Source organism: Pectobacterium polonicum (genome assembly GCF_005497185.1).
Classification (GTDB): Bacteria; Pseudomonadota; Gammaproteobacteria; order Enterobacterales; family Enterobacteriaceae; genus Pectobacterium; species Pectobacterium polonicum.
In genome coordinates this window covers 461,113-506,962 of the sequence record NZ_RJTN01000002.1, presented here as the reverse complement: position 1 = coordinate 506,962, position 45,850 = coordinate 461,113, and the positions used below count along the sequence as shown (strand labels likewise).

General features: G+C 51.9%; 42 protein-coding genes, 2 tRNA genes and 1 pseudogene (1 of these 45 cut by a window edge). 12 read left to right on the top strand and 33 right to left on the bottom strand.

Annotated elements, in window-relative coordinates; translation table 11 throughout:
* Window positions 1-26 precede the first annotated feature (26 nt).
* Window positions 27-656: a hypothetical protein gene (locus EDI29_RS04655; protein WP_137739926.1), complete on the bottom strand. Its 630-nt coding sequence runs from the start codon at window positions 654-656 to the stop codon at window positions 27-29.
* Between the two features lie 205 nt (window positions 657-861).
* Entirely contained in the window at window positions 862-2,202 is a 1,341-nt protein-coding gene (locus EDI29_RS22695) for a DUF4145 domain-containing protein (RefSeq protein WP_167494476.1), read from the bottom strand.
* Between the two features lie 194 nt (window positions 2,203-2,396).
* On the opposite strand from EDI29_RS22695, the pseudogene EDI29_RS23305 reads away from it, so the two are divergent.
* The 3 genes and pseudogenes from EDI29_RS23305 to EDI29_RS22690 all read left to right on the top strand — a co-directional run bounded on the left by EDI29_RS23305 (window position 2,397) and on the right by EDI29_RS22690 (window position 4,275).
* Window positions 2,397-3,003: pseudogene (locus EDI29_RS23305) on the top strand (tyrosine-type recombinase/integrase).
* Between the two features lie 230 nt (window positions 3,004-3,233).
* A complete protein-coding gene (locus EDI29_RS04640) occupies window positions 3,234-4,037 on the top strand; it encodes a DUF6602 domain-containing protein (protein WP_137739925.1) in 804 nt (267 codons plus the stop codon).
* Window positions 4,038-4,122: 85 nt separating this feature from the next.
* Window positions 4,123-4,275 carry a hypothetical protein gene (locus EDI29_RS22690; protein ID WP_167494475.1) on the top strand — a complete coding sequence of 51 codons (153 nt, stop codon included), beginning with the start codon at window positions 4,123-4,125 and terminating at the stop codon, window positions 4,273-4,275.
* A gap of 40 nt (window positions 4,276-4,315) precedes the next feature.
* Here the strand turns inward: EDI29_RS22690 and EDI29_RS04635 are convergent, their stop codons facing one another.
* The 17 genes from EDI29_RS04635 to EDI29_RS04545 form a co-directional block, all read right to left on the bottom strand.
* On the bottom strand, window positions 4,316-6,595 hold the full coding sequence (locus EDI29_RS04635) for a helicase-related protein (protein ID WP_137739924.1): 2,280 nt from the start codon (window positions 6,593-6,595) through the stop codon (window positions 4,316-4,318).
* Between the two features lie 135 nt (window positions 6,596-6,730).
* Complete coding sequence (locus EDI29_RS04630) at window positions 6,731-7,840, bottom strand: DUF6094 domain-containing protein (RefSeq protein WP_137739923.1); 1,110 nt, start codon at window positions 7,838-7,840, stop codon at window positions 6,731-6,733.
* Window positions 7,841-7,910: 70 nt separating this feature from the next.
* Window positions 7,911-8,558, bottom strand: coding sequence for a hypothetical protein (locus EDI29_RS04625; RefSeq protein WP_137739922.1), 648 nt, complete (start codon window positions 8,556-8,558; stop codon window positions 7,911-7,913).
* Between the two features lie 95 nt (window positions 8,559-8,653).
* Window positions 8,654-9,328 (bottom strand): DUF3275 family protein, encoded by a 675-nt coding sequence (locus tag EDI29_RS04620; protein WP_137739921.1) that lies wholly within the window; start codon window positions 9,326-9,328, stop codon window positions 8,654-8,656.
* Window positions 9,329-9,410: 82 nt separating this feature from the next.
* Window positions 9,411-10,331 (bottom strand): DUF3577 domain-containing protein, encoded by a 921-nt coding sequence (locus tag EDI29_RS04615; protein WP_137739920.1) that lies wholly within the window; start codon window positions 10,329-10,331, stop codon window positions 9,411-9,413.
* A gap of 1,255 nt (window positions 10,332-11,586) precedes the next feature.
* Window positions 11,587-13,599, bottom strand: coding sequence for a DNA topoisomerase III (locus EDI29_RS04600; protein ID WP_137739919.1), 2,013 nt, complete (start codon window positions 13,597-13,599; stop codon window positions 11,587-11,589).
* Window positions 13,600-13,766: 167 nt separating this feature from the next.
* Entirely contained in the window at window positions 13,767-14,168 is a 402-nt protein-coding gene (locus tag EDI29_RS04595; protein WP_044202807.1) for a single-stranded DNA-binding protein, read from the bottom strand.
* A 2-nt stretch (window positions 14,169-14,170) separates the two neighbouring features.
* Window positions 14,171-14,779, bottom strand: coding sequence for a DUF3158 family protein (locus EDI29_RS04590; protein ID WP_137739918.1), 609 nt, complete (start codon window positions 14,777-14,779; stop codon window positions 14,171-14,173).
* Complete coding sequence (locus EDI29_RS04585; protein WP_137739917.1) at window positions 14,776-15,594, bottom strand: PFL_4669 family integrating conjugative element protein; 819 nt, start codon at window positions 15,592-15,594, stop codon at window positions 14,776-14,778. Before EDI29_RS04585 ends, EDI29_RS04590 begins: the two co-directional genes overlap by 4 nt.
* A 276-nt stretch (window positions 15,595-15,870) precedes the next feature.
* A complete protein-coding gene (locus tag EDI29_RS04580) occupies window positions 15,871-17,085 on the bottom strand; it encodes an STY4528 family pathogenicity island replication protein (protein WP_137739916.1) in 1,215 nt (404 codons plus the stop codon).
* Window positions 17,085-17,645, bottom strand: coding sequence for a DUF2857 domain-containing protein (locus EDI29_RS04575; protein WP_137739915.1), 561 nt, complete (start codon window positions 17,643-17,645; stop codon window positions 17,085-17,087). The genes EDI29_RS04580 and EDI29_RS04575 overlap by 1 nt, the downstream gene beginning before the upstream one ends.
* An 11-nt stretch (window positions 17,646-17,656) precedes the next feature.
* Entirely contained in the window at window positions 17,657-19,381 is a 1,725-nt protein-coding gene (locus EDI29_RS04570) for a ParB family protein (protein ID WP_137739914.1), read from the bottom strand.
* Window positions 19,374-19,634, bottom strand: a complete 261-nt coding sequence (locus tag EDI29_RS04565; RefSeq protein ID WP_137739913.1) for a type II toxin-antitoxin system HicA family toxin — start codon at window positions 19,632-19,634, stop codon at window positions 19,374-19,376. The genes EDI29_RS04570 and EDI29_RS04565 overlap by 8 nt, the downstream gene beginning before the upstream one ends.
* A 196-nt stretch (window positions 19,635-19,830) precedes the next feature.
* On the bottom strand, window positions 19,831-20,043 hold the full coding sequence (locus tag EDI29_RS04560) for an AlpA family transcriptional regulator (protein ID WP_040031617.1): 213 nt from the start codon (window positions 20,041-20,043) through the stop codon (window positions 19,831-19,833).
* Window positions 20,044-20,485: 442 nt separating this feature from the next.
* A complete protein-coding gene (locus EDI29_RS04555; RefSeq protein ID WP_040031616.1) occupies window positions 20,486-21,424 on the bottom strand; it encodes a LysR family transcriptional regulator in 939 nt (312 codons plus the stop codon).
* Between the two features lie 360 nt (window positions 21,425-21,784).
* Complete coding sequence (locus EDI29_RS04550) at window positions 21,785-23,629, bottom strand: tyrosine-type recombinase/integrase (protein WP_137739912.1); 1,845 nt, start codon at window positions 23,627-23,629, stop codon at window positions 21,785-21,787.
* 227 nt (window positions 23,630-23,856) lie between these two features.
* Window positions 23,857-23,933, bottom strand: a tRNA-Val gene (locus tag EDI29_RS04545).
* Window positions 23,934-24,369: 436 nt separating this feature from the next.
* On the opposite strand from EDI29_RS04545, the gene EDI29_RS04540 reads away from it, so the two are divergent.
* Entirely contained in the window at window positions 24,370-24,684 is a 315-nt protein-coding gene (locus EDI29_RS04540; RefSeq protein ID WP_137739911.1) for a DMT family transporter, read from the top strand.
* A 529-nt stretch (window positions 24,685-25,213) separates the two neighbouring features.
* Window positions 25,214-26,005 (top strand): HAD-IIB family hydrolase, encoded by a 792-nt coding sequence (locus EDI29_RS04535; RefSeq protein WP_137739910.1) that lies wholly within the window; start codon window positions 25,214-25,216, stop codon window positions 26,003-26,005.
* Between the two features lie 47 nt (window positions 26,006-26,052).
* Here the strand turns inward: EDI29_RS04535 and EDI29_RS04530 are convergent, their stop codons facing one another.
* Window positions 26,053-26,826 carry a DeoR/GlpR family DNA-binding transcription regulator gene (locus EDI29_RS04530; protein ID WP_137739909.1) on the bottom strand — a complete coding sequence of 258 codons (774 nt, stop codon included), beginning with the start codon at window positions 26,824-26,826 and terminating at the stop codon, window positions 26,053-26,055.
* Between the two features lie 252 nt (window positions 26,827-27,078).
* On the opposite strand from EDI29_RS04530, the gene EDI29_RS04525 reads away from it, so the two are divergent.
* Window positions 27,079-28,209: a metallophosphoesterase gene (locus EDI29_RS04525; RefSeq protein WP_137739908.1), complete on the top strand. Its 1,131-nt coding sequence runs from the start codon at window positions 27,079-27,081 to the stop codon at window positions 28,207-28,209.
* 364 nt (window positions 28,210-28,573) lie between these two features.
* Window positions 28,574-30,748, top strand: a complete 2,175-nt coding sequence (gene katG / locus EDI29_RS04520; protein WP_137739941.1) for a catalase/peroxidase HPI — start codon at window positions 28,574-28,576, stop codon at window positions 30,746-30,748.
* Window positions 30,749-30,820: 72 nt separating this feature from the next.
* On the opposite strand, the gene EDI29_RS04515 is transcribed toward katG, so the two are convergent.
* Window positions 30,821-31,084 (bottom strand): DUF3861 domain-containing protein, encoded by a 264-nt coding sequence (locus EDI29_RS04515; RefSeq protein WP_137739907.1) that lies wholly within the window; start codon window positions 31,082-31,084, stop codon window positions 30,821-30,823.
* An 81-nt stretch (window positions 31,085-31,165) separates the two neighbouring features.
* On the opposite strand from EDI29_RS04515, the gene EDI29_RS04510 reads away from it, so the two are divergent.
* Window positions 31,166-31,579: a MarR family winged helix-turn-helix transcriptional regulator gene (locus EDI29_RS04510; protein ID WP_137739906.1), complete on the top strand. Its 414-nt coding sequence runs from the start codon at window positions 31,166-31,168 to the stop codon at window positions 31,577-31,579.
* Here EDI29_RS04510 and EDI29_RS04505 read toward each other — a convergent pair.
* From EDI29_RS04505 to EDI29_RS04475, 7 genes are all read right to left on the bottom strand, one after another.
* The gene (locus tag EDI29_RS04505) at window positions 31,576-32,016 is read right to left on the bottom strand and encodes a LysR family transcriptional regulator (RefSeq protein WP_241664888.1); all 441 of its coding nucleotides are present in this window, start codon (window positions 32,014-32,016) and stop codon (window positions 31,576-31,578) included. The genes EDI29_RS04510 and EDI29_RS04505 overlap by 4 nt on opposite strands.
* 191 nt (window positions 32,017-32,207) lie before the next feature.
* A complete protein-coding gene (locus EDI29_RS04500) occupies window positions 32,208-32,903 on the bottom strand; it encodes a LutC/YkgG family protein (protein ID WP_137739905.1) in 696 nt (231 codons plus the stop codon).
* Window positions 32,903-34,324 carry a LutB/LldF family L-lactate oxidation iron-sulfur protein gene (locus tag EDI29_RS04495; RefSeq protein ID WP_137739904.1) on the bottom strand — a complete coding sequence of 474 codons (1,422 nt, stop codon included), beginning with the start codon at window positions 34,322-34,324 and terminating at the stop codon, window positions 32,903-32,905. Before EDI29_RS04495 ends, EDI29_RS04500 begins: the two co-directional genes overlap by 1 nt.
* A gap of 9 nt (window positions 34,325-34,333) precedes the next feature.
* Window positions 34,334-35,053, bottom strand: a complete 720-nt coding sequence (locus tag EDI29_RS04490; RefSeq protein WP_137739903.1) for a (Fe-S)-binding protein — start codon at window positions 35,051-35,053, stop codon at window positions 34,334-34,336.
* Window positions 35,054-35,098: 45 nt separating this feature from the next.
* A complete protein-coding gene (locus EDI29_RS04485; protein ID WP_137739902.1) occupies window positions 35,099-36,652 on the bottom strand; it encodes an L-lactate permease in 1,554 nt (517 codons plus the stop codon).
* 292 nt (window positions 36,653-36,944) lie between these two features.
* Window positions 36,945-37,021: transfer RNA gene (locus tag EDI29_RS04480), tRNA-Val, on the bottom strand.
* Between the two features lie 160 nt (window positions 37,022-37,181).
* A complete protein-coding gene (locus tag EDI29_RS04475; protein WP_137739901.1) occupies window positions 37,182-38,555 on the bottom strand; it encodes an MATE family efflux transporter in 1,374 nt (457 codons plus the stop codon).
* A 248-nt stretch (window positions 38,556-38,803) separates the two neighbouring features.
* On the opposite strand from EDI29_RS04475, the gene EDI29_RS04470 reads away from it, so the two are divergent.
* On the top strand, window positions 38,804-39,439 hold the full coding sequence (locus EDI29_RS04470; protein WP_107167595.1) for a riboflavin synthase subunit alpha: 636 nt from the start codon (window positions 38,804-38,806) through the stop codon (window positions 39,437-39,439).
* A gap of 61 nt (window positions 39,440-39,500) precedes the next feature.
* On the opposite strand, the gene cfa is transcribed toward EDI29_RS04470, so the two are convergent.
* Both cfa and purR read right to left on the bottom strand, forming a co-directional pair.
* Window positions 39,501-40,652 (bottom strand): cyclopropane fatty acyl phospholipid synthase, encoded by a 1,152-nt coding sequence (gene cfa / locus EDI29_RS04465; RefSeq protein WP_137739940.1) that lies wholly within the window; start codon window positions 40,650-40,652, stop codon window positions 39,501-39,503.
* Window positions 40,653-40,967: 315 nt separating this feature from the next.
* Window positions 40,968-41,993 carry an HTH-type transcriptional repressor PurR gene (gene purR / locus EDI29_RS04460; protein WP_107167593.1) on the bottom strand — a complete coding sequence of 342 codons (1,026 nt, stop codon included), beginning with the start codon at window positions 41,991-41,993 and terminating at the stop codon, window positions 40,968-40,970.
* A 392-nt stretch (window positions 41,994-42,385) separates the two neighbouring features.
* Here purR and cydH point away from each other — a divergent pair, with 392 nt between their 5' ends.
* Window positions 42,386-42,475 (top strand): cytochrome bd-I oxidase subunit CydH, encoded by a 90-nt coding sequence (gene cydH / locus EDI29_RS04455; protein WP_014915740.1) that lies wholly within the window; start codon window positions 42,386-42,388, stop codon window positions 42,473-42,475.
* Window positions 42,476-42,564: 89 nt separating this feature from the next.
* Here the strand turns inward: cydH and EDI29_RS04450 are convergent, their stop codons facing one another.
* Window positions 42,565-43,416 (bottom strand): C40 family peptidase, encoded by an 852-nt coding sequence (locus EDI29_RS04450; protein ID WP_137739900.1) that lies wholly within the window; start codon window positions 43,414-43,416, stop codon window positions 42,565-42,567.
* 339 nt (window positions 43,417-43,755) lie between these two features.
* Here EDI29_RS04450 and EDI29_RS04445 point away from each other — a divergent pair, with 339 nt between their 5' ends.
* On the top strand, window positions 43,756-44,106 hold the full coding sequence (locus EDI29_RS04445) for a Grx4 family monothiol glutaredoxin (RefSeq protein WP_005972539.1): 351 nt from the start codon (window positions 43,756-43,758) through the stop codon (window positions 44,104-44,106).
* A 107-nt stretch (window positions 44,107-44,213) separates the two neighbouring features.
* Here EDI29_RS04445 and rnt read toward each other — a convergent pair whose 3' ends face one another.
* Together rnt and gloA are read right to left on the bottom strand one after the other, a co-directional pair.
* The gene (gene rnt / locus EDI29_RS04440; protein WP_137739899.1) at window positions 44,214-44,885 is read right to left on the bottom strand and encodes a ribonuclease T; all 672 of its coding nucleotides are present in this window, start codon (window positions 44,883-44,885) and stop codon (window positions 44,214-44,216) included.
* A 147-nt stretch (window positions 44,886-45,032) separates the two neighbouring features.
* Entirely contained in the window at window positions 45,033-45,440 is a 408-nt protein-coding gene (gloA, locus tag EDI29_RS04435; protein ID WP_137739898.1) for a lactoylglutathione lyase, read from the bottom strand.
* A gap of 301 nt (window positions 45,441-45,741) precedes the next feature.
* Here gloA and EDI29_RS04430 point away from each other — a divergent pair, with 301 nt between their 5' ends.
* Window positions 45,742-45,850 carry the 5' portion of a DUF1289 domain-containing protein gene (locus EDI29_RS04430; RefSeq protein WP_137739897.1) on the top strand. 131 nt of this gene lie beyond the right edge of the window, so 109 of the gene's 240 nt are visible here — the first part of the coding sequence; its start codon is at window positions 45,742-45,744; its stop codon lies beyond the right edge, outside the window.

The following is a 45,850-nucleotide window of genomic DNA, read 5'->3' as shown; positions in this document are numbered from 1 at the left end:
AAATTTACGGAGTTGGTGCTGATGGCTTATTGAGACTCATTCAGGGAAGGGGTAAGAACGCTAATTCCACCGTTTTCCACTATTTCTTTAAGGCGATTTCTTTCAATGATTAGTCGCTGGAGCTGTGCTCCCATTGTCTTTAGATGATTTCTGCCAGCTTCGCTTTTCATTTCTACCCCCCCAGGAGTAATAATCATTACTGTTGATATGCCATTACGGTCGATTGTTAGCTGACCAGCAATAAACCTTGCGTCCGACTGAAGTTGCTCAATATCACTAATTACTGCATTTAATAAAGCGGTGTGGGCACTCAGCTTGACCGTGTTTGCCATGGCTTCTGCCTGCGCTCTTCCTGACTTTGAGGTATCCTCAAGGGCAGCGGCAGCCTCAATCAATTCTTCTTTTTGATATATAACCGCCTTGGTAAGCCAAAAGAATGCAGCAAGAGCGAGCACGGGGTTCAGCGCACCTCCAATATAATCTCCAAACTCTCCCCATTTTGAGGTTTCATGAGATATGGCGCTGGAAGTTAAAACTCCAAACCATAAAAAATATATTAAAAAAACCAATCCAACGTATGTAGCGACAATTATCTGCCAAAGCGTTACGCTTCTTGTCAGTTTATGGAGCTCTAGTTTCTTACTTTTTGAATTCATAATGAGTTATATAAAATAAAATTTTATGTTTAATAGCGCTTCTTGTTCCATTGCTACTGTCTACACTAGACAGTTAGGTGTCGTCAATGGCTGATAGTAGCTGCGGCAATGAGTATTGCAGCAATGGGTCGAAAGCGGTCAGCAACGACCGGTAGCTTTCAGCCAGAAACAGCCATCCACGATGATTTCGATTAATCCGGCTGCGTTAAGCACCACAGCATCTCTTGTATTTTTTGCCTGATTTGCAAGCACAGGGATCATTTCTCCCTTGCTTTGGTCTTTCAGGGCGTTTTGGCATACTTTGCAATATGTTTAAAAAATGTGCCTGTAACTCTTTGTGAAATTTGTCATCTACAGCAAGATTGAAGTAATGCGCCGCTGATTCATGACCCGCTTCCGCTGCTGCTTTTAAAAGCGCTTTGCCGCGCTCTTTATCCTGAACAAGCTCTGTGCCTTCATAGAGGAACCTTCCAAGCAGGTATTTGCAGTGTTCGTCTCCGTTATTAATGCCATTTATAAAGCTTTGTTCAGCCAGCTTCTGAGAATAGTCGGAGTAGGTTTTTTCCAGATACAGAAATCCAAGTCCTGCATGCGCCGAGATTTTCCCTTTTTTCAACGCATGTGAAAAAACCTCAAAGGACTCACCGAAATTACCCTCCTCACGCAGCCAATTACCGTATTCAGACAGAGCATCGGCATAGCCTCGCTTAGCTGCGGCCTCCAAGGCTTTAACGCCGCGCTTCTGGCTTTCCTCGCCTTTTTGCTGGTTAAAAGTAAGCTGAGAATACCGAAATAATGCCTCTGTATTTGCGTGCTTAAACAAAAATGTCTCTTCCTCACCCATTTCGTGAATCTCGAACTGGTTTTTTAAATCATCTCCAGCGCTGATCACGCATGCAGCCCAGTACAGCTCCGCTGCCATTTTTTGAGTTGTTTGCTTATGCGCGTATTGGCTATTCTCGATGACTAATACTCCTTTGGGCAAAGGAGTCAACGACTGCGCTTCCAGAATCAAGCCCGCAGCCATTTTTGCCTCGAAGTTCACTGATGAAATGGCTTTCCAAAGTGTTTGCTGACTAGTGAGGTCGCCGACGTCCACGGCCGTTATCTCTGGCAACTCTTCACCTTTGTTGATCAAGAGAAAAACACTTTCGAAGATTCCCACTAGCGTTTTACGGGCAGAAAGTGCGCTTTCCAAATCACCAGCACCTCGTGCCTTGCTGGTATCCTCTGTACCATCATCTACATCGCCATTTGTTAGCCTTGCGTGAACAACTTCATTTCCAAGCTGACGGATTCTATGTAGATCAGTGCGCAAGCTATGGTCGATGATCTGGCATTCGGACAACTTTTGAATGGAGTTAAAAAGGTCTAAATTCTCGAAATCAATGCCAGAATGCTTGCCTAGCTTTTGCGTCAAGTGTTCGACTACGATTCGGAAGTTTGTTTTCGCATAGTCTGGATAGGCCGTCATCACGTCTAAAGCGCGGCGGTATGCATTCCCTGCTGCCGGTACAAGGTCGATGCAAAGCTCTACATCAGTCATCTTGCACCTAACACTTTTCCTATTCATATTTTTCTCTTTTTCACATGGCCTGCGGCAATTTGACCATACCTAAATCAAACGGTACACCGTTTGTTCTCACAGTATCCAAGCGGATAGATTCCAGTGACTGCAAAAAGTTGAAAGCATCCTTTTTGTTAGTAAAAATGGGATTCCTTGCATCGAAGGAGAATCCCATGAAACCGGACCTCAATGAAACAAAACAGCTCTTTCCTTGGAACAGGGGTAGGCTTGTTGGCCAAAAGGCTCTGTTGAAGCTGAAAGAAATCTGGGCGATTCGCATACGGTTCCAGCTAGCTGAAAAGGTGCGAGATATGGCGCTATTCAACCTGGCGATCGACAGTAGATTACGTGGCTGCGATTTGATCAGCTTGCGCGTTTACAACATTTCAAAAGGGAAGAGTATCTACCTACTCGCTATCGTCATGCAGCGCAAGATGCATGGACCCGTACAGTTCGAGAGTACCGAGCTGACATGACAGTCGGTGGCTGCTTGGAGCGATGTGGCGCGCCTCGCTATTTCCAAGCGGGGTAACCAAGTCGTCCCACCTTTCTACGTACCAGTACGCACGCATCGTTGTGGGTCGCGTTGATTGGTTTAGACCCTGCAACGTATGACACGCACACCATGCGCCGAACAAAGGCGACGCTGATCTACCGGAGAACGAAGAATATTCGGGCAGTCCGACTCTTTCTCGGACATACCAAGTTAGAAATCACGGTGCGATATGTGGCATCGAAGTCGACGACGCGCTGGAAATGGCAGAGCAGATAGAAACGTGAGGTTTGCTTACCATCGGGTAGCACACTACCCCAAGTGGTCGCTGTCGGCCAGAAGCAGTCATTCTGGCATTGATCTTTTGTACTCACTAAAGACTGAGATCAAAATTTTTTAGTCTTGTCTAAACACTCCAACAGCTAATTTGCCTATCGAGTTGCGCACTCATACAGTATTAGGCGAACTAGACATGCACATCGCATGTCTTTCTAAATCTAGTTAGGTATATCGACACATGAATCGTGTAATCAATCATTTCGAGGGTCTTCGCAGCACGCTGCTGTCTATGTATGAGGACAGCAAATCGGCCAGCCATACGGTGGTGACGGGAGCATTACGCGAAGCATTTATTAGATCAGTTTTAGAAAACCACCTGCCGTCGACAGCATCCTGGTCTACTGGGCAGATCGTAGGGCATGCTCCGAATAATGATCTTTCCGGGCAGCTAGATTTGATTCTTCACTCCGGTGAACTGCCACAGATTCATATTCACGACGGCTTTATCCGTCTTGTACCATCCGACGCATGCATTTCCGTCATTGAAGTTAAGTCTGAGATTACGACGGGTAAGGCGACAAACCCAAAGCCGACCGATGTACTGTCAGGCGCTCTCTCATCTATGGTTGGTGCCAAAGATGTGCCACGAAGTGCGTCTGGCAGCGTAGGAGCGGCCAACGCCTGTGTCCCTTTTCATATCGTCGCCTTCACCACCAAAGTTAGTGCTAGCAAAGTTATTCAAGCCATTTACGCCCACCTCAGCAATAAGGGGAAATTGCAGGTTGATTACTGGCCTGAAAGCATTGTTGTCTTAAAGGGGGCAAAGAAAACAGAGCCAAAAGGGTACGGGATTTTTAAAGATAATCAAAAGGTCTCTATGCCAAAAAGCGCTATAAAAGAAACGCTCACCAACCCCATTCAAGGACTTAGTCTGACGAAGGTTGCTGGCTGGGAAGCACTGGCAGTACTTGTGGCGTTACTGGCAAATGATTCAGCAGCCTTTCCGTCTAGCTCATTCCGTCTTGAAAAGTACATTTATTAGCCACTCGGATGGTGAAGCCAAGGCTATGTCTAATAGCTCATTCCAGTGGATGCCTAAAGACGCTGCTGAATTAAGGCGTTAGCGAATGTCTGAACTGGGTCTAAAACAGGCATTTTCCCTTACATCTGATGTTGTGCCTTCTTTATTTTTGATGGTGCGTGAAGGAATGGACCGCTATGAAGAACAAGCCCGCTGTCTCTGGGCAGTTTTCACCACCGCCGCGCAACGTGTCATGTGAAAAAACCGGCGTCCTTGCGGGACGCCAGCAAATAGGAACATCAGGCCGCGACAAGTTGTCGGGCTAGAGCAACTTCAATAGAGTCGCCATCTTGATTAAGCACATCCAGCCCTGACTCAGGAACGTCTCCCGACGTGCTCTGAGAAACCAGAATCTTCTTCGCCATCAGAGCCAGGCACGTCATCTGCGACGTGGCCGCATACCCCAGGTAGATCACCTTCACAGGCTGCTTCTGGCCGATACGCCAGGAGCGTCGTGCGGCCTGCTGCAGTGTGTACACGTTGTACCCTGATTGCATGAACACAATCGTGGGGAACTCCAGAAGATCCAGCCCTGTTTTGACAAGCTCCGGGTTGGTGATGAGGACATCGATGCCACGGTCGAGCTGTTCTGCAATCCAGTCTTCACGGCGGCTGGCATCGACGCTGGCGCGCAATACCGCAACCCGAAAACCTTCTTGCTCCAACAGCATTTTCAGCCTGCTGGTGGTATCTCGCGTGCCTGTGTAGACGGAATAGGCCAGGATCTTGCGCCCCTCTGCTTTCTCCTGCTTGCAGATGTCGATCAGTTCCCGCTCCTTGGGCATCACCTGCAGCTCGTTGAACTGGGCCGGGGTGAATACCAGTACCTCTCGCGTACGCGGGTGGCGCACGGTTTCGGTACGAAAGCAGCAGTCAGACCAGGCCAGCAGCACATTGAGCACCACGCCCAGCAAGGTGGTATCCCGCTTTCGCAGGGCTTCCTTGAGCTGGGACGTCAGGCTGGCAGCGAGCTTGCTGTAGGTATCGCTTTGCTCGGCGTCCATCTCGACTTCCCTGAACTCTTCGTCATACGGGGGTAGTACGCCACCAATGTCTCGGAGTTTGAGGAAAATCGTGAAGGGCAGAACGCAGCGCAGCACGCCTTTGGGGCCGAACCCTGGCGCTTTGACGGTTCTGACGGTGACCTTCGAGCCTTTTGCGGTCTTGTGGGCCGGGCCGTCGCTCTCGGAATAGATGTCCTTGAGGACGCCATGATCCCGCATGAATGCCATGGCTGCAGCGTTCATGCTGCCACTGGTACTTGGTCGGTAGCCGTCTTCGATCATACGTCCGGGCAATGCTCGGAACAGCAGATAGAAGAGATCGGAAGCGTAGCCTCCCATCAGCGTGCCGGTGAGCAGCAACGTTTTGCGGGTTTTGGCCGCAATCACGCCCATGGCCTGACCTTGCGCGGAACCGCCTGTCTTGTACTCGTGGGCTTCGTCGGCGATGAGCAAATCGAACGTGCTTTGCGGCAGATAGCGCTTCACAAATTCACTGGGTTGATAGCCGCCCTCACCGAAGCCGAACTCCATACTCGACATGGCGCGTTCCATACGCTGAGCCTGCCGGTCTGAAAAGACCAACTCCCCCCGGTTGTCCATCAGATTGATGAACTGGTGGAAGTTGTCCCCAAGCATCGAGGCCAGGAATGAATCGCCGAAGGTTTTCATCAGCTTGGCCGCCGTGGCTTCACCAATGGTCGGAATGCGTTTCAGCGCCCGCAGTACTGCTGCGGATTGATCGCTGCCTGACAAACTGCGTGGTCGCATCAGTGTCCAGAGGGCACTTTTGCAAACGCCACACTTGCGACGCACTTCCTCAGCGTCGAGTTCCAGTGCGCTGACTGGCTCGCCATCAAGGGTGTTAACCATGGTGCCGCAGTGTGGACAAAGCCCAACGGTGCCGTGACGGGTGCGCTTGCGAACGAACGCGGGCTTCCAGTGGAAGCCCATTCGCATGCGCACACGGCCAATGATGAAAAATTCCTGTCCATCGGCTGGCACATTCAGTTGCTCGCGCAGCTTGATCAGTTTGAGCAGTGTGTCCGGGCCGTTGAGCACCCAGACTTTGGCCCCCGTGACGGTTTCGAGAATCTCTCGCCGCCATTTATAGACCAGGTGCGGTGGGCTGAGGACGAGTGTGCGGCGATAGCCTTCCGCATTGAGTACCGCCCCCAGCGCGATGCCGACGGTGGTTTTGCCCGTCCCCATCTCACCATTGACGATGGCCGCTCGCTCGCCTTGGTTGACGAGCAACTCGGCTGCTGCATGCACGACCTCGGCCTGAGCGGGGAACAACTGTCGCTTGAGACTGGCGAGAATGCGTTGTCGGTTTGCACGTGGCACACCGTTGTAGACCGGTGGATTGGCTCGGTTGAGAGAGTCGAGCAACTCATCCCCGAACTCGCTGACAAAATCCTGCAGACTGATAGATAGTTCGTCGTTCGCAGGGCCGAACAGATCGCCTGTCTCGGGCGATTGCGTGACGGCAGGAGCTGCTTCGATTTGTATGCTCATGGTGATGCTCCAAAAAATGGGGCATGCACCGCCCAGGGGCGATGTATGCCCCGATGGGTAAGAGAAATGAGCTGGTGTTGAACTCGGGTTCAGTGGCCAGCAGTGTGTAGGTGGTACTGCTTCCCCTTGCGGGGATTAATGGATGGTGAGAATCCGTCCCAGCGTGGCTGAGTCGGGAGATAAATCCCATGCTCTGATGACGGGCACGAACTTATCGGTGAGAATGCGCGTTTCGGCGATTGAACCGTCATCGCGTTCGCAATACTCGGTGCTCGTCGCTTTCTGCTTGTAGGTGTCGCCCTTGACCGCAAGTGTGCGGCCGCTTTGGGACTGCACAACACCGGAGATCGCACCCGCCGCCAGAGCCAATGCCAGGTGCCATTCAGATAAAGCGCGAGCAGGCGCACGCAGCGATTGCTGCGCAGCACCGAGGTGAGTCTCGAACGCCGGCCACAAACCTCGCAGACGTTGTACTTCTTCGGCGAACTGCATCGGCTCCATGCTGATGCGATAAAAATGCTCGGGTTCGGCCTGGGCGCTTGGCACGATATAGGGAAGCGACGTCCACTCGGGCGGCAATTCTTCTACGTCCTGTTCTCCCTGCCCGATTTGCAACAACCGGGCGCGGGTGGACTTCACGTCTTCACTCGCCAGATCGCGCTGGTGAGCACGACGACCAAACAGCACCACTTGTTTGAACTGTGTATCTACCGGACGGAAGACACGCAGGTCGGCGAAGTGGCGTGTGAGCCAGCCAACCATTTCCTGGTCGAGCACATAGAACGGAATGATGAAAACGAGAATACCGTGGTACTGCAGCAAGGGCAGCGTCCGCTGGTAGAACAGCTTTTCCAGTCGGGGCCGGCCCTTACCGTCGTAGCCGATGTTGCCGTTGGCATCTCTGGATAAGTCGCCGTACGGTGGATTGAGCCAAAGCAAACCGAATGCCTGACGCGAGATGAGGGTATCCATCAGGTCGGCATGGATGCAGTGATCGACCAACAACCGTGCATGGCTGGCGCGCTCCTGATCGTACTCGACAGCGTACGAACGGGTGTGATCAAGCCCGAGGGCATGGGCGGCTTCGGCAATCGCAACGCCTTCGCCGGCACAAGGGTCGATAATGCACATGGGCTCATCGCTGGGAGCCAGTGCGGCGAGTGTCCGTTCGAGCGTGGACTCATCGGTAGGGTAATAGCCATTTTTGGCAAAATTTCTGGCGAGCCGGGGAAACATGAGTGCCATAGGGATCTCCTGTCTGGCGATGATGAAAGAACGTGCAGGTGCCTGGTAAGGTGCGCCTGCCGTGAAATGATCAGACCACCGCGTGCGGTGTCCAGATCTGTGACGGATATGGATAGGCCGTGAGAACGCCGTTACGAATAAGCTCGCCCAGCGCATCGATGAGTGCTGGCACGTCCAGTCCAAGGCGAAAGCCCTGCAGCGGCCCGAGAGCGACCGGTAGTTCATGGAGCATGTCGCGGCTGCGCAGTAACTCCAGCACGGGCGTTTGCCAGTGGTCGAGCAGTGGCAGCGGACATGTATCTTTGACGAGTTGCCACAAGCGAACGGTCGGTTCAGCAGCAGAGCGCGGCAGTAGCGCCAGTGCGCTGGCTGTGCCCTTGTCAGGGCAGATGCAACTCTGGTCGAACAGCCACAGATTGGTGAGCGATCCAAACAGCGTGCGGCGATAGTTGCGGGTCAGACGCTTTTCTAGGCGCTCGACCGAAGGGATGAACACAGGTACGGAGCCGCCGTGCTCTGTGATGAGGTGAAACTGGTTCAGTCCATCGTCATCGCGGCCCAGTGTGAGTCGGGCGATAAATTGCTGGACGGCGGTATCCCGCGCCCAGATTGAGACAAAGACCAGATCGCCATTCTCGCGGCTGACGCAGGCATCAGCCATCAGGTCAGTACATTCGTCGATACGGAACAACGGTTGCTGTAATGAAGATTCGGGCATGGTGGTGTCCTCAATAAAAAATTGAGGGGCAACACTGCCCTTGGGGTCGTGTTGCCCCGAAGGATGGGAAAAGCGCGCAGCGGTGGCTGGAGGAATCAGATCGCCAGAGATTCTGGCTGGCGGTTCCACTGCTGGGCCGTGGCGTCGAACGCATAGCTCAACTGGCTCAACCGCGCGACTTGCAGGCGCAACGTGCTGCGGTCAATGGTTGCGTCCAGCTTCACCGATTCACCCAGCGGCCAGAGGATGCCGAACAATGCAGCATCATCGCTATCGAGATTGTCCGAGGCCGCTACAGTTGCGGAGGGTGCATCGACGCTGAATGGCGTGGTGTCGACCAGTGGGTCCTGGGTGGCTTGTACAGGGGCAGGCCTGGCCTTGGATTTGGACGTTGCGGTTGGCGTGGGTACGGGTTGAGTACCCGATTCCTCATCAAGCGGATCGACATCCTGCGTGGCGAAGGCGCGAGCCTCTGCTTTGCTGAGTTTGTCGATGCCGGACAAGGTCATGCCATCCAGGCTGGCCCGGATCTCGAATCGCATGCCGTCGCCGACAGGATAGGCTTTCGGATAAATATATCGAATCGCAAATTTACCCTCATACTTTCCTTCGGGATACTGCTCCAGTTCGGGATCTTTGACATGGAACAGCCCAAGGTGAGTGGTGAGACGACCGACTGTGAACCGGCCGTTACGACCGGATATTGTGCGGATTGCGAGTTGGCCGCTAACGATGATGGGGGGAGCGGATTGAACGGCTGCTGTAGCCATGGATAATCTCCTGGGATGCGTTGTACTACCGATAACCTTGGGAAAAGAGACAAGACCCCACTGTGAGGTCTTGCCGATCGGCTTAGCGTGAAGTGACGAGAGCGGGCTCTTCTTCTACCGAGGATTGCGCTTCAGGTTCGGTTGTACCGGGCGTCGTAGACGGCATATCCACGCTGTTATCAGGACTTTCTGACGCAGTGGATACCGCGGTAGCATACTCGGAAGAGGGAGCCTGGTTGGCAGTGGGATAGACCAATTGGCCATCGATCTTGATCAGGCCAATATGGATCAGTTTGGACTCCAGACTCGCAGCCGGCTCGCCAGCATGCTCGCCTTTCGTGCGAAGGTACGGATCAGCTTTCATGTCGTTGAGACGAAAGGCCACCAGTACCTTGCGCTCAGCCTCGACGGCCTGCACGCAACGGCGCACCAGATGTTGAGCCTCCGGTGTGGTCACGATGGTGTTGATGTACCGGTATTCCGGTTCTTCGACAGGCCCAGCCAGCGCACCGATGGCGCATGCGAGGAACGGGTCACCCTTCTTCGGTGTGACGTCTTTGGGCTGATTGAGGTAGCCAATGCCCCGAGTGACCAGCTCGTACTGTTCGATTATTTGCAGTGCGGCAGGGTCGATCAGTTCAGCTTTCAGGAGCCGTCCCTTGAGACTGGCTGCCGGTTCACCCTTGCGCTCACCGTTGGGGCGAATGAATGCATCACTCCACAGATCCCCCAGCCGGAATTTGATCATCGGACGCTGCTTTGAATCATCAATGCCGACATAGTGTTCGACCAGTTTTTTAGCCTCGGCACCTGTGACTTTGACATCAAAATAGCGGGTGGTCGGTTCTTGGGCCGAGCCGACCAGCGCTGCGATGGTGCAGGCCAGGAAGGGTTGAGCACGTCGGCCACTCCGCACGGGAACTTCCCGTACGCGTTGCAGACGACCGTAACCTTCGGTGTGCAGATCGAAATAGGCCTTTTCGCCTGAAGTAGAATGGCTCATGGTGAAATCTCCATTGAAAATGAAGCGGAGACACACCAGGCCCGATGGCGAGGGTGTGTCACCCCGCGATGGGTTGATAAGGCGGATGCATCCACTACCGGTAGAAACCGGTGGTCGTTCGCGTGAGGATGCTGTGCGAACTGGCTCGGTCATGCGGTTTTTGCCGCACCGCAACCTTGTAGACCGTGGTTGCGTGGCATGTCGCTGACAACGTCAGCAAAACATGCCGACAGACTGCCCGTGCCTCAATGCCGGCGCGACGAGAAATATGAACTGGAGCCGTTCCCTATTTTCGAGATGCCATTCCTCTGGAAATGGCAGTCGTGCACGAATCGCAGGGTAGCTTCTACTTCTTTGCCCGTGTTGGCGAAGCAGACTACGGTATCGGCAGGTAAGCTGCTGTTGGCCTGTAAAACGCGCCACAGCATATAGGCACTGGTGCGGCCACCGGAAAAACTGATGCAGGTTTGGGAGTCAATCTTGAACGGGTCGCACATGTGGGCGTCTCCAGGGTATCGCTGACCTCACCACCGTGTACCTGGTTGGCGATGCGCGTCATGTCGCCGAGGTTGGGCACATGGGGGTAGCGGTGTGCGAGCACGGCACACGGGAAAGGGTCGATTTCCGAAAACCAGACGGCTATACCCAGTGGTTCCCAGGCGAGGCTGACTGCCTCGATGCCACTGCAGACGCTGCCGAATTGCAGTACATGGGGTGTAGGTTGCATGTTCATAGGTCTCCTGTTTTTTGGTTCAGGGCCACAGGCCCAACCGTGTGTGTCGTAAATCAGGAGAAAAAGTGTCGGGGACCTGTTGGCCTCCGACTTGGTAGGAATAAACCACCTGTGGGCTGTTTCAGGATGTGGTCGTCGTCAAAACCATTCACTGTCGCAGCAATCGCACCCGGCCGTTATCGTGGTTGTGGCCGGAATCCTCTGGCATGTATCCACACACAAAGGGAGCCCAGTTTTTCGCCGTTGGGCGCGGTAACGAATACCGTCATCCCTGAAGGGTTTCCTGATGTCTGGCCTCTCAAGCAAGGCATCAGGAAACCCTTCAAGGAAAGCGGAAGTACCGGAGAAGAGGGAAAGCGTCTGGTGCGATCCGTGGACGAGTTGCCATCTGCCTCGCTGCCGGAGCATAGCGAAGTGCGCACTGTTCAGTAGAAGGCGTGGTGCGCGGGGATTCCCGCATGGGCGCGGGATGGAGCCATATCATCACAAAAGGCGTGACATGGCTTTTGGGTTCAGAGCGGCTCAGGATGCCCGGGCGCTGCTGTTACGTTTGCGCGGCATAGCACGTTTGTGTTTGCCGTTGTCGATAGGCTGAGAGCCTTTGCAATCAGGATAGCGAGGGCAAGACCAGAATGGCCCGCTTTTGCCAGTACGCTGACGCATAGCGGTGCCGCATTCTGGGCATGCGGGTCCCTGTGGCACCTTGATAGACAGCGATGCTCCTCGATACTGCTGTACCAACTGCGTGATCCAGGCTGACTGCTTGTCGATGAAGACATCGAGAGTGAGCTGACCGGCTTCGATCATGTCCAGCGCCTGTTCCCAGATGGCGGTCATGCCGGGGTCGGCAATGGCACAGGGAACGGCGTCGATGAGTGTGAAGGCCGCATCGGAGGCACGTACCGAACGGCCTTTCTTCAGCAGGTAGCCACGGTCAAGCAATCCTTTGATGATATTGGCACGAGTCGCCTCAGTGCCGATACCCGTGGTGTCCTTCAGCTTTTGCTTCAGGCGTGGATCGGCAACCAATTTGGCAACGCCCTTCATCGCTTTGACCAGTTCGCCCTGGGTATAAGGACGTGGCGGCGATGTCTTGAGCGCTTTGCAGTCGATTCCCGTGATCTGGCAAGACAAACCTTCATGCAGCGCTGGCAGAACCTGGCTGCGCGGAGTGGTTTCGCCATCATCGTCTGGCCTGGGCTCAGCGAGTACCTGCCGCCACCCGATGACGGCGACCTGCTTGCCGACAGCCTGTAGCGTTTCACCCGCACAGGATAAGCGTGCAGTGGTGCGGTCAAACTCATGTTGCGGCAGAAACTGCGCCAGATAGTGGGCACGGATCAGCGTATAGACTGCCCGTTCCTTGTCGCTCATGGCCGCTAGGTTAGCGGGTTCGAGCGTGGGAATGATGCCGTGGTGCGCCGTGACTTTGCTGTCGTTCCAGGCACGTGAGCGCTGGTTGCGGTCTAGCTGGTCAATGAGCGGTCGCAGGCCAGGATCGGTCTTGAGAAGACTGTCGAGTACGGTGGGCACCTCGGCGAACATGCTGTCGGGCAGATAGCCGGAGTCTGAGCGCGGGTACGTCGTCGCTTTGTGCGTTTCGTACAGTGCCTGAGCGATTTCCAGGGTTTCCTGCACGTCCAGACCCAACTGTTTGGAACAGATTTCCTGCAGCGTGCCCAGATCGAAGGGTAACGGCGGGCCTTCACGCATGCGTTCAGTCTCGACGGACGTGATCTGTGCGCTACCAGCCGAACGCATGCGCTCCACCGCCTGCCGGGCTATGGTCTCATGCAGGCAGCGGCCGGCATCGTCTGTTGCTGTATCTGGTGCAAGCCAGGCTGCAATGAAAGATTGACCTGCGCTCGATAGTACGGTCTCGACTGCCCAGAACGGTACAGAGACAAAACGTGCGATCTCGCGGTCGCGATCGACAACCAGTTTCAGCGTTGGGGTTTGTACCCGGCCCACGGAGAGGACGCCGTCGTAACCGGCCTGCCGCCCCATAACGGTGAACAGGCGACTGAGATTCATGCCAATCAGCCAGTCTGCGCGGGAACGAGCCAAGGCCGAGAAGTACATCGGCAGGGTTTCGCTTGATGGCCTGAGCGTTGCCAGTGCCTTGCGGATCGACGCGTCATTGAGTGCCGATAACCAGAGCCGCTGGATGGGGCCGCGATAACCACACAGCTCGATGATCTCGCGTGCGATCAACTCGCCTTCCCGGTCGGCATCCGTCGCGATGCCCAGTTCGCTTGCCTTGCTCAGAAGGTCTTTGACGACGTTGAACTGCGAGGCGGTCTTGGATTTGACGTCGACGCGCCAGCGCTCAGGGATAATGGGCAATTGCTCGATAGACCAGCGTTTGTACTGCTCGCCATAGGCATCGGGCGGTGCTGCTTCAACGAGATGACCGATGCACCAGGTTATGGTGATACCTGAACCGGTGAGGCAACCCTTGCCTCGTTGGGTAGCCCCCAGTACACGTCCGATATCTTTGCCCTGGGAGGGCTTCTCGCACAGAAATAGCTTCATGGAATTCTCTCGGCACGTGAATCATGCCGTCGAGTATTCCCGGCTGGAGATTTTAAAATGATAAAGAATGCGGATTACGAGCCAACGTATTCGAGTGTGCGAAACGCAATAGACGTCAGTGGAATAGGGGACGACCGCTGTCTGGGATCGTCCCGAAGCGCGATGTGTTACTCGGTCTGTGGCCCCGGATCTGCTGACCCTGACTTGGGGCTCAGGGTGATGGCCTCGATTCGGTAAGGGAGGATGCCAACGCTGCGTGCATTGACCCGGTAAGTCGTGCGCGGGTTGTTGTTCTCATCGGTCCAGTCGTCGCGCTCCACACGTCCGCCAACCACGACCCGCATGCCTTTCTGGAACAGTCCAGAGAATTGCTCCGCATCACGATGCCACCAGTCAACTGGCCGCCAGAAACCGCCACGATCTTCAAAGGCACCGCTCTTGCCGGGGACGGGGTTGTCGAAGTAGACGTTCAGACGCAACACCCGACGTGGTTCTTCGTTGCCGTTGGGGTACTCGTGGAATTCTGGCGCAGAGCCGATATTTCCCTCGCCACTGAAATGTGTACTCATGTCTATGACTCCTGTTTGATGTGAAATGCCCGCATTGGAAAGACAATGCCGGTTGAAACCGTCAACGGTGTTGTGCTGATGCCTGATGTTCCCCCTGTATGGGACTGGTTTAGATCTGCCTGATGGCCTGTCCGGCGCAGATAAATATCGTCGGCATGGGCCACTTTGCTGGCGCAGTCCCTGGCCTGGCGTGCGAGTGTGTGCAACAGGCTAATCTGCATGTTCAGCACGGCACGCTGGACTTCTATTGCGTGTAAATCGCCGATGAGTCCGGGTGGCGTAGCCGGATTGGCCATCATCTTCTGCCACAGGGCTACGCCCATACTGCTGCGATCAAGGTTGCGCCAGCGCAGAAAGGTGGTGCCTGCGCCAGTGGTTTGCTGGGCCAGTTGCGTGGGTAGCAGGTTGAAGGGATGGCTGCGTGCCTGTGCCAGAACCTGTCGTTGCGCCAGCACGATCAGGTTGTCGCGCAGTGCCTCGCATTGGCTGGCCCAGACTTCGAGTGCCCCTTTACCTTTAAAAGGTTTTAAAAGGCCTTTTAGGTAGCCTGCATGTCCCAACTGCTGGAAGGCGGTCTGTTCCAGCAGGGTGAAACGTGTCGATGCGCTCATGCGTGGTCATCCTCGCTATCCTGTGCCTCTTCGGTTGGGTTTCCACTGGTGTTGGCAGGGACATCAGCAGGTTCGTCTGCGTGTGAGGGGGTTTGATGTGTGGTGCCTGAATGCGCCATGTTCGTTTGTCCACGCCGGATCAAGGGTGGTGCGAAGCGTGAACGACGCGTGCCTTCGAGCACGTCCTGCGGCAGTTCTCCGTATTTTTCCACTGCGGCACGGGCTGCGGCATTGTTGGCAGCAAAGTCGTCGCGCCGGGTGCCGGAGTAGCGGTATTGCTGCGCCAGACTGAAGAGACTGCGCAGGGCATGGGCTCCGTCGTTGAGCCAGCGTTCAAGGGTTGAGCGGTCAATCAGTGCGGTGTGGTGGGCCAGGATCAGGCGGCGGGCAAGATCGTCGTAGTCGGCCAGTAAATAGACCGCCATAAAGCCCAGTTGCGAGGAGACGAATAGCGGCAGCTTGACGGGTTGCACATTCATGTTTTCACCAATACTCAGCGCGGGTGGTACGTCAGCCAGTGCTTGATCCACTTGTTGGCGCAAGTTCTGGAGCTGTTCTTTGGTGAGCGACAGCTTGTCTTCAATGCGCAGCATCCACCAGTCGGAGTAGGGATCGTCCTGCTCGGCACCGCGCTTGAGCTTGTTCATGATGGAGACAAATCCGTTCAGGCCGACGATGCCGGGTTTTCCTTCTGCGGCTGCGCGTCCGTGCCAGATACGCGACGCGTGGTGGGTATGCAGGGTCAGTGACATCGCACTGCGCAATGACCCCAGGTTCAATTGCAAGGACTCGGTGGCATTGTTTTCGTTGGCCATGGTGATGTGACTCTCTGTAGTGAAACGAGTCGCCAGCTTCGGCTGTAACAGGAAGGCCGTCAGTCATGAAACCGCACTGCTGGTCAGCCTGTTTTGCGAGGCACCGGACGCTTTGCGAGGGAAGGGGGGGCCGCTATACCCGGGGTATAGGCGACGGTGGACGCCAGTGGACGATATGTTGCTATTTTTGTGTGGGTCGTATGCGTATCGTCTGGAAGGCTGTGTGTGCAGTTATACCCAGGGTATAGACAACCATGGATGGTGATGGATATGTCGTCAGGTGGCATCCAGCAATTTGCGCAGTCGTGCCAGATGGGCCAGTGCGACATCTCTGTTCGCCGCAGGCGGCTGCGGTGGGATGGGGGCTTCACGTGGTTTGGTGGCGGGCGTTGTTTGTGTGTTGTCCTTCTGCCCAGCCCAGGCTCGGAAATCACCGCGCAGGGCTTTCTGGATGATGCCAAACAGATAGCCTGCGGGGTTGCGAATGGTGGTTGTCGTGCAGCGGGCATCCCATTCGTCAAGGACGGATTGGTGCAAACTGGGCTCAACCGACTGCAATGCGGCCAGCGCACCGGATTGCTGCTCAGCCTTGAGTGCCATAAAGCGCTCCGGGAAATGCAGCATCCCAAGTTCTTGCGCACGCGGTACTGTAAGTACTTTTTTATTATTTTCTTTTATATGTACTGTACTGATGTTCTTCGGATTCCGAAGTGGGTTGATTTTGCTGGCGCTCAGGCCTGATTTGGAATCCGAAGTCAGGTCGCCATTATTCCGAAGAGGGGGCGTTATCCCTTCTTCGGAATCGTGATCGTTCATATCCTGTGGGTAACGTGAATCCATGCGCCAGCCCTGTGCGGCCAGACGCTGTGTCAGCACCTGCAATCGGGTTGGCAGTACCTGGCCGCTGAGCATCGAATCCTGGGACATCTCCTGTAGCGTATACACACCGACACGTTGGACAGACTTGCTGGCATGGACCAGAGACTGGCTGACCAACGCCAGGTAGTCGGCGTCAAGCTGGATGGCCTCATAGGGAGTGAGTGGTTCATCGTGCAGGACATAGAGGTTGCCCAGAATGCGGCCTGTGCGTGGATCACGTCTGCGCCTGACCAGGCTGATCCATCGGGTCAGGCGCAGCATCGTCAGGGTGCGTGCGACCGTTTCGTGAGACGCTCTGGCCGCGCACGGCATGGAGGCAAGCCAGGGAGCGAGTTGATCGTACGTGGGCATCGCGGTAATACCATCCTCTGCAAGCATCAGCCGGAAAACTTGCCAGCCGTTGCGTTCAAGCGGGGTCAGCCGTCCGTCCATCAGTAGTGCCCGTGGCACACTGTCATGGTGATTGCCGCTGAAGAGGAAACCATCCGTTGCCGCAGGCGATGAGGCGGATTGAACCGGCTTCACAGATTGCGGTTGCAGATGGGAGAAAGCCTGGTCGAACAGCTCATTCAGCCGGATGGGGCCGTTCGTGCGTGGCTGGCTTCCCGCCATCAGGTCTGTCCTTCATCAATCCATCCGCGTATGGCACTCCAGATAACGGACAGAGGCAGGTCTTTAGCTTCAGCGAGATCTGCTGCGATACCCAGCATATCCATATCGTCATTGAGTGCCACTTTCTGTGATTTAACTGCAGCAGACCAGCTGTGCCACAGATTGGTATCCTGCTCTTCGGTCAGAACCGGATGGCGGCCTTTCCTTTTTGGCAATCCGATCACACTGCGGCGCAACGCGATTTCCTGATGGGTGAGCCCGAAGAACTTGCTGATAAGTTCGGTACTGGCCCCCAGGCGCAGAAGCCGGTCAATTCTGGCGACTTCTTCGGTTACACCATCGACCTGATGCAGTAGCCGACGCAGCACATCGCGGTTGACCACGACGGAGCACCAGGACACGTTGGCGTTGGCCAGCACACTTGCCATGGCAGGATGTTTCAGTGCATCGAGGTCAGTGTCATCAAATCCCATGGACTTGGCTCTGCGCAATTGACCATTGCGCAGATCATGCAGTGCTTGTGCGATGACAGCCTGATTGAGAGGGTGTGGACCGGTCATGGTTGTGCTCCTCATGATCCGGGAATGACGTCGCCGTCATCCTGTGTGCTGTTCTCAATGTCGATCAGCCTGCGGGTCAGCCGTAGCAATCGGAACAGCTTCACCAGTGCGCTGTCATTGAGCCGCTGTGGTGCATCGTTTGCGTCATTGCTTGCGTCCAGTATCCCCTGCAATAAATGCCCGAGTAGCCCAAACCGGATCGAAGACGCGGTATCTGAAAGCGGATGTGTGGCGGGCAGATAGGGGGCGCTCAGGGCGTGCAGCAGCGCCAGCACCATGGATGCTGACGTATCTGTGTTGACACGGTCATCGGCGCATTTGCAACTGAATCCGATGCCATTTTCGTAGGGCTCAATAGCATCTTGCGCACCGACTTCATGGGCGATTTCTGCGGCAAACTGCGCAATATGGGAGCGTAGTCGAGAAGGTTCATCCAGCGATGCCTCAATGTGCCAGATATCGGTGATCGGATACAGGCTATCGGCCTGGATAGGGATGGATTGCAAGACATTGCGTTCGAAGTCCGGCAGGGTCTCGCCAGTATGGCCGGCGACCAGCCGTTGAATCGACTGCAGCCGTTCGGTTGTGCCAGCAGGAGAAACAACATGCTGTTGCAGTAGCGCGGCATGCTCATCGTTTCCTGCCGCAGATTTGTCTTGCGAGGTGCGGCCAACAGGTTCAGACGGGGGCGATCCCGGTTGTGCAGACGCCTTGTTGGTCGTTGATGGTTCGATGTTCCTGGGCGACGTGGATTCCGATGTAACTCCGGGCGGCGTTACGGGTAATGGCGTCTTCTCTTGCAGCGTAGATGCCCCAGATTCAGCCGATGGTGCTTCGTTGCTGAGTAACTGCCAACGCCGATCGGTGTCGGTGATCTCGAATGCCAGCGTGTCGTATTCCATCTCCAGCAGATCGGCCATTTGTCCAATCAACTCATCCTGTACGCGCTGGACACTGAAATTGCCCGGTGTGCTGTCGAACATCACCAACACATCCTGGAACAAGGTGGTGAAGTCGATGTGGTGGTGCGTGTTGGTGCTGCGAGCGGACCAGGCCCGTTCAGCAGCACGCCGCAGGCTGGTCAACTGCTCGACCTGATGCCTTCCCAGCCCGGCATAAAGCACGGTAGGGATGGCCGGAAGCAAGTATTGAATGGCCTCTTGCATGCGACTGATATGGGGCTGGGGTACTGGGTAGCCATCGGCCTTGAGGCGGCGGGCCAGCTCTGACTGTGACAGTGATTTCCCTGTCTCTTCTTCATAAAGCTCCCGTGCTTTATTGACGCCCAGGGCACGTTCAATAAATGACAGGCCACCGTGCAGCTCGTTCTCAGCCAGATGCCCTGTCAATGCGATGATTTCACCGCGTTCCGGCCATGGGCGGAACAAGCATGGAATGCGGAAAAAGCGTTCGTCCCTGGTCTCAGTCCAGAGCTCGCGCAGAATCGACAGTCTGGTATTGCCCCCGTTGCGAATGATATAGCCCTTTGCCCCTGGTCGCTGAGTGATGGAAGGAGGGGAGTCGAGTCCGCGCTCGCGTATTGAGGCTTTGATATCGTCGTAGAGCGGGTTGCGGGTGAGTCGTGGATCGAGTTCATAGGGTGACAATTCGTCGAGTGTGATAACCATCGCGGTTTCCGCAATAGGTGCGCTTAACACTCCGGTAATCGGTGCTTTGCTCGCGAAGCCTTCGCTCAGTAGCTTGTTGGTCAGGTCTTGTACGGAAATATCAGGCATGGCGGCCTCCCTTGTCAGGAGAGGATTGGTCAGTGGCAAACTGGTTCTGCGTACGTCGGAGCAAGGCGCGTGCATTGCGTCCGGCGCGGTAGTCGCTGGCCGTAGAACTGGTGAAAATAGGAGGCATGCCCGGTTTGGTGAACTTCAGATGCCCACCAGAGGTACGCACAACCTCCCAGCCTTCTTGCAGCGCGTATTCGATCAGCGGTAGTAGTTGCTTGTGGCCCCGTGCTAATTCATGGAGATGGGACATGATTGAACCCTCCATGGCTTTTTCCGGTAATATGATGGAATTCTGTATGCCATAATCTACTGACCATCATTCGGATGATTTCAGGTAGTACGACCGATAAACCGGTATTGGTTGCCGTGGGGTTACCGACACCATCTTTTGTTGAACTAAGAAAGATTGTTTGCATTGGTTGCTCCTTATCGTATGACTGGAGCAGTCAGATGCGTTCTTTTAGGCGGTCAGTGATCCACTGATCAATCTCGACTGAATCCCAGCCGACGGCCCGTACACCAAGACTTATTGGCTTGGGAAAGCGACCTTCTTTCATTAGGTTATAGATATGGGCGCGTTTGAATCCGGTTTTAGCCTCAACTTCGGGGCGACGCAAAATACGGCGCTCTGGTAGTTGTGTCGTGTCTTCAGCTTTCATTACTGTCACTCCTTGGTGCTTGGTAGCGTTCATGAGGTGTGATGACTATTAAAAAGACCTCATCATTCCGTTTCATCAAACAATAGGGATGTGCTGGTTACGGTTTTTTAGCTGACTGAAAAACAGGGATTACTGGATATATTCGCCAGCGCTTATCCGGTTTGTCGTCCGGCAATGTTTATGAAGAATAAATGGCGGTACAGTGTTTCTGTTGTCGGTGTTTTTACGTATGAAATAGAACCCAGTTCAATTGGCTCTATTGTGTCGTTCACCAGACTGAAAATGTCAGGTTTAATGTGAATTATATGATTGCTTATTATTCGCTTGATTGGTTGGGTTTGAATGGAGTGCATTAGAAAATTGAGGGGGTAATGGAGGTAACAGACACTAACTGTGTCTGTCATACGGCAGACAAATAAAGTAAGGCATTAGCTGATGCAACTTACCCATCCGAATGTAGTTCTGTGGGGACTGTGGACATGTGAGCAGACTGCAATTCGCCAATTTCAAGCGCACGGTTGATAAAGCGTTCTAGCTCTGGTGAATAATATTTTTCCGTCGTGATGATATTGGTTGATGAGTCTGGGATATCGTAAGACGTTGCCCGTATAATTACATTCGGATGGTTATACAATGCGAGTTGTGACTCAAGACCTATGCCGATACCGTATCCGGCAGCCACCAGCATGAGCATCGGCTCATGGCCAGAAATATACTCAGCAATATTAGGTTGTGGTAAGGACGCATCATTGAACCAGCGCCGAATGATGTTATATCCCCCTGTGCATCGTTCTGGATGGCAGAGAACTAGAGGATAGCGAAACGCTTCGGCGACAGAAATAAACTCTAGAGAAAGTAGAGGATGATTACGTGGAATAGCGACTGCGGGACGTTCACGCCAGACCAATTGTTTGGTGTATCCAGAGAGACTGATATCGTCGATAGTGAACCCGGCATCTATTTGGTCATGAGCCAGAGCCTGAAGCATTTCGTTGACAGACATTTCAGTGATACGTATCTCTGTACGTGGTTCTTCTTCCCGGCATCGGGCAAATAATTGCGTCAACCGGGGCTGAGCTAGGCTGTCGCATAGGCCTATACGGAGCCTGCCTCTGTAACCTTTTGCTGCAGAATGTACACGTGTTTTGGCGTTTTCGATAAAGTTAACAATGCGCTGAGCTTCCTCGCGGAATACCTCCCCAGGCCAGGTCAGCCGAATACGGCCTTTGTTACGGTGCAGCAACTGAACGCCAAGCTGTTGCTCCAGTTCTTTAATCGCACGGGATAGTGGTGATGGTTCTATATGAACTCTGGCTGCGGCTCTTGCGAAGCTCTGTTCTTCTGCAACAACCAGAAAATAATGCAAGTGACGGATCCTCATGTTTTATTGCTCCTTTTTACAAGTAACTTTGGGCTTCTGAAACAACAGAAGGACTAACTTGTTTTGGCTATCTGATGTTAATAATCCATTCCCTGTTTTGTGATGATTTCACTTATGCAACTCAATGAGACTTCAGATGAATACTACGCGAAGGAAGAAGTAAAGATACAATCAATTATAGCGGGTGTGATGTTGATCTTTTTTCTGGAACTGCTGGTATTAATTTCAATAGTGCGAGTGCCGTGCACTATAGATTTATGAGAAATCACTCTGGTTAATACCTTAAGATTAATTAAAACCCGTATAGTATTGCGGGTTTTAATTAAGTGTTTAGCTCAATGAATTCTATGAGGTATCCATTCAATAGAAAGGGGTGCTTGTGATTTTATTAATGATCGTAAGGATCTCGTCTAGATTATTAGTATTGACTACGTCAACAGGAGACTGGTTATCTAGTTTTTTATTTTTATTAGATAAAGCTTGATAAATTGTCCATGAGTCTGCTCTATCTGATAATTTAAGTACTGACTGAATCAGTTTTTGCTTTATGGGGTCGAGTTGCCAATCAGGAATTCGTTGCCCACGATTGCCAATATTTATTGTTAATAACTTATTTGCTTTTATCTCCCGATTAATTTGGTCTCGAGATTTACCAGCCAGTTTGGCAAACTGGGATACTGATAGATTGTGCGGTTTTTCATATATATTAAGCATGTCTATGCGTTTTTTTTGTATTTCTGTGATGACTATTTCGGATGAATCTTCCCCATCAGATTTTAATGGAATAGGTGAAAGTCTTTGAAATATTTGATTATTGTTATCTTCTTCATCAGTTGTAACTACAGGATTAGAGGTGATTGCTGGAAGTGTTGTTACCAGTGGTGATATTGGTAAATTCCTATCTGTATCCAGCATGGTGGGAATGCCAGCGATATAGATAGTCAAATGCTTCACTGCTGATTCAACAAATCCTTGCTCTAATAAATCGAGCCTGTCAGCCCAATCTTGCATCATGCGTCTACGTGGTTCTACATAACTAGCATGGTTATATGCGGAGCTAACTTTATTTGGATCGGCGTGAGAAAGTTGGGCATCTACCCAAACTTTGGGGTAACCAATTTCGTTTAGTGCTGTTGAAATTGTGCCACGTATACCATGACCTGTTAGTTTATCTTTATATCCCATACGCTTCAGAGCATTATTGAGAGTGTTTTCACTGATACGTTCTTGTAAATTATAGTAATGTGGCAGTAGATAACGTTGAGCAGGCTTAATTTTATCTATCAAATATCTGACTATTTCAATTGACTGTGCAGATAACGGTACAATATAAGGCGGGATATCCTGTGGCCGTTTTCTATTTTTTCGCATACTCTTTTGTAGTTGCTTAACCTCTTCGGGAGGAATAAGCCAAAGTCCACGATCTAAATCGAATTGTTCTGGTGTGGCAAGACGTAATTCACCCGTTCGAACTCCGGTGAGAAATAATAAACGAATACCAAGTTGTGTATTTTCATGGCCTGAGTATTTACGCAATTTACATAAGAATGAGGGTAATTCTGACATATTTAAGAATGGATTGTGAATCTCTGGCGGCTTTGGTAGAGCGACTTCCTTCAGATCGGTGGCAGGGTTAACGTCAAGACCATCTATTTTCACCACGGCATAACGAAATAATTGACCAAGCCAACTGCGTGCTTTTTCTGCTGTTGTAAATGCTCTGCGTTGTTCAATCTTAGATAAGATTTTTAATAGATCTATACGGCGGATATCATAAATTGGCATTTTGCCAATTTGGGGCAAGATATCATTATTAAATGTACGCTGAATTTGGGAAAGGGTGCCCTTTTTATCTTCTTTTAGTTCTAAGGATCTATATTCAGCCCATTTTTTGAACACGGATTCAAAATCATTTTCGACAGCTAGTTGGATAGCATAGCGTTTTTGTTTACGAGCGGCCTGAGGGTTTATCCCTGCGTCTAACAAAGCTCTCGTTTCATCCCGTAGGTTTCTAGCTTCTTGTAGTGACACTTTGGGATAGGTGCCAAGAGATAAGCGCTTTTGTTTACCTAGCCAGTAATATCGGAAATGCCAAGATTTCCCACCGCTTGGTGAGACCGAAAGGGAAAGGCCATTATCATCTGGGAGTGTATAGGCTTTGCCAATTGCTTTTGCTTGGCGAACAGCTATAGCAGAAAGTACCATTATCATCGCTCCTGATTAGGATCAGAGCTGGATTTTGGTTCTCGGTGGTATTGCTTAACAGTAACAATCTGGAACCGAAGTCATCCGCATTCAAATGGACTTAAATATGTACTTAAAGTCATTGGATTCGAGTGGATGTCGATAGATTTTACTGGAACAGAAGAAGGCAAATTTTTTCTTCTTTTCAGCGTGTTATAGACATCAACATACGTCTACAGAACATGAATTGGTACGACCGAGTGGACTCGAACCACCGACCCCCACCATGTCAAGGTGGTGCTCTAACCAACTGAGCTACGGTCGTACAGGAGATAACATTTTAATCAGTAACGTTTTGATTAGAATGCTTTTCTTCATTCCAGCGTTTGGAATGGGCGCTATTATGGACGGCTCCGACGTTGGTGGCAAGCGCTTTGTTTCTCATCCTCTTTCAAGTGTCGAATGTTTAGCCGAATTCGTCGAATGAAGCCGCTGTACAGCAAAATATGCCGCCGTGGTGGTTCATTTTTATGGCGAGCTTCCAGCCCGCCTCTCTTACGGGCCGTTGCTGACGCAACGTTAAAAATTTCTCCCGGAAATTTTTATGCAATGTAGACGGTAGGCACACTGTTGCGCCAAAGCTTTACTCCCTGATAGCGCAACGTTATCGTATCGCGGCATATCATCCTGACAGGGGACGACCCCTGACGCGAAAAGGATTCACGGGACGACCCACATTCACTGTTTAAGGAGAACTGGGTATGGCCTGGTTTCTATTAGCGCTTGCTGGTCTGTTTGAAATTGTCTGGTCTTACAGCATGAAGCTGTCTGATGGCTTCACGAAAATAGGCGCATCGGCTGTCACGATTGTTGCCATGATTATTAGCTTTACGCTGTTATCCATGGCGATGAAATCTCTCCCTCTAGGCACGGCCTACACTATCTGGACGGGAATTGGTGCGGTGGGGGCATTTGTGGTGGGATTGGTCTTCCTGAATGAACCTGCAAATGCGATGAGGATTATTGCTGCGCTGTTGATCGTCAGCGGCTTGGTTCTGATGAAGCTATCTTCATAACGTATATACCCGTCATACTTCAAGCTGCTTGTGCGTTGGCTGCCCTTACTCACCCCAGTCACTTACCTGAGTAAGCTCCTGGGGATTCGCGCGGTTGCTGCCTTCACGCAACTCGAATTATTTAGGGTATAGTTTTTGAATAACCTATTGCATCTGAACATCAGACACATCTTTATGTGAACCTTCTGACGTGTGGCAGAGCTATCTTCACCGCGACTTTGCCACTGCTTTTCACTCTTTTCCTTTATTGCTCATTATTGATTGGTTTTGATTCTTGTTGCGTATTATCAATAAGTGCTATGCTTGTTCTCGCGTAATATTTCAATAAATTTGACGAAAAGTGATTGTTATTGTCCGTGTTATGCTCATTTTAGTGGGTTTACTACGTTATCGAGCTAAATCGAGCATTGGCGGTTAATCATCACGTCAGTCATCTAACACACCGCACAAAAGCGATATCTCTTGGTTCAGGCAGGTGACGGCCTAGCTCGCGGCTATCTGTGTACGTACAATCTGAAAGGGGAGTGGAATGATCAAGTTGGTAATTACCGATCTGGACGGCACGTTTCTTCACAGCGATGGCGACTACAACAGAGCCTTGTTTGCCGACGTTTATACGCTAATGAAAGAGAAGGATGTGCGGCTTGCTGTCTGCACAGGCAAACAGTGCGAGCGGGTTGAGGCGCTTTTTGGCGATGCAGCGAGAGATATCTGGATTCTGGGCGACAGCGCGACGCGCATCAAGCATCAGGGAGATTACGTTTACCAATCGCTTATCAAAAACCGTCTTGCCTTGAGCCTGATTGGCGTGCTGGAAAGCGTAGACGATCGGCATGTGGTCATCGGTTGTACCCCACATGGTGCGATGGTGAAGGAAACGATTAGCCCTGCCTTACTGGAAAAGGTGAAAAAGTCGTACACCAACGTGACGCTGATACCCAGTTTTGCTGCCGTGACCGATGACTTTGTGAAAATCACGGTTTATGACCCAGAAGGGCATTGTCACGAGACGGCGAAGTATCTCGATGCGTTTCACGACCATGTTTATATCGTGGTTTCCGAAGCGTCTTGGATCGATATTGCCAACGTTGGCGTGCATAAAGGACACACCGTCGAAATCCTTCAGGATAAATTGGCGATTACACCCGATGAAACAATGGTGTTCGGCGATGGTTACAATGATATTGAGCTAATGAGCCGTGCGGCTTATAGCTTTGCGATGCGCAATGCGTTTGAGGAAACCAAAGCTGCGGCGAATTTTATTGCCCGCAGCAATGACGACGATGGGGTATTGAAAACGATAAAGCTTCTGCTTTCATGAAATGAACTGCATGAAGTGAACCGGCAGCCGCTAGGGCTACCGTCGCATTATCGGGCAATAATCACATCCAGATTTTTTTCACTTAATACGCTCTGGCAGGCAGGAGAGATTTCATCATCGGTTACCAGCGTGGTGATTTCATCACATGCCGCCACACGATAGCGCGTTAGTGCGGAGATCTTATTGGCGGTCAGAGCAACGATCACTTCGCTGCTGCGGGTGACCAGACATTTTTTGAATTCGGCATCGTCATATTCAAAAACGGTCAGGCCTTCATTGGCATCAAATGCACAGCCTCCTAACAGGCATTGATCGAAATACATCTTCTCTAGCTGCCTGAGCGTATCGATGCCAATCGCGCCGCCGACCTCTTTTTGAATCCTTCCGCCAAGAAAAATCACTTCTACCTCTGGATACTGCATCAGCTCTGCCGCGATGATGGGCGAATTACACACGGCGGTAAACTTCAGGCCTGCCGGGATCTGTTTCGCCACCGCCAGATTGGTGGTGCCAGTGTCAAAGAAGACGCAGCTGTTGGGCTTTATCAGCGGGATGACGGCCTGAGCAATGCGATCTTTCTGGGCGGCATCGATAGTGGCCCGGCTGGCAAAATCAATCACCTCTGGCGGCATACTGACCGCACCGCCGTAGACGCGCTTGCAGGCACCGGATTGCGAAAGTTCCTTCAGATCACGCCGTATGGTGTGCTCGGATACGTTCAATTCACGTGAGAGCTGGGCGCAGACGACTTTGCCTTCCTCACTGAGGATCTGCCTGATTTTGGCCTGCCGTTGTTCGGGAAAGTCGGTGTAATCGAACATAAATGTCCTTGGTTAATCAATATCATGCACAACCTGCTGCCAGATAGCAGGTTGTGCATGATATACCGAATAGAATCGCGTCATGTTAATCCGCCCCCTTTGGCAACACAACACCTCTACCACGTAGATCCACAATATGTGAACCTCGCTGTAAACGGTTTGACACAATATATTGCGATCACTATAAAACGTGCTGTGGGATATAACGTCAGCGCGACCACATCGGCGCACCAATAAGAGAGAAAAACATCCGTGTTTCATGTCATTACCGGGCTCATCGCCCTCTATGTTATCTGGCGTCTGGTCTGGCGCTTGCGTGTCGGTGTGCCCGTAAAGCGCATGCTGGCGGTGTTAGTGCTGCTGGCTTCGCAGCATCATCTGATTACGCGCACCTTTTTTGGCACGATGGCGTCGCCGGAAGTGCCCGCGTTTGTCCTGATGTTTTTGGGATGGGCGTTTGGCGCGCTGCTGATATCTGCATTCCTGCTGTTGGCCATCGATCTGCTCGGCATCGTAGGGCGTCTGTTATCCCGTTCGGTTGGACAGGTTCTGCTGAACAATATGGCGCTGCGTGGCGGAATGGCCGTTGTGGCGATGGGACTGGCGGCGATTGGCGTGTGGGAAGCGGTGCGTGTGCCTGAAGTGCGCACGGTTGAAGTCGAGTTGAAACAGTTGCCGCCTGCGCTGGATGGTTTCCGACTGGTGCAGCTAACGGATTTACATGCCAGCCGCCTGTTACAGCGCCCCTGGATGGAGGCGGTGGTGGCAAAAACCAACGCGCTTAAGCCCGATCTGACGGTGATTACTGGCGATCTGGCCGATGGTACTGTCAGCGCCCGTCACGATGGTATGGAGCCGCTGCGTAACCTGACTGCGCCACACGGCGTGTTTGCCATCGTGGGTAACCATGAGTATTACGTGGAATATACGCAATGGGTGCAACGGCTGAATGCGCTGGGGTTACGTATGTTGCTCAACGAACATGTGTCGATTAGCCGTGATAATGCCACGTTTGTACTGGCGGGTATCACCGATCGCACTGCCGCTGATTTTAAACAACTCCTGCCGGATACTCGTGCTGCGCTCGAAGGAATATCGCCGGATACCGCTGTCGTTCTGCTCAGCCATCGACCCACGGGGGCGAAAGAGAATGCGCGTGCTGGCGCTGATTTACAGCTTTCCGGCCATACGCACGGCGGCCAGGTGCTAGGCATGCATTGGGTGACGCAGTTGGCGAATGAAGGCTATGTCTCCGGTAGCTATGACGTCGATGGCATGCATCTGTATGTCAGTAATGGCGCGGGTCTATGGAACGGTTTTCCGGTTCGGTTAGGGAAACGAGCCGAAATTACCCAGTTCATACTCCGTTCGCCTGCGCTGTAGCTTTTGGGGGAAACACGATGGTGACGCTCCCGCAGGGATGCCTCACATCGTGGTCGCCCCCGGTATCTCGATCTTTAAACGATTAGTGCTGCATATTGAAAGCAAGCTCATTATCGCAAGTTGCTTTATCGGCGAGATTATTGATGCAGATAGGGAAAATGTGCGATTGAGCTGCTTTTCATCAGGTTAAGCTATCGCAGAAGTTAGCATATACAATTATAAATTATAGGGAGACTCTGGCACTGTCTTGCATCAAGAAGAAGGAATCGGTGACGTGATCCGCTGCCATAAGGCAAGGCTATCGGAGAACGACTCCACCTTCTGGCGCAGCGATTAAGGCAATGCAACATACTGGGAGATAATGATGGACGAGAATAAAACGAAACCAGCCGGCAAGTGTCCGGTTATGCACGGCGGAAACACTTCTACTGGCTCATCAAATACTGACTGGTGGCCAAATGCCCTCAATCTCGACATTCTTCATCAGCACGATACCAAAACCAACCCGTTAGGCAGCGATTTCAGCTACCGTGAAGCCCTGAAAACCCTCGATGTCGACGCCCTCAAAAAAGACCTGCATACGTTGATGACCGACAGTCAGGAATGGTGGCCAGCGGACTGGGGCCACTATGGCGGCCTGATGATTCGTATGGCCTGGCACTCGGCGGGCTCCTACCGTACCACCGACGGTCGCGGCGGCGGCGGAACCGGTAACCAGCGCTTCGCGCCGCTCAACTCCTGGCCGGATAACGTCAGCCTTGATAAAGCGCGTCGTTTACTGTGGCCAATCAAAAGAAAATACGGCAATAAGCTCAGTTGGGCAGACTTGATTATTCTGGCGGGCAACATCGCCTACGAATCTATGGGGCTGAAAACCTTCGGCTTCGCCTTTGGTCGTGAAGACATCTGGCATCCAGAAAAAGACACCTACTGGGGCTCGGAAAAAGAGTGGCTGGCGAAGAGCACAGGGCGTTATGGCAGTGATGATCGTACCTCGCTGGAAAACCCGCTGGCGGCCGTACAGATGGGGCTGATTTACGTTAACCCAGAAGGCGTCGATGGCAATCCCGATCCGTTGCGTACTGCTCAGGATATGCGCGTTACGTTTTCTCGTATGGCGATGAATGATGAAGAAACCGTTGCGCTGACGGCGGGCGGGCATACGGTGGGTAAAACTCACGGTAATGGCGATGCCAGCCTGCTGGGTGCGGCACCAGAAAGTGCGGATGTGGAAGAACAGGGTCTCGGCTGGCATAACCCGACGGGATCGGGCAAAGGGCGCTATACCGTGACCAGCGGGCTGGAAGGTGCCTGGACCACGCATCCGACGCAATGGGATAACGGTTTCTTCCACATGCTGTTGAATCACGAATGGGAACTGAGAAAGAGCCCAGCCGGTGCATCGCAGTGGGAACCCGTCAGCATTAAAGAAGAAGACAAGCCGGTTGACGTTGAAGACCCGTCTATCCGCTACAACCCGATGATGACCGATGCCGATATGGCGCTGAAAGTTGACCCGGAATACCGCAAGATTTCCGAACGTTTCTATCAGGATCAGGCCTACTTCTCCGAAGTGTTTGCCCGAGCGTGGTTCAAACTGACGCACCGCGATATGGGGCCGAAAGCGCGTTACATCGGCCCTGATGTACCGCAGGAAGATTTACTGTGGCAGGACCCGGTCCCGGCAGGTCGTACCGATTATGATGTTGATGTTGTCAAAGCGCGTATTGCAGAAAGTAGCCTTTCCATTAGCGAGCTGGTGGCGACCGCCTGGGACAGCGCCCGTACGTTCCGCGGTTCCGATATGCGCGGGGGGGCCAACGGTGCGCGTATTCGCCTTGCCCCGCAGAAAGACTGGGTAGGGAACGAGCCTGATCGCCTGGCGCGCGTGTTAGTCGTACTGGAAAGTATTGCGGCTGCAACGGGCGCCAGCGTGGCGGATACCATTGTGCTGGCGGGTAATGTGGGGATTGAGAAAGCGGCGAAAGCGGCTGGCGTGCAGGTAACCATACCTTTTGCTCCGGGACGTGGCGACACCACCGATGCCCTGACCGATGCAGAGTCTTTTGACGTCCTTGAACCTATTCACGATGGCTACCGTAACTGGCTGAAGAAAGACTACGCCGTGAGCGTGGAAGAGCTGATGCTCGATCGCACCCAACTGATGGGGCTAACGGCGAAAGAGATGACGGTGCTGGTCGGTGGTCTGCGCGTGCTGGGCACCAACTACGGTGGCACCAAGCACGGCGTATTTACGAATCGGGAAGGGGCGCTGACGAATGATTTCTTTGTCAACCTGACCGATATGAAATACACGTGGAAGCCGTACCGTAAAGATCTGTATGAAATCCGCGATCGTAAAACGGGCGAAGTTAAATGGACCGCGACGCGTCTGGATCTGGTCTTTGGCTCCAATTCCATTCTGCGCGCCTACGCTGAGGTTTACGCACAGGACGACAGCAAAGAGAAGTTTGTGAATGACTTTGTTGCTGCCTGGGTGAAAGTGATGAATGCGGATCGCTTCGATCTGGCAGAGTAAGACGTCACGCTCCCCACGCTGGTGTTTTCACGGCGCGGGGAGCATCATTTTTGCTGCGCGACCCTGTGTAGATCACTGCTTCTTGAGATTAAGCATGAATTCTCTGAACGGGGCAGCAAATTCCTTAAACAGCGGGTGCTTTCTATTCTGCATCATCACTTCACCAAATAGCTTCAACCCCACCATAAAAGCCTGAGTCTGTTCCGGCGTCATGTCCATTTTGCCATCGACTTTTTCCAGAATCTTGAACAAATCATCGTGAATTGAGCACTCAAACGACAGCGTGCGCTGCGGCTCGGTTTTTTCTTCCACCGTAATCTGATAGACGTTTCCCATTGTGGCCTCGGTAAATTGAACTCATGATAGATAGTTGATAAAATCAACTATATGATCATTGGTTGACTGAGTCAATAAAACATGATGAAAGCCCTTTTTGCCTTATTAGAAAGCTATAAGGCACAGATGCAGGAACAGATGAAAGCGCACGACATTAGTCTGGACGTGGTGCATGTCCGCTTATGTAAGATCATCGCGATGGAAGGGCGGATTACGCCTCAGTCGCTGGCGAAAATGGTGGGTCGGGATAAGGCGCAGATCACCCGCATGGTCGCGGAGTTGGTCAAACGCGATTATGTTCGCAAGATTGATAACCCGGATGATGGCCGTAGCGTATGGCTCAGTTTGTCCGATAAGGGCGTCGCGTTTACACAGGTTTTTCTGCATCAGGAAAAGCAGATTGAGGCGCAGATGCTTCAGGCGTTATCCCCGGATGAGCAAGCGATGTTTAGTACGCTGCTGGAAAAAATGGCGGCGAGCCGTTCTGCACGCTAGCTCCTGCACCACCAGCCATTTCTGCACTGCCGTGAGGCAATAATGCACAATTCTTCTTCAAAAACGGCTAGACGTTCCAGGCGGTCGTCCTGCGGCGCATCGGCGAGAAATGCCGCATCAAGACGATTGTCGGGTAGCGCGTCATGCATCCATTTGCTGCTCCCCGTGGAAAGTTCCAATTCTAGCGCCGGGTTTTGGGCATGGAGCTGGGCAAGCGGAGCGGGAAGGCGTGTTGCTGCCATGTTGTCGAGCGCACCAAGCCGGAATTTTCCACCCGGAATGCTGTGCCTGATGTGGTATTCGGCTTCATCGATCAGTTCGATAATCCGTTTTGCGTAGTCATACAGCAAGCGACCTTCCGGTGTAAGGATAAAGCGCTTTTTCTCACGCAGGAAGAGTGCAACGTTCAGAGAACTGCTGCTGTTCAGTGGTGTCACATTGCCTGTGGCAAGCTTGGATACTATGCAAAGCCATATTGATACGTTGCTGGCAATCATGCTTGCAGAGGAGCGATAACGTTTTCCATACCGCCAGATAATTTACCCCTGCGTAAGGTCATTTTGTTACGACAAATAGGCCTTGTCGATGAAGGTGGCAGGCGGCGAAATGATGCCGCCTGCTTGATAGTTCAACAGTCCTCAACGATCAGATAGGCGGCATTAATCGGTCCGTGTACGCCGACCACTTTGATTAGTTCAATATCAGCGGTGGAACTTGGGCCACCAATAATATTAATGCACGATGGCATGCGCTCGCCTTGTTGCGCCATGTGATGCAGGTGCTGCGCTAACTGGGCGATACGGGGTAACAATGTGCTTTTGCGGAGCACAAAGAGAGAGGATTCCGGCAACAGGCTGACGGCGCGCCCTCGCTGTGGTGCGGAAAATAACACCACGCCGCCTGATTCGGTTAGACCATATTCCGCGTAAACCACGCCGACTTTGGCTTGCTCCGCCAGCCGCAGATTTTCTTCTCCCTCGCGCGGGTCCCATAGGGTGGCCTGACATTCACGCTGCAAACATGCGGTGATCCCTAATGCCTCTAAACGCCGATCGTCACTGACGATCACGGGTGCATGGCCGTATTTATCGCACAATCGCAGCGCTGCCTGCGCCGCGTCGGCTTCACTGACGATTTCGCAGTGTGCCAGCATGACGTTAGTGGCGACATCGATAAAGGCATCACAACGCTGCTGTACGGTCAGCTCGGTTAATCGGGTGCGGGCATGGTGGCTCGCTGGTCTGGGGAGCGGCGCTGGAATATGGCGCACCTGGCGTCCAAACTGGCGGGCAATCTCGGCCAGAAAACTATCGCGGTTTTCCATTATTTTCTTCCTCTCGCCTGATGTTTCTTAAACCAACTGCGGAAACTTTCACCGTCGGCATCCGGCAGGTCCCGTGCTTCAGTCCATTCGCCGATGGCACCTATCTCAATGGGTGTTTTACCATTTTTAATAAACCAGCCTGCGGCATGGGCTCCGGCGATCATTCCAACCTTCCATAGCCTCGGATGACTATTGACGTAGCTGAAGAGCTTCGTCACGCGCTGTTCTGCTTTCGGCGTTATTCCGCTTTCCGCCATGACGCGCCGGTGTTTGAGAATCAGTGACGATAAGGGGATGCGGACCGGACACACGGTGTCGCAGGCGGTACAGAGTGAGCAGGCATAGGGCAACTCTTTAAAATCCTGATAGCCACCCAGCAAGGGGGAAATGACCGCGCCGATCGGGCCAGGATAAATGGAGCCGTAGCCGTGTCCACCGATGTGACGATAGGCAGGGCAGGTGTTGATGCAGGCACCGCAGCGGATACAGCGCAGAATATCGCGAAATGCGGAGCCGAGAATCTGCGAGCGACCGTTATCGACGATCACCAGATGAAATTCCTGCGGCCCGTCAACATGTCCCGCTTCCCGCGGCCCCGTCAACCAGGTGTTGTAACCGGTCAGACGCGCGCCAACTGCACTACGCGCCAGCATGGTGATCAATACGTCCACTTCCTCAAAGGTCGGCGCAATGCGCTCCATGCCCATCACCGCAATATGCGTTTTTGGCAGCGTGGTACACATGCGTGCATTACCTTCATTGGTGACCAGACACACCGAGCCGGTTTCCGCCACCGCGAAGTTACAGCCGGTTACGCCGACTTCCGCACTGAGAAAATCCTCACGTATCTTCTTACGAATAAACAGCGTCATAGCTTCTGGGGTTTCTGGCCCGTCATAGCCCAGCTTCTCGTGTAGTACTTTGCGGATCTGGTAGCGATCTTTGTGGATAGCGGGAACGACGACATGTGAAGGCGGATCTTGATCCAGTTGCAGAATATACTCGCCCAGATCGGTTTCGATCACCTCAATTCCCGCCTGCTGCAAGACGTGGTTCATGCCGATTTCTTCGGTGACCATCGATTTCGCTTTGACGACTTTTTTGGCATGATTAGCCTGAGCAACCTGAAGGATATAACGGGTGGCATCCTCTTTGGTTTTGGCGAAATAGACGTTCCCACCGTTGGCCGTCACTTTCTCTGAGAGCTGGTAAAGGTAAGCGTCGAGATTGTTAAGTACGTGCTCGCGGATCTGAGCTGCATGGTCGCGCCATGCTTCCCAATGGCCTAACTCGTCGACCATTTTTTGACGATTCGCACCGATACGTTCCTGCGCATTGGCAACCGCCTTACGCATGATGGGATCGTGAATTTGGGTTTGAATACGATCCTTGAATTTAACATTACTGGTTTTTAGGCTCATATCCTCTCCTTAGCGGCTCATCAGAACTTCGGCGATGTGCATCACCTTGACTGGGTGGCCTTCACGCTGCATGCGGCCACCGATATTGAGCAGGCAACTGACATCGGCACCAATCAGGTAGTCGGGTTTGACCTCCATCATGTGGCTGACTTTTTCTTTCACCATTTCGCCGGAAATTTCTGCCATCTTCACCGAAAACGTGCCGCCGAAGCCGCAACAGGTTTCTTCTGCTTTAAACGGCAGTAAGTGCAAATCCTGAACGTGATTGAGTAGCGCGATAGGCTCTTCGCGCACACCTAACTTGCGAAACAGGCTACAGGAGGGGTGGTAAACCGCCGTTCCTGACAGGCGTGCGCCGACGTCCGTCACGCCAAGCGTATTGACGATGAACGATGTCAGGTCTTTCATGCGTTCGGCAACACGTTCGGCACGCAGTACCCATTCAGGTTCATCGGCCAGATATTCGGGATAGTGGCGGATGGCGTTCATGCATGAACCAGCGGGAGAAATGATCGGGTCGTCATTGTCTTCCAGCGCGGCAATCACGCTTTTCATTCCGGGAATGGCGCTGTTGATATAACCGCCGTTGATGGCAGGCTGCCCGCAGCACGACTGTTTTTCGGGAAAGTGCACGTTGCAGCCCAACTGCTCTAATAGCAGTACGGAATCACGCGCCATACGGGATTTAAGCGCGTCACCAATACAGGTAACAAAAAAATTAACATTCACGACAGACTCCCATTACTCAATGTAGATGGATTTTTTATTGTGATATCAGGCCATAAACAGGTAGTAGACCAGGCCGACCTTGAGCCCAAGAATGATGATGTAGACACCGCAGTACTTCAGCGTACCGGACATGATTGCGCTACCTTGTCCTTCCATGCGCGTTGCCGACACCGCGATCGCAATACTTTGCGGCGATATCATCTTGCCGCCGGTTGCGCCTGCGGTGTTCGCCGCTGCCAGCCAGACGGGGTCGACATGCAGCTTTTCCGCCGCCATGGTTTGCAACTTGCCAAACAGCACGTTGGAGTTGGTGTCGCTGCCGGTGACGAACGTGCCTAATGCCCCAATTACCGGGGCGATAAACAGATAGCCCCCTCCGGTTACGTCCACCATGGTTTGTGCCAGCGAGGCGATCAGCCCGCTGACATCCATCACCGTCGCCATTGCGACGATGGCGGTAATCGCGATAATCGAATTTTTGAGCTGTTTTACCGTGCTGACGAAGACATTCAACATCGTTCCCAGCTTGGCTCCCTGTATAAAACCGCCCAACAGACTGGCGATAATGATCAGAACGCCGGGCGTGGCAATCCAGTCGATCTTCAACTTCAGCACTTGTGTATCCGTCAGATAAAAGGGAATGACGGAAGCGACCTGAGAGACGACGCCTTTGATGGCGGGGAACAGCGGCGAACACAGCAGAATAAAGGTAAAAATCAGGATATAAATCGCACAGGCGCGCAGCAGCTGACTGGCGGAATAGCCTGATAGGGAAGCGCGTTGCGCGCTGTCGATAAGGTAGGCGGTATCGGTTTCCTTCTTACGGCTTTTTGCCATTGCTGTAACTGCAATCAGGCTGACTAAACTGCCGGCGAAGGCGGGCAATTCGGCACCGAGGTGGACGGCCACAATATACTGTGGCACCAGCGTGGCCACGCCGCACACCAGCGTAATAGCAAACACGCCGCGAATGGCCTTAATGCCACCGCCAATAATCGCGATGATGACAAAGGGCAGAAGGATATTGAATAACGCCAGTTGCAGCACAACCGTCGCGCTTAATGTGGTGACAGGAAGATGAACCTGTTCCGCTAAAATAGAAACTGGAATGCCGACAGCACCAAAGGCGGTGGGAACAGTATTGGCGACCAGTGATGCAATCGCCGCTTTCATCGGGTTGAATCCCAGAGCGATAAGGATGCCGATGGGGATCGCAACGGCGGTGCCATAACCCGCAGCCGCTTCGAGAAAACCACCAAAGCACCATGAAATCAGCAATACCTGGATACGCTTATCGTCGCTGATACTAGCGAGTACGTCTCGCAGTACATCCATGCTGCGTGTTTTTTGCATCAGGTTATAGCTGTATATGGCACCTAGAATAACGATAATGATTGGCCATAGACCTTTCAGCGCGCCATAGCTTGCTGCTAATCCCAGTGTTTTTAGTGGCGTGTGCCAGAATAGGGCAGCGATCGTGACGGTTAGCGTCAGCGTAATCAGTACCGCATGGTGGATAGGCATTTTTATTTTGAGAATAAGAACAATCATGACCAACAGTGGGAAGCTACCCAGCAAAAAATATAAATAATCGTGCATAGCGGTGTCCTGACATCCTGATTTTAAGAAGTAAAAAAACAAGGAATACCAACGTGGTGCTATATACACTTATATAATGCATGGTTATTAAATAGTTTTAGCTGAATCGGGTCAGATGAAACAAAAAAGTGCACAATGGGTGTGAAATTAGTTACTTAATGGTTAATTTAGTTACTTAATTGGGCGTGATGGAGAACATGAGCGAATAAACCACCGAGAATAACGACGCTTTCTGTATCAAGGGACGAAGAAAAAAACGACAGCGTGAAAGGAATAGAGGAAAAACAAGAAATGGTGCGTTCAATTGGACTCGAACCAACGACCCCCACCATGTCAAGGTGGTGCTCTAACCAACTGAGCTATGAACGCATTGAGATACCGAACTGCCTGTCTGACAGCGGGACGAATAGTAGCGAGCAAGGGGAAATCTGGCAAGAAGAAAAATGCAATTTTGTGCGCTTGCCGGTGCGATTGCTGAGCTTGTATCCATCCCGCCGTTTTTTTCGACGATACCTGAGTGAAACGTTATCTAGCGGGCGGCTCGCGCTAAAATTTGCGCGGCTGGCTGACGCTGAAGAAAGCGAATCCGCGTCACCATCATGACCGCTGCTGCTGTCAGACCAATGATGAAACCGCACCAAAATCCCGCTGGGCCCATGCGCGGGACGATGACATCTGTCAACGCCAGCAAATAGCCGCTCGGTAATCCCAATACCCAATATGCCGTAAACGTAATATAAAAAATTGAGCGAGTATCTTTATAACCGCGCAGTACACCGCTGCCGATAGCCTGCACCGCATCGGATATTTGATAAATGGCGGCTAAAAGCATAAGTTGAGAAGCCATTGCGACCACCAGAGGGTCCTGATTGTAGAGCAGGGCGATAGGCTCACGCAGTAGCGTGGTAAAAATTGCCGTACAACTGGCTAACGCCACACCGGCCATGATGCCGGTGTGCGCGGCAATGCGGGCGTTTTCAACCGATCCTTCCCCTAAACGGTGTCCGACGCGAATGGTCGTGGCGACGCCAACCGAAAGTGGGAGAACGAACATCAGTGAACTGAAATTCAGGGCAATCTGGTGACCGGCCACATCAACGACACCTAGCGGTAACACCAACAGCGCCACCACCGCAAACAGGGTAACCTCAAAAAGCAGTGCTAGCGCGATGGGTAAACCGAGGCCAAACAGTCGTTTGAGTACGGTAAAGTCCGGCCGGAATGTCGGGCGATGAAGGCGGATATCGCGTAGCCAGGAAGCGCGGCGGGTATAAAGCATCATCAACAGCATCATGATCCAGTAAACCGATGCAGTAGCGACACCGCAGCCTACGCCGCCCAATTCGGGCATGCCAAATTTACCGTGGATAAAGATATAGTTAATCGGGATATTGATTAACAGCCCAATGAATCCAATCATCATGCCGGGATAGGTTTTTGATAGCCCCTCACACTGGCAGCGCAACACCTGGTAGAACAGATAGCCGGGAACGCCCCACAGCAATGCATGCAGATAACCGATGGCTTTTGCTGCGAGCTCCGGCGAATCGTCGCTCATCAGATTGATGGCATATTCCCCCTGATACAGCACCAACATTGTCAGCAGAGAAATAATGGCGGCCAGAAAAAAAGATTGTCGTACCTGATGAGAGATGCGATCGCGGCGGCCGGAACCGTTGAGCTGTGCAACAACAGGCGTTAACGCCAACAGCAGACCGTGGCCGAAAAGAATGGCGGGTAGCCAAATCGATGTCCCGACTGCGACGGCGGCCATGTCGGTGGCGCTATAAGCACCTGCCATGATGGTGTCAACCACCCCCATTGATGTTTGGGACACTTGCGCAATAATGACAGGAACAGCAAGCGCCGATAATTTACGCGCTTCTGTCAGATACTGTTGCACGGATACCTTCCTTGAATGACTTAATTTTGCTAGCGGGATGAATAATTCGGATATGAAAAACGTCAAGAACAAAATGAGAGTGTTATTGTAACGACTTAATAAAAGTAAACCAGCATGAAAGAGAATATATTCTTTTTGTTACGCTGCGGTTTCGATAGCGTTTGACGTTCGGTATTCCGGTTTGGTTTTCCGTGGAATATCGTGCACACTGCACAGCGTCATTTCTTTGTTTTTAAGAGGCAAACCGCATGTTTACCGGTATTGTTCAGGGCACCGCACCTGTGGTGTCAATTGAAGAAAAATCCAATTTTCGTACTCACGTTATTCAACTTCCTCCCGACCTGTTGCCTGGGCTCGCGCTCGGTGCATCGGTGGCGCACAATGGTTGCTGCCTGACGGTGACGGCTATTGATGGCGATCGTGTCAGTTTTGATCTCATGAAAGAAACGCTGCGGCTAACGAATCTGGGTGATATTCATGAAGGCGATGTCGTGAATATTGAGCGAGCTGCGAAATTCGGTGATGAGATCGGTGGGCATGTTATGTCGGGCCACATTATGTGTACGGCGGAAGTGGTCAAGATTCAGGTTTCAGAGAACAACCATCAGATTTGGTTCCGTCTGGCAGATGAAGCGCTGATGAAATACGTGCTGCATAAAGGTTTCGTCGGGATTGATGGCATCAGCCTGACGGTGGGCGAGGTGACCCGCGGGCGCTTCTGTGTGCATTTAATACCAGAAACGTTGAACCGCACAACGTTGGGGCTGAAGCGTTTGGGGAATCGCATCAATATTGAAATCGACCCGCAAACGCAGGCCGTGGTGGATACCGTCGAGCGCGTGTTAGCCAGTAAGCAGGTGAACGATCTCGGTAAAGAAGAGTAATGCTGCATTCTCTATTTTTTGTAAACCGGACGAGTAACATTGTCCGGTTTTTTCTTTTCTGTTAGCGAGAAACACGCAACCCGCCGTCTATTCCATCCCTGCTGAATACGATCTGCCAGAGCTGAAGCTCTCTTGCTCTGAATGCTCCGGCACACGCGTTCAAATAGTAGCTGAACATCCGACGAAAACGTTCAGAGTAGTGTGTGGCAAGCTGCGGCCATCCTTGTTGAAAGCGCGTATGCCATGCCATTAATGTGCGATCGTAATCGATGCCGAAATTGTGCCAGTCTTCCATCACCATGTCAGGCTCACTCGCCTGCGCAATGTGCAAAATGGATGGAATGCAGCCGTTGGGAAATATGTATTTATGAATCCAGGGATCGAGGCGTGAATCGGTTGAATTAGCACCGATAGTATGCAGCAGGAACAGCCCATTGGGCTTTAGGCAGCGGCGTACAATACGAAAGTAGCTATCATAGTTGCGTGGCCCTACGTGTTCAAACATACCTACCGACACCACGCGGTCAAATTGTCGATCGAGATCGCGGTAATCCTGTAGTTTGATGATGACATCCAGTCCCAGGCAGCGCTGTTGTGCCAGCGTCTGCTGCTCTCGAGAAATGGTGATACCGTAAACGGAAACCCCGTAGCGACGCGCCGCGAACTCAGCAAACCCGCCCCAGCCACAGCCGATATCCAGCAGCGTCATGCCGGGTTTAAGCTGGAGCTTTTCACAAATCATAGTGAGTTTATCTTCCTGCGCATGTTCCAACGTTTGTGCCTGTTTCCAGTAGGCGCAGGAATATTGCATGTAAGGGTCCAACATGAGGGAAAAAAGGTCATTACCCAGATCGTAATGCAATTCGCCGACGATTCGAGAGCGTCGACGGGATTGTAAATTCGTGATGCGGGCAGTGGCGATTCGCATAAGATCGTGCAAACGGCGAGGGAGTGTACTCTTTAGCCCTGCACGCAGGACAAGATGGAAAAACATATCCAGCCGTTCACATTCCCACCATCCGTCCATATAGCTCTCCCCCAATCCCAGTGAACCTTCCCGCAAGACGCGTTTAAAAAAACCAGGGTGGTTAACGCAGATATCAAAAGGGCGAGTGCCGTTAATAGTGATACCCGCCATATTCAACCTGTCTTGCATGATTTTCAACCAGGGCGTGGTATGGCTATGCTGCTCTTTTGCATAAGGTGTACCCATCATGTCTCCTAAATTTTTCACGTGTGAACGTATGGAAAAACATACCTGGACAGCACTTACAGCAGCTGATGTATCCGCTGTCACCAGAGAGAAATGAAGAAGAAATGCGCTAATAAGCCGGTGGTTAATGTGCTTATAGGCAAGAAGAACGCGTATCCGCTTACGTGCGGCTATCGCTATTTTGGATTTTATCAGTGAAAGTGAAACGCAGTTTTCAGTTTAAATCTGCTTCAGCCAGCGCACAAGAAAATTGGCTGAAGCAGACAAGGAAAGCAGGTGGGAATAAGACGAACGGTCTATGTTGAGTTGCCGAGGTTAGCGGCGATAATCGAGGAACGGGCCGTCGGCAACAGAGCGACGTTCAATCAGCGTTGGATGCACTTCAATGACGTGTGCATCTTCCCGCTTACTGGTAATGCGATCCAACAGCATCGCGAAAGCGGACTGTCCCAGACGCTCCTTTGGCTGGTGGATGGTGGTCAGTGCCGGCGTAAAGAAACGCGCGTGGCGCACGTTGTCATAACCGATCACCGAAATATCCTGTGGCACGCGCAAACCCAGTTCATCAGCCGCACAAATAGCACCCATTGCCATGATATCGCCACCACAGAACACCGCTGTGGGGCGCTGCTTTTGCGCGAGGATCTGATGCATGGCTTTATAACCGGATTCCGGTTCAAAATCGCCCCGCACGACCCATTCATCGCGCACGGTAATATCGGCTTCCTTTAAGGCTTTTAAAAAGCCAAGGTAGCGTCCGTTACCCGTGTTGCGCTCTTGTATTCCGGGGATGGCACCAATATCCCGATGGCCGCGTTCAATCAGATAGCGGCCTGCCATATAGCCGCCCTCAAAGGCGTTATCGATGATGGTATCGGTGAAATCGCTATGCATTTGGCCCCAGTCCATGACGACCATGGGAATGCTGCGATAATCTTCCAACATGCCCAATAACTCTGGCGGGTACTCGGCGCACATGACCAGCAGGCCGTCGACGCGTTTTTGCGCCAGCATCGAGAGATAAGCGCGCTGTTTGCCGATATCGTTATGAGAATTACACAATACCAGCGTGTAGCCTTTGGCATAACAGCTGTTTTCGACCGCTTCAATGATCTCGGCGAAATAGGGCGCTTCGCTAGATGTAGCCAGCAAGCCGATAGATTTGGTGTGATTAACTTTGAGGCTGCGGGCGACGGCGCTAGGCGAATAGTGCAATTCCTTGATTGCTGCCCTGACGGCTGCCTTAGTCTCTTCGGCGACGAAACGTGTTTTATTGATCACGTGCGATACGGTTGTGGTGGAAACGCCAGCACGCTTTGCCACATCTTTAATCGTTGCCATCTAAAAATGACTCCTGAACTTACCTGTTACAGACGTAAGTATATTGTTAATCGTTTGCCTACGTTTAAAGTTCTTCTTCTAAGCTAAAAAACAGGATTTCAGAAGGAGAATGCCGAATGTTATACCGAAGGGATCTGGCTTGACGTTTTTCGACTGGTACGCAGCGCTTTCATAAACAGCGGATTGTGTCCGATTTATCATGAAAGTGAAAGGGCTAATTTATACTATTAGTGATGCATCCGTCGGAGATTTTTCGCTAGAATTATGAAAGAATCGTAATAACCCTATTATTTGTAGCTTTAACTGTCTAAGTGGGTTCGGCTGTGAATGATGGTGTCTTTTTTTTCAGATGAAGTTTCAGATGAAATTTGTTTGCTAATAAGGAGTGGTTTATGGATACCGATCTGAAGATGTCTTTGCTGACAACTGTTGGCTCGTTGGCTGTGATCATCGCGTTTAGTTTTATTGCGGTGTTGAACTAACCTTCAGTGTTTTTTGCGCAGGTTAGGTATTCAGACAGGTTTATTGCACAAAACCTGTCTGAATACGCTTCTGTTCGGCGTGCTATCGCTTAACGAATGGTCTGCGGCGTCACCACGCGACGTGCCCCAACATAGTGCTCCTGCCAATAATCTTCACTTAGCTTGCTGATACGAATATCTGAACCTGTACGCGGTGACTGGATAAATTTGCCTTCCCCCAGATAAACTCCGACGTGATCGGCAGCCCCACGATTGTTGATGCGGAAAAAGACCAGGTCGCCACTTTCCAGCTCACTCTTTTTAATCGGCGCGGCATCACGCAGATGGTACATTTCGTTCGCGGTACGAGGGATTTGGATCTTAACGACGTCTTTATAGGCGTAATAGACCAGCCCGCTACAGTCGAAACCGGTAAAAGGAGAGGAACCGCCCCAGTGGTAAGGTTTACCGATCTGGCTCATCAGTTTATTCATGGCGGTCGTTTTGGCGTGTTGATAGCGTTTTTTATGCGCTGCGCTTAGCGTCATCCCCTTTTCTGTGGGCGCTGGATTTTTATCCACTTTGCCTTTGAGCGCTGTCTTCTTCAGCCCGGTTTTGAGTCTGGCCTGTGCAATTGTCTGCCTGTCGTCTTCAGGCTTCAGCTTTTTAAGGTTTTTTTTCACTAGCGCAGGTGTGCCGCTTTGCGTCCGGGATGGCTTCTTTTCTACCGGTTTGTTAGCCGTACGGGTTTTGGATTTATTGCTGACGACGGTTTGTTCTGGCTTTTTACTTTTGATTGGCGCTGGTGACTTAGCATTACCCTTTGTTTGACGGCTTTTCTTATTCGTTTCTTCAACGGCGCTTTTCTTCGGCGTAGAATGCGGGGTATGCGGCGCAGCCTGAACGATGTTCAGGGATAGGTTACTGAAAAATAATATAAAAAGAGTAATAAATAAGCGCATAATAAAAGTGACCGAACATAATCCTTAACTCGCTCAATCCGCACAGTATTCCTGAAAACGGCGTCATAAAAAAGTGGGCATGGTCGCTTTATTCATACAGAATAGTGAAAAAACGTTAATAGTTGTTTTTTCGTCTGATTTATCAGCGTTTTCTGGCGTTGATTTCATCAATGATGAATAATCGGTAGGAAAATAACCTTACAAAAAATGGCGTTTTTTTGTAGCTATTGGCATCGGTACAATATCATTGAGTCAATGTCGCTGTCGTAACACTCTGACGGCGACTCATGGCTAGCGTTTTGGACGTTAGCCATCCTATAGATTTAAGGAAGCAAGAAGATGACGACACCGACAATTGAAAAAATTCAGCGCCAAATTGCTGAAAACCCGATTCTGCTGTACATGAAAGGCTCCCCCAAATTGCCAAGCTGCGGTTTTTCTGCACAGACCGTCCAGGCATTGTCTTCATGTGGCGAACGTTTTGCTTATGTTGATATTTTACAGAACCCAGATATTCGTGCGGAACTGCCGAAATACGCGAACTGGCCGACATTCCCGCAGCTGTGGGTGGACGGCGAACTGGTTGGCGGCTGTGATATCGTGGTTGAAATGTTTCAGCGTGGCGAACTGCAACAGCTGATCAAAGAAACGGCTGATAAATACAAAGCGCAGCAGGCCGATCAAGAGTAATGCTGCACCACACGCAATAACAATCTCAGTACTGTTAATGCGAACGTGAATATTCCCAGCGGGTGCCTTATGGCACCCGTTTTTTTACGATTAGCTTTCGTGCTTTCTTAGTCTTCGGCTGATGTATCTTCGAGAGAGCTTTCTTCCAGCGCAAGCGGCCATCCTCCCAGACGTTTCCAGCGATTAACCAACTCACAGAACAATAATGCGGTCTGATTGGTGTCATACAGCGCGGAGTGTGCCTGGCTGGAATCAAACGCAATGCCAGCGGTAATACAGGCTTTAGCCAGAACCGTTTGGCCTAAAACCAGTCCGCTAAGGGCGGCGGTATCGAATGTGGCGAAAGGATGGAACGGGTTACGTTTCAGGCTACAGCGATCCGCTGCCGCTGCCATAAAGCTGTGATCGAAGGTGGCATTATGTGCCACGATAATCGCACGGTTACAGCCCTGATCTTTAATCCCTTTACGCACAACTTTGAAAATTTCGTGCAGCGCATCGTATTCGCTCACCGCACCACGTAGTGGGTTGGTGGGGTCAATGCCGTTAAACGCCAATGCCGCAGGTTCCAGAATCGCGCCTTCGAATGGCTCAACATGAAAATGTAGCGTTTCATCTGGCTGTAACCAACCGTCTTGATCCATTTTTAATGTTACTGCCGCGACTTCCAGCAAGGCATCAGTTTTCGCATTAAATCCGGCAGTCTCAACATCAATCACTACTGGATAAAACCCACGAAAACGGCCGCTCAGGGCGTTCAGATCACTTTTATCAGCCATTTGTCTCTTAATTGTCAGCAAAACGCAGCGCGCATTATGGCAAATTTTGGCCGGAGATGCAGCATGCCCGTTACCTTTCGACCGGTGGCGGTAGCAGAAGAAGAGGGGAGAACAGGTGCCGATGCAGCACCTGTAGAATGCAGGGTATTAGTGACCGATGCCGTTGCCGGCATGGGCGTTTTCGATCAATTCGATTTTATAACCGTCTGGATCTTCGATGAATGCGATAACGGTCGTACCGCCTTTTACCGGACCCGCTTCACGCGTCACATTACCGCCAGCTTTACGGATACGCTCACAGGTTGCAGCAACATCGTCAACGCCCAACGCGATATGGCCATAGGCGTTGCCCAGATCGTAGCTGTCGACACCCCAGTTGTAGGTCAGCTCAATAACTGCACCCTCGCTCTCTTCGGTATAGCCGACGAAAGCCAGTGTGTATTTGTATTCGGTATTCTCGCTGGTGCGTAGCACGCGCATTCCCAGAATCTGGGTATAGAAATCAATAGAACGTTGTAAATTGCCAACACGCAGCATGGTATGAAGTAAACGCATAATGCCCTCGTTAAAAAAGTGCAACAAAAGGGAAGTATAGCGTTGTGGCTCTGGTGAGTCCAAGCTGTTGGGATGGTGCTAAAAATGCGACACTAAATGCGACACTATGGTGAGGTTTGTGTTAAAACGTACCAACAGGAGGGGTTAATGGCGTGGTAAGGGAATTTTAGGCCGCCTGACGTATAAAAAAATCGTCAGTGATTACAATGGTTATCTAATTATTTTCATTGTGACGGTCTGTTTTGGCTTGCCAGCAGTAAAGAACAGGGCTTCAATAAATAGAGTTGTAGCGGGAGGTGGTGTGCCAGAGCAGCTTGAACTCTTTGTTGTCCCTAATCCATGCCGTGGTATTTGTCAGGCGGATGATGGCGGGTATTGTCGCGGTTGCTTTCGCAGTCGTAACGAACGCT

What these genes read in the sequence shown, in the direction of transcription:
- EDI29_RS04655 (WP_137739926.1), bottom strand. Translation starts at nt 656, where the DNA reads ATGAATTCAAAAAGTAAGAAACTAGAGCTCCATAAACTGACAAGAAGC.
- EDI29_RS22695 (WP_167494476.1), bottom strand. Translation starts at nt 2,202, where the DNA reads ATGACTGATGTAGAGCTTTGCATCGACCTTGTACCGGCAGCAGGGAAT.
- EDI29_RS04640 (WP_137739925.1), top strand. Translation starts at nt 3,234, where the DNA reads ATGAATCGTGTAATCAATCATTTCGAGGGTCTTCGCAGCACGCTGCTG.
- EDI29_RS22690 (WP_167494475.1), top strand. Translation starts at nt 4,123, where the DNA reads ATGTCTGAACTGGGTCTAAAACAGGCATTTTCCCTTACATCTGATGTT.
- EDI29_RS04635 (WP_137739924.1), bottom strand. Translation starts at nt 6,595, where the DNA reads ATGAGCATACAAATCGAAGCAGCTCCTGCCGTCACGCAATCGCCCGAG.
- EDI29_RS04630 (WP_137739923.1), bottom strand. Translation starts at nt 7,840, where the DNA reads ATGGCACTCATGTTTCCCCGGCTCGCCAGAAATTTTGCCAAAAATGGC.
- EDI29_RS04625 (WP_137739922.1), bottom strand. Translation starts at nt 8,558, where the DNA reads ATGCCCGAATCTTCATTACAGCAACCGTTGTTCCGTATCGACGAATGT.
- EDI29_RS04620 (WP_137739921.1), bottom strand. Translation starts at nt 9,328, where the DNA reads ATGGCTACAGCAGCCGTTCAATCCGCTCCCCCCATCATCGTTAGCGGC.
- EDI29_RS04615 (WP_137739920.1), bottom strand. Translation starts at nt 10,331, where the DNA reads ATGAGCCATTCTACTTCAGGCGAAAAGGCCTATTTCGATCTGCACACC.
- EDI29_RS04600 (WP_137739919.1), bottom strand. Translation starts at nt 13,599, where the DNA reads ATGAAGCTATTTCTGTGCGAGAAGCCCTCCCAGGGCAAAGATATCGGA.
- EDI29_RS04595 (WP_044202807.1), bottom strand. Translation starts at nt 14,168, where the DNA reads ATGAGTACACATTTCAGTGGCGAGGGAAATATCGGCTCTGCGCCAGAA.
- EDI29_RS04590 (WP_137739918.1), bottom strand. Translation starts at nt 14,779, where the DNA reads ATGAGCGCATCGACACGTTTCACCCTGCTGGAACAGACCGCCTTCCAG.
- EDI29_RS04585 (WP_137739917.1), bottom strand. Translation starts at nt 15,594, where the DNA reads ATGGCCAACGAAAACAATGCCACCGAGTCCTTGCAATTGAACCTGGGG.
- EDI29_RS04580 (WP_137739916.1), bottom strand. Translation starts at nt 17,085, where the DNA reads ATGGCGGGAAGCCAGCCACGCACGAACGGCCCCATCCGGCTGAATGAG.
- EDI29_RS04575 (WP_137739915.1), bottom strand. Translation starts at nt 17,645, where the DNA reads ATGACCGGTCCACACCCTCTCAATCAGGCTGTCATCGCACAAGCACTG.
- EDI29_RS04570 (WP_137739914.1), bottom strand. Translation starts at nt 19,381, where the DNA reads ATGCCTGATATTTCCGTACAAGACCTGACCAACAAGCTACTGAGCGAA.
- EDI29_RS04565 (WP_137739913.1), bottom strand. Translation starts at nt 19,634, where the DNA reads ATGTCCCATCTCCATGAATTAGCACGGGGCCACAAGCAACTACTACCG.
- EDI29_RS04560 (WP_040031617.1), bottom strand. Translation starts at nt 20,043, where the DNA reads ATGAAAGCTGAAGACACGACACAACTACCAGAGCGCCGTATTTTGCGT.
- EDI29_RS04555 (WP_040031616.1), bottom strand. Translation starts at nt 21,424, where the DNA reads ATGAGGATCCGTCACTTGCATTATTTTCTGGTTGTTGCAGAAGAACAG.
- EDI29_RS04550 (WP_137739912.1), bottom strand. Translation starts at nt 23,629, where the DNA reads ATGGTACTTTCTGCTATAGCTGTTCGCCAAGCAAAAGCAATTGGCAAA.
- EDI29_RS04540 (WP_137739911.1), top strand. Translation starts at nt 24,370, where the DNA reads ATGGCCTGGTTTCTATTAGCGCTTGCTGGTCTGTTTGAAATTGTCTGG.
- EDI29_RS04535 (WP_137739910.1), top strand. Translation starts at nt 25,214, where the DNA reads ATGATCAAGTTGGTAATTACCGATCTGGACGGCACGTTTCTTCACAGC.
- EDI29_RS04530 (WP_137739909.1), bottom strand. Translation starts at nt 26,826, where the DNA reads ATGTTCGATTACACCGACTTTCCCGAACAACGGCAGGCCAAAATCAGG.
- katG (WP_137739941.1), top strand. Translation starts at nt 28,574, where the DNA reads ATGGACGAGAATAAAACGAAACCAGCCGGCAAGTGTCCGGTTATGCAC.
- EDI29_RS04515 (WP_137739907.1), bottom strand. Translation starts at nt 31,084, where the DNA reads ATGGGAAACGTCTATCAGATTACGGTGGAAGAAAAAACCGAGCCGCAG.
- EDI29_RS04510 (WP_137739906.1), top strand. Translation starts at nt 31,166, where the DNA reads ATGATGAAAGCCCTTTTTGCCTTATTAGAAAGCTATAAGGCACAGATG.
- EDI29_RS04500 (WP_137739905.1), bottom strand. Translation starts at nt 32,903, where the DNA reads ATGGAAAACCGCGATAGTTTTCTGGCCGAGATTGCCCGCCAGTTTGGA.
- EDI29_RS04495 (WP_137739904.1), bottom strand. Translation starts at nt 34,324, where the DNA reads ATGAGCCTAAAAACCAGTAATGTTAAATTCAAGGATCGTATTCAAACC.
- EDI29_RS04485 (WP_137739902.1), bottom strand. Translation starts at nt 36,652, where the DNA reads ATGCACGATTATTTATATTTTTTGCTGGGTAGCTTCCCACTGTTGGTC.
- EDI29_RS04470 (WP_107167595.1), top strand. Translation starts at nt 38,804, where the DNA reads ATGTTTACCGGTATTGTTCAGGGCACCGCACCTGTGGTGTCAATTGAA.
- cfa (WP_137739940.1), bottom strand. Translation starts at nt 40,652, where the DNA reads ATGGGTACACCTTATGCAAAAGAGCAGCATAGCCATACCACGCCCTGG.
- purR (WP_107167593.1), bottom strand. Translation starts at nt 41,993, where the DNA reads ATGGCAACGATTAAAGATGTGGCAAAGCGTGCTGGCGTTTCCACCACA.
- cydH (WP_014915740.1), top strand. Translation starts at nt 42,386, where the DNA reads ATGGATACCGATCTGAAGATGTCTTTGCTGACAACTGTTGGCTCGTTG.
- EDI29_RS04450 (WP_137739900.1), bottom strand. Translation starts at nt 43,416, where the DNA reads ATGCGCTTATTTATTACTCTTTTTATATTATTTTTCAGTAACCTATCC.
- EDI29_RS04445 (WP_005972539.1), top strand. Translation starts at nt 43,756, where the DNA reads ATGACGACACCGACAATTGAAAAAATTCAGCGCCAAATTGCTGAAAAC.
- rnt (WP_137739899.1), bottom strand. Translation starts at nt 44,885, where the DNA reads ATGGCTGATAAAAGTGATCTGAACGCCCTGAGCGGCCGTTTTCGTGGG.
- gloA (WP_137739898.1), bottom strand. Translation starts at nt 45,440, where the DNA reads ATGCGTTTACTTCATACCATGCTGCGTGTTGGCAATTTACAACGTTCT.